This is a genomic window from Mycolicibacterium palauense (assembly GCF_002592005.1).
Taxonomy (GTDB): domain Bacteria; phylum Actinomycetota; class Actinomycetes; order Mycobacteriales; family Mycobacteriaceae; genus Mycobacterium; species Mycobacterium palauense.
In genome coordinates this window covers 1-43,868 of sequence record NZ_NVQF01000049.1, presented here as the reverse complement: position 1 = coordinate 43,868, position 43,868 = coordinate 1, and the positions used below count along the sequence as shown (strand labels likewise).

Sequence of the window (43,868 nt, the reverse complement as noted above, 5' to 3'; positions counted from 1 at the left end):
CTGTCGAGCGATCCTTCAACCGCTTCAAGCACTGGCGAGGAATCGCCACCCGATACGACAAGTACGCCCTGAGCTACCTCGGAGGGGTAACCCTAGCCGCGATCATCATCAACCACCGCGTCCGCAATTGACAGACACCACCTAGGCGGTGAACCAGCGCGCGTGTGTCCGAGCTCGGAAAGGTGTCGGTCGACAGCGATGCCGCGGTGGCCTTCTCCCCGACGGCCAGCCTCGGAACCAGGGAGCCGATGTTGAGGGCACGCAGCGGATCCGCTCCGGTCGCGTCCAGCCAGCGCCCGATCCAGCCGGTGGTGACGCCGTTGTCGGTGGAGCCGGACTGCCAGATGTCCATCGAGCGGAAATGGCTGTGGTCGGGCTCGGGGTACCCGACGCCGCGCACGATCGCGAGGGACTTCCGGTCGTAGAGTTTCGACAGCCCCTGCATGACCGGATTCAGCCCGAGTCCGTCGTCGAGTGCGAGGACCTTCTCCGACGCGATCGCCAGGTCGGACCGGCTGTCGTAGTAGGTGTCGTCGCCGTAGGGAATGAGGGTGTTCAGGCCGTCGTTGCCACCGCCCAGTGTGATCAGCACCAGGATTCCCGAGTCGCCGTGCAGGGGGTTTTCCGATGCCGCCAGCGCCAAGTCGCTCCAGGCGACGGAGGCGGCCGGCGCCAGCCCCGCCGCCGCGACGGCGGCCGCACACGAGTGCAGGAACGTTCGGCGGCTGAGGGAGGACACGAAACCGATGCTCCTTAGGCGGTCAGGTACTCGGGGGTGTTCACGGCCGCGACGACAAGGGCGTCCGGCTCCGTCACGAGCGGCGTGAGGGCCTTGGCAGAGGCGTCCGACCACTCTCCGACCCCGATCAGGTAGCCCACCGCGTCCAGCCGTTCGGACTTACCGGCCGATTCGACAGCACTGATATCGCCTTTCTCCACGGCGTGGAGAGCCGCGCTAAGGCGAACACCGACCGCGGAAGTCGACAGCCACGCACGTCCGCTCGGCCACCCACCGACACTCGGTGGGTAGAATGGCAGCTGGCCAAGCGACCTCAGGAACCACTCGATTCGGGTGACGTCTTTCGAATCATGCAGTGGGACATCCAACGTGCGGACAAGGCCGATTACCCAGTCGATAGGAGGAGTCACTACAGTCTCGCGACTTCTTAGGAACTCTGGGTCAGCCAGAACCGCGATGGTGAGCGCACGCAGGTCGCGGTCGGATCCAAACGCTTTCGTCAGATGACTCAACGTCTGCTCCGCGGCGGGCTGGTCCGACGCTAGCTGCTGCCAGAGCCGGCTGGCAATGAAGCCCGGCGACTTTCTGTGACCAACGACAGCACGGCAGAACCACTTCGCGTCCAGATGCCCTGAGACCCCGAGGACCTCCTTCTCGTCGGCATCGTGGCGGCCTTTTACGAACTTCGCCTCGCCGTCCGCACCGACTGTCCAGCCTGTCAAGGCGCGAGCACCTTCGCGAACGTCGCCTTCGGTGTAGCCATTGCCATGGCCTAGGGCGAACAGTTCGATGAATTCTCGCGACAGGTTTTCGTTCGGCGCTCCCGCCTCATTGCCCTTGCCGTCGAGCCAGAGGACCATGGCGGCGTCGGTGAGCATCGAATAGGCGAGATCTTCGAAGTCGCCGAGACACAGGCTACGCAACTTGATGTTTTGCGCAGCCATCAACGCCGCCTTGCGCACCTTGTCCGCCGACGTGGCGAAGTGGTTGTGCCACAAAAAAGTGAGCTTCTCATGAACTGGCTGCTCGACGGCTGCCATCCGGCGCACCCACCATCGCGTCAGCTCTTCCATCTGTCGATTCAGCTCCCGCCCGTAACGGCGTCGCCCCTCCTCGGACGCAGAGCGACCTGGAGGTTCGGGTAGCTCCACTTCTGGCATCGGCGTCTTGCGGGCACCCGGATCCCTGTCGGGGTCGCCAGCTAGCATCTTCTTCACCGTCGAAGAAATCTCGCCCGCAGCTACCACCTTGTCGACGTCCTTGCCGGTAGTGCCGAAACCGCTACGGCGCAGTAACCGCGCCGCGGTGATCCATTCGTCGGATTGCGCACCCACCTGCTAGCCGACCCCCATAACCCCTTGCTGGCCCCCAGAATTGTCGACGTCCGACTGCACCGACGATGGCGCGGACGCTCCCCAGTAATGCTACGGCCAACCTAACCGAACCCCTCGCCGCCACGCCAACTCGACAGCCGAAGAAAAGGACGCCAAGTAAGGGAGCGGGCACCGCCTGCGGCCTCAGCGTGTGCCGGCTTCCTCTGAGGCAGAGGATATTTGGCGAATCCCCGCCAGACCACGCTGCCGACGCGGCAGCCGCGCAAACACACACAACCATCCGTGGTAACAAACGCCCCCGGACGAATTGTCACCACCGTTGCAGCCTGCGCCATACTGCAGCACGTTCACCGAGTGTTCATCGATCCAACCCCAGGGACACAGCCACACGTCGTCGGCCCCGTCCGTCGGGCGGCGCGGAAACGGTAGTTGTGCTTACAATCTCGCCGCGAGCGTCAGCCGCGTCAATTCCAGCTGATCAGGAGAACCGGTGATGCGGTGGCGGGTGGGAATGGGCACTGCGGTGACGGCGGCACTGATCGGCGCGGTGGCCGCGGCGACACCGGTGCAGGCCGAGCCGGTCAGCATGCGGCCGCTGAACTACGACAAGGTCTCCCGTGACGGGTGGCAGCTCAACATCCGCGTGGACAACGAGGTCGTGAACTCGGTGCCCAACCTGGCCAACGCCGACAACTCCCGGGAGGCGTTCGTCACCGCCTCGGCGACCGCGACCGCCGTCGGCGGGTCCAGTCCGATCACCGACAGCATCTTCATCCTCGGCTACCAGCTCGGCTGCCAGTCCGATGTGTCGGCGGGCCTGCAGTACGGCGGCACCGGCGGCGTCGCCCCGCTGGGCAGCATCGGCGTCGGGGGCGGGATCCTGCCGGACGCGTCGGTGGGTGGGGCCGGCGGCCTCGCGGGCTTCGTCCAGACCGTGCTGCAGCCCGGCGTCATCGTCGACCTGCCGCTGTCCAACATGGTCATCAACCAGGACGGCAGGGCGATGATCGACATCGACAACATCCATATCGAGGCCGACGCGTGCGGCGGCGACGTGACGGTGCGGTCCTACGCCTACCTGCGGATCTCCACCGACGCGGCCCACACCCAGTTCGCCGTCTACGGCGACCCGATCAAGATCTGACGGACATGGACCGCACCCGGCTCGCCACCCTCGTCGCGGCCACGGCGCTGCCGGCCGCTCTGACCCTCGCCGCGGCGTTGGCCCCTATCGCACCGGTCGCCACGGCCCAACCCGACCTTCCCGATCCGCCCCCGTACGTGCCCGGCGAGCCCGAGGCCGAACCGGGCAGCTTCGACTACACCTACAACATCATCGCGGTGGGACCGCCGGCGGTCACCGATTCCCGTGGCGCCCAGATCAGTTCGAGCGTCGATCCCGCCATGGGTGCCACCGGGCTGCCCGGCAGCCGCCTGGGCAACAGCGGACCGGCCGACGGACCGCTGGTGACGTCCAACAGTCGATACGGCATCTCCGGCGGCCTGGAACCGCCGGGCATACCGACCCCCGGCATCAACGTCGGCGCGGGCGTCTCTGCGCTGCCGTCCACCGAGGACGCCGCGGGCAGGCCACCGGCCACCCCGCTCGAACCCGAATCTGCCGCACCGACCGACGTTGCGGGCATGCCGCCGCCGCTGCTGGAGCTGCCGGGCAACCCGCACGGGACGGCCGAGGGACCGCCGCTGGCGTAGCCGCGCCGGCACCGGTCAGCGGATCTGCCAACCGCTGGCGGGATCGGCGGCGAGGCCGACCACGTCGACGGCCTCGAACCACCGCACCGGAACCGTGCCGAGCTCGCGCTGCATGTCGAGGAAGTCGGTGCCCTCCCACCCGTTGCTCATCGCCGCGAGGCCCATGCCCTCTCCGCCCGGGCCGCTGGAGTCGTAGACGACGGCGCCGTGCACCTGAAGTGCGCGCAGGACCGCCTGCGTGGATGCGGCGTAACCGCTGAGGTCGACGTCCTCGCGCAGCCGGAACACCATCCCCATCGGGACACCGTCGGCGCCGCTGCCGTCTCCCCCGCGGGCCGGCCAGACATAGCCCGCACCAAGGTCTTTGGCGATCGTGATACCCAGCATGTGGTCGACGTAGCCGCGTTCGATCTCGTCGGGCCGCAGCATCGTCGGCACCTGCGGAAGCCACGACGCGTTGGCCGAACCGATCGCCGGATAGCGCGCCGAACTCATGTCGTAGTGCACGCCGGCCTGGGCGATCCACGACGACCCCCAGATCGACCGGTAGACGGCGTTACCGAGAATGTCGAGCACGCCCGCCCCGGGCAACTCGACACCGTTGGCGACGTTGATCAACTCCTGGGAGATGCACGTCCCCTCCCGGAACACGAACAGGTGCCGGTCCCAGGCCGGATAGGACGGCATGCCCTCGACCAGCGGACGATCGGGGATCGCGTAGGGCGACTCGTCGATGCCGGGACCCGACGTCGTGTAGCCCCGGTTGAAGATCACGGTCTCGGTGGGGTGCTCGGCGCCGACGACGTTGACGGGAATGCCCGCGGTGCTGCCCATCCACTCCGAGCCACCCCAGCGGGCCCGCAGCGTGGCGCCCCTGGCGCCGCCGAGCAGTTCGATCCAGCCCAGCGACTCGGGAAGCACCGGCACGTCACGGACGTCGGCGTGGAAGATGGTGTCCGCCGGCATGAGCGTGCACCCGCAGAACGTCGAGGGCGGCACCGCGGCCGGCGACGAGGTGTCGGGGGTGACCGCGACGCGCACGGCGACGGTGGTGACCCCGCCGTAGCCGTCGGAGACGGTGACGCCGAAGGTGTCGGATCTCAGTGCGGGCGTGGAGTACACCGAGGAGGCGTTGCGCCGGGCGATCTCGGTGGGCGAGTACACGATGGCACCGTCGAGGCCCACCACGACCGTGCCCTTGGCGGTGGTGGTGGACCCGCCGTAGGTCAGCCCGTCCCCGTCGGCGTCGACCCCGATCACCCTTCCGGTGACGACCCCGCTCGCCGGATCCGGGTCGGACACGGTGGCCGCGCCGGTCGGTGCCGTGTTGAACGGACTGATCGTCACTGTGACCGCGATGTCGGTGACGGCGCCGTAGGCGTCCACCGCGGTCACGCCGAAGGTGTCGGTGCGCTCGGCCGGTGACGCGGTGTCCGATGCCGCGGTGTGCCGGGCCTCGGCGGTCGGGCTGTAGCGGAACGTGCCGTCGGGGTTGACGGTGACGCTGCCCTTGCCGGGCTGCGCCGTCGACGCCCGGAAGGTGACGGTGTCCCAGTTGGGGTCCACGGCCCTGGCCTGCCCCGTGACGACGCCGCTATCGGGGACCGGTGCGTTGACGGTGGACGCCCGGGCCCGCGGCGCCCTGTTGACGGGGACGATCGCGGTGATCACCGTCGACGAGACGGTGCCGCCGCGTCCGTCACTGACGGTCACCGCGAAGCGGTCGGACCGCAGGAACGGAACGAAGCGCGCCACTACCCGCGAGAACGTCGTCGGCGTGTAGGTGAAGGCGCCGCCGCCGTCGCCGACCACCCGCCCGAATGTCGCCCGGGTCGCCGCGTAGCTCAACGTGTCGCCGTCCGGGTCCTCGCCGGTGACGGTGACGTTCGTGACGCCGGTGAGCGGGTCCGGGTCCTCGACCGTCGTCGTCGCGGTCGGGGCGGAGTTCGGGGCCTGCGCGGCGTCGGCGCTGTCCGCCGCGGTCCGGTCGGCGGCCTGGGGTGCTACCGGAAGCGGCGGGTCCCCGCCATCGGCGTCCTCGCCGGCAGCGGTGTCCTCGCCGGGCACGCTGTCGTCGGCGTGGGTGTCGTCGGCGTCGGGGTCCGCGGCGTCGGGATCCGCGGCGTCGAGATCCGGGGCGTCCAGGTCCGCGGCGTCCAGCTCCGGGGCGTCCGCGTCCTCGACACCACGCTCGTCGCCCGCCGTCTCCTTCGATCGCGCCGACGAGAGAGTGGCCACGTCAGAGAAGTCGCCGCCCTCGTCGGCCCCCTCGCCGGCCCCATCGTCGTCCCCGGCCGCGTCGCTGGCATCGCCATGGTTGTTGGCGGTGTCGGCGGCAGCAGCAGTCCCGCGCTTCGAGCTGTCGCCGCCGTCTCCCCCGGAATCTGACCTGCTGCCCGACACCGAGGACGAGTCGGAGGGCGCTGCGTGGGCCACCGCGGCCCCACCGAACAGGACGGCGGCTCCGATCCCCGCCGACACCGCCGCACCGGCGACCCAAGGGATGTGTTGCTGCGCCGACACGGGACCCCCTCCCACTTGGCCCGAGGGTAGCCCCGGAGTTAGCCCAATGAAGCCGAATCGAGCGATGCCGACGAGGATCCGCCGACCCCTGGGCTGACCACCCCGCCCGGGCCGTCGCCGCCTTTCGCACCGGTCGCAAAGAAGGAGAGTGCTATGTGATCTGCCTCACACTATGCTGGGGCGTTGTCGCAGTCCACTTTCGACTTGCGGCCGGTTTGGTCATCGCTTCGTGCCGCATCCCGGCCGCCGATGGGAGCCCGCGTTGAACGACACCGATCACCAGCTCCACCGGCCGGGTGAGTTCACCGGAGAGTGGGATCCGGACATGATGCGGCGGATGGTCAAGTGGGCGCGCCCACTCCTCAACCAGTGGTTCCGGGCCGAAGTGCGCGGCCTCGAGAAGGTGCCGTCCGGCGGAGCGCTGATCGTGTCGAACCATTCAGGCCTCCCGTTCGCCTGGGACATGCCGGTGATCTGGGCCGGCTTCTTCGACACGTTCGGCTACGACCGCCGGCTGTATTTCCTCGCCCACGACATCCTGTTCCGAACCCCGGCCACCGGAACGCTGATGCGGATGGGGATGCTGCGCGCCAGTCGGGACAACGCCGCCAAGGCGCTGGGCTCCGGTGCGGCGCTCGTGGTCTTCCCCGGCGGGGCCCACGATGCGGCGCGGCCGACCTGGGAGCAGAACGTCATCGATTTCGGTGGCCGGACCGGCTACGTCACGATGGCGATCGACTCCGGCGTCCCGATCGTGCCCGCCGTGCAGATCGGCGGACAGGAGACGCAGCTGTATCTGACCCGTGGGACCTGGCTGGCGAAATGGCTGGGCCTCAAGCGCCTGGCGCGTCTCGAACAGATGCCGGTGTCGTTCGGCTTCCCGCTGGGGCTCAGTGTGGGAACGGCGAACCTGCCGTTCCCCTCCAAGATCATCACCGAGGTGCTGGACCCGATCGACATCACCACCGAATTCGGCCCGAACCCCGATATCGACGCGGTCGACGCGCGGGTCCGCGACGCGATGCAGTCCGCACTGGATGAGCTGGCCGCTCAGCGGCGTTTCCCCGTCCTGGGGTGACCCCCCGCAGCGCCTCCGGAGTGAGGTGGGGCTCGCGTGGGAGGATCCCGCTACATCCCTTCGGCGATTCCGCGAGCAGGGCCCGCGTGCGAGGCGACGGCGTTCTGATGAACCTCGTCGAGGAAGAGCCGAATGGCGGTCACCACCGACGCGGTGCACGCGCCGTCGGTGAGGTCGAATCCGTGCTGGGCGCCGGGTACCTCCAGGTAGCCGACCGCCGAGTGCGATACCGCGCGCAGCCGTTCGACGAATTCGCGCGCCTGCGCAACCGGGATCACGGTGTCGGCGCCGCCGTGCACGATCAGGAACGGCGGGGCATCCGGGCGTACCCGCGCGATCGGCGACGCATCGTGGAACACGTGGGGGTGTTCCACGATCTTCTTCCGGACGACGACGTGTTCCAGGAACTCAACGAACCGGTCACGCTCCGGGGTTGACCGGTCGACCCAGTCGTAGCGACCGTAGATGCCCACCACCGCGTCCACGGAGGCGTCCGCCCCCGGAGGCAACTCCGTGTGCAGGTCCGTGTCGTCGCCGGTCAGGCCCGCCAGTGCGGCCAGGTGCCCGCCGGCAGAGCACCCCGCCGCGGCGATGAAGTCCGGATTGCCGCCGAACTCGGCGATGTTGGCGCGGGCCCAGGCGACCGCGGCCTTGACGTCGGTGACATGTCGCGGCCAGCGGTGCTGCGGCGAAACCCGGTAATCGATCGACAGGCAGATCCAGCCCTGCTCGACCAGGTGCGACATCAGCGCGTAGCCCTGCAGCATGCGCTTGCCGTGCACCCAGCCGCCGCCGGGGACGAAGACCACGACCGGCGCGGGCTGCGCGGGCAGGTCCTCGCGTCGCCAGATCTCCAGCAGCTGCCCCGGGGCGCTGCCGTAGCTGATCGGTGATCGGTGCAGGTATTGCTGTCGGGTGGTGGCGTACCTGACCACCGGGGGCAGCCGGTCGGGAGCGGGCCATTCGATGTCGAGCCGTTCCGGTGACACCAGCCCCTGTAGCGCCGCCGCGCTGACCTCGTGCACGGGTTCGAGATCCTCCCTGCGTGGCTTCGGCTCTCCCGTGGGCAACTTCTTCTGCACCAGGTAGGACAGCATCTCCGGTGCCACACGCACGCCCCACAGCGCCATCGCGGACATCGACACGAGCGGTTCGATGCGCTTGCCCACCAGCGGCAGAGCGGCACACGATTCGCCCAACGTCAGCAGGCAATCGGTGGGATTCAACCGCGCCCACCACGGCGGTTGGGCGGGCGTCTGGGCGGACGCGCCCTCTTCGGTCGACGACCACCCGACCGCTTCGCCGGGGGTGGTGGTGGACTCGCCGCGGGATGACGCCGCGGTCATGTCGGGTGACTTGCCGAACCCCATACGTTGGCCCTCCTCGGGTGGGCGTCCCGGGGCGGGACCCCACCTACCGAGACACGCGACGTGATGTGTCTCATAGAGACGAGTTTATGTGATGAATGACACTTACGTGTTCCATCAGTAGCCACCGCGGCGATCGGGCACCGGCCCGCACCGGCGCCGCCCGCCCGGTATGGCACAACCGGCCCGGGGGCGGGGCGAGAAGATCTATCCTCGCGCTGAGGAACCCATGGACAACGATCCCGTCCAGACGCAGCGCGACGTCGGCTCTGCCGTCGCCACGGATCTGCGTGCGGCCGGATTTGCCGACGCCGACGAGATCGGCCGCGGCGGGTTCGGCATCGTGTTCCGCTGCACACAGGTCGCCCTGGATCGCGAGGTCGCCGTCAAGGTACTCACCGCCGACCTGCAGGAGGACCGGGAGCGGTTCCTGCGCGAACAGCACGCGATGGCGAAGCTGACCGGCCACCCCAATATCGTCGGAATCCTGGAGGTGGGCCAGACCACCGGTGACCAGCCCTATCTGGTCATGCAATACCACCCCCGGGGTTCGGTCGAGGACCGCATCAAGCGGCTGGGCCTGCTGCCGCTCGACGAGGCGCTGCGGGTCGGAGTGAAGATGGCCGGCGCGCTGCAGGCGGCCCACCGTGTGGGCATTCTGCACCGCGACGTCAAGCCGGCGAACATCCTGCTGACCGAGTACGGCGAGCCCGCGCTGAGCGACTTCGGAATCGCACACATCACCGGGGGATTCCAGACCTCGGCGGGCACCATCACCGGGTCGCCGGCGTTCACCGCTCCCGAGGTGGTGTCCGGTGACCCGCCCACGCAGGCCTCCGACGTCTACGGGCTGGGCGCCACCCTGTTCGCCATGCTGACCGGTCACGCGGCGTTCGAGCGCCGCTCCGGCGAGCAGATCGTCGCGCAGTTCCTGCGCATCGCCGGCGACCCGGTGCCCGACCTGCAGGACCGCGGCATCCCCGCGGACATCGCGGCCATCGTCGAGAAGGCCATGGCCCGCTCCCCCGCCGAGCGCCCCTCCGCCGCCGAACTGGGCGAGCAACTCCAGCGGGCGCAGGCCGCGCACGGCCTCCCCGTCGACGTGATGGCCTCCCGCGCCTCCCGCGGTGAAGAGCGGCCCGCGGACACGCAGTCCTCCCGACGCCCCCGCCGCCCCGGCAGCCTTCCCGCCGAACTGACCAGTTTCGTCGGGCGCGACGCCGAGTTGCATGCGGTGCGTGAACTGTTGGCGACCTCACGGATGGTGACGCTGACCGGCCTGGGCGGGGTCGGCAAGACCCGGCTGGCGCGGCGCGTCGCGGCCGAGGTGCAGCAGGACTCCACCGACGACGTGCGGATGGTCGAGCTCGGTGAGCTCCGTGACGGCTCGCTGCTGGTCGACGTGGTGGCGGCGGGGTTGGGCCTGCGCGACGAGTCGGGCAGAGCGCTGCGCGACGTCCTCGTCGACTTTCTGGCCCCGCGCAACCTGCTGCTGGTCCTGGACAACTGTGAACAGCTGATCGACGACGTCACGCGGCTGGTCGAGGAACTGCTCAGGGATTGCCCGCAGCTGCGGATCCTTGCCACCAGCCGCGAGCGCCTGGGCGTGTACGGCGAGACCGTGGAGGTGGTCACTCCGCTGGGGTATCCCGGGGCCGACGACGCGGCGATCCTCGATTCCCTGGGCAACTTCGACGCCGTCACCCTGTTCTGCGACCGGGCCGCCGCCGCGGTGCACAACTTCCGCCTCACCGCGGAGAACAGGGCGACCGTCGCGAGCATCGTGTCCCGCCTGGAGGGCCTGCCGCTGGCGATCGAGCTCGCCGCGGCACGGCTGCGCGCCATGTCCCCCGATCAACTGCTGGACAGGCTCACCGATCGCTACCGCCTGCTCACCCGCGGGGGCCGGGGCGCCCCGCATCGGCAGCAGAAGCTGAGCTGGACCGTCGAGTGGAGCTACGAGCTGTGCACTCCGGCCGAACAGCGATTGTGGGGCCAGCTGTCGGTTTTCGCCGGCGTGTTCGATCTGGAGGCGGCGCAACAGGTCTGCGGCTCCGGCATGGACGACGACGAGTTCTTGGACCTCCTCACCTCACTCGTCGACAAGTCGATCCTGATCCGGACCGAGTCCCACGACGTCGTCCGGTTCCGGCTGCTGGAGATGTTGCGGGAATACGGCCGGCTGCGGTCCGGAACGGACGCCGAGTACCTGGAGCTGCGGCGGCGGCACGCCGACTGGTACCGACGGCTGGCCCAGGACGCCTTCGACTCGTGGTTCGGTCCGCGCCAGCTCGACTGCCTGGCGCGCATCCAGCGGGAGATGCCGAACATCCGGGAGGCCCTCGACTTCAGCCTGTCCGAGGACGGAACGGCAGCACTGGGGATTGTCGCGGCGCTGCAACCGTTTTGGATGTGCCGGGGGATGCTGCGGGAGGCGCGCCACTGGACGGACAGCGCCCTGGCGCGCGCACCGAGGCGGCCGACCCGTGATCGCGTGCAGGCACTCTTCAGCTCCGCGTTGACACTTCCGCTGTGCGGCGACGTGACGGAGGGTGCGGCCCGGGCGGCGGAGGCGCGTGCGCTTGCCGAGCAGACAGCTGATCCGTTCGCACTCGCCGGGGTGGCGATCGCGGACGGGATCATCGCGATCATGCGCGGCGACTTCGCGTGTGCGGTCACCGAGCTGGAAACAGCCCTGCAGACCAGTGACGAACCCAACATGCAGTTCAACGGAATGCTGCTGCTCGGCTGGGCGCTCGAGTTCGCCGGCGAGACCGAGCGCTCGCTGAGTTGGCAGGAGAAGGCGCTGGCACTCGCGACCGCCAGCGGCGAACAGGTCTATCGGTCCTATGCCCTCTGGGAGTTGGGGATCCGCTGGATTCAGCACGGCGGATCCGACCGTGCCGAGCCGCTGCTGCGGGAGGGCCTCCGGTTCGCGCAACTCATCGACGATCGGCGCAACGCCGCGGGCTGCCTGGAGGGGTTGGCGTGGATCGCCGCGCAGCGCGACCACGCGCGCGCGGCCGCGGTGATGATGGGGGCCGCCGACCACCTGTCCCACGCGGTCGGCAGTGTCACGGTCCCGCTTCCCCGCCTGCACGACATGCACGCCCACTGTGAACGCCGGACGCGCACGGCGCTGGGTGCGGACGTCTTCGACGCCGCGCGCCGCGAGGGCGCCGCGATGAGCCTCGCCGAGGCGGCGGCCTTCGCACTCGCGGAATCCGCCTGAACCCACCCGCACAGGCAACTCCCAGGCCATCGGCAGGTCGGCACCCTGCCGGGCGGGGCGCGGCGGCGCCTAGCGTCGGTGCAACGCCGGTTCGCGGGCACTGGGGGTGATGAGTTGGCGACCGATCCGCGTGAGTCCTGGCACCGTCTGCGGCGACGTGTGCGCCGAGCGCGCCGTGAACTTCGCCTGCGCCAGGACGTCGCACCGCCGGCCCTCGGCTACGCCGCCGTCGGCGCGCTGACCCTGCTGACCGTCTTCATGGCGGCCTACGCGCTGCACCGTTGACCGGCCCGACCACCGATCAGCGAAGTTGCGAGACGTCCGATCGGTGTCCTGGGTCTTCGGGAATCGTCACTGACCGCGAGGCGATTCAGGTCGGGTTTCACCGCCTCTCAGTGGCGAGTCGGCAGCCGGTCCCGCCGGTGAGAACCGCCGAGCGTTGAGACGCAATTCGCAGTGCGATCCCGGTGTCGTTGGAGAACTGGACGTCGTGGTTGTTGGGTGCGTCCTTGAACACCGTTCTGGTGGTGGCGCCGAGTTCGTCGGCGGCACCGGCGGCGATGTCGTAGGCCCGTTGCCAGTCCTGTTCGGGGATCGGTGCATCGGAGAGGTAGTTGGCCAGCAGGATCACCTGACCCTCGGATTGCTCGTAGGGGGGCGTGCACCCGGTCCGGCTTTCTTCGCGGTGCCAGCGCCAGGTAACGGTCGGTGCGACCGCCGAGATCTGGCGCCCGATCCGTTCGATGGTGGATACCAGCCGGTTTCGGGTGTCCTGCAGCGTCGGTAGCGCGGCGAGGCTTGCTGCGGCCCGGCTGGCTTCGGCCGGGTCGGTAGGGTGATAGGGCCTGTTCACGTGGCATCCAGTCGCCCCGATCAGGGCGACGGCCACGCAGCCGGCAGCACGCAGTCGCGGTCGGCGTCGTATCCGTGGTCGCGGTCGGTGTCGTGGTCGTGGTCGTGGTGTCAAGGATGTACTCACTTCTGGGGACTGCTACCGAGTCGGCGACGACGGCAACGACGGCGTGGACGGTGGTGTGAGACCGATCGTCTCAGGTCAGCGATCCACGCCTACCGTGCACCGACCACCGTGGGGAAGGTGGAACCGCTGGTGCGGCCACCCGGAAAGCAGGGCGATATCGCGATCAGTGTCGGCGGGTAGCTCGGTGGGTTCGACATCTCGACCTGGAGCCGGTATCCGTCAGGGGCGTAACCGAACTGGTTGGGCTTGTGGAAGCCGTCGCGCTCGATGACATACCAGCCCCAGGTGCGCCATTGATCGCCGACCGCGCTGACGATGGCCGCCGGGTCCATGCCCCCGGGCACGTTCACATCGCCGATGGTTTGCAGGTACACCGGGGCGTTGCCGGGATCGTCGGGTTCGTCGTCACACCAGGCGGCTTGCCCCGAGCCCACGAAGCCGCTGCTGTCCACCACGGTATTGGGCGGTAAGGCTCCCAGGGTGCGACGGAGGTAACCGAGGATCGTGTCGCGGGCCTCCAGTTGGCTTCGCGGGACGACCTCGTTGACGTGCCAGCCGGGTGGTGGCGGCGGCGCCGACGTCATCGGAGGTCCCCCGATGTCGGTGACACCGGCGGGGACGGGAGGCCCGAGCGGACCGTCGCCACCGCACGCGGCGGCGAGCGCCGCAGTGATCGAGAGCACCGCCATTCGGTGCGCGCCCTTCGGCGGATCCCGAGTGTCCCCGAGTGTCATTGCTGCCGGGCCTTCATCTCATGCATCTCTTGGGCGCCTAACTGGAACCAGGCGGCGGACGTCCCCGCCCGGAGAACGCAATCAGGCCCCCTCGAAAGGGGGCCTGACGAGCGTGGCAGGTACAGGATTCGAACCTGTGTAGGCGTTAGCCGACGGATTTACAGTCCGCTCCCATTGGCCGCTCGGGCAACCTGCCGGGGTCGCACCACCCCGGAACTCGGGGCCCCGGGTTTGGTGCGACTAGCAGGGTACAACGAGGATGGTCCCAAGACGAAAACGCCCGGCTGCTGAACCGGCGGACCCGGTCCGCGGCAGTCGCCACACACGAAAGGGGACGGATCCAATGGCGGATTCATCGTTCGACATCGTCAGCAAGGTCGACCGCCAGGAGGTCGACAACGCACTCAACCAGGCCGCCAAGGAACTGGCCACCCGCTTCGACTTCCGCGGCACCGACACCAGCATCGCCTGGAAGGGCGAGGAGAACATCGAACTGGTCTCCTCCACCGAGGAACGCCTCAAGGCCGCCGTCGACGTCTTCAAGGAGAAGCTGGTGCGCCGCGACATCTCGATGAAGGCCTTCGACGCCGGGGAACCGCAGGCCAGCGGCAAGACCTACAAGGTGACCGGCACCCTCAAGCAGGGCATCAACGCCGAGAACGCCAAGAAGATCAACAAGATCATCCGCGACGAGGGCCCCAAGGGCGTCAAGTCGCAGATTCAGGGCGAGGAGATCCGGGTCAGCTCGAAGAAGCGCGACGACCTGCAGGCCGTCATCGCGCTGCTCAAGCAGGCCGACATCGACGTCGCGCTGCAGTTCGTCAACTACCGCTGAGGCGCTCCGGTGCTGGCCGACCAACCGGCCGTTGCCTAAGGTGGGCAGTGACGAGGACCACACCGCCGAAGTGAGGCACCATGACCGCAACCGCCGATCCCGTGCCGGCCAGCACCACCGGGGGCGAGTACGAGCGATTCGACGTCGTCATCATCGGAGCGGGAATCTCCGGGCTCGGTGCCGCCTACCGCATCACCGAGCGCAATCCCGGGATCAACTACGTGATCCTGGAGCGCCGTGACCGCATCGGCGGCACCTGGGATCTGTTCCGCTACCCCGGCGTACGCAGCGACAGCTCCATCTTCACGCTGAGCTTCCCGTACGAACCGTGGCGGCGCACCGAGGGGGTGGCCGACGGGGAACACATCCGCGAGTACCTCACCGAGACCGCCCACAAGCACGGCATCGACAAGCACATCCGGTTCGGCAGCTACGTGCGCGCGGTCGACTGGAACTCCGACACCGACACCTGGACGGTGCACCTCGAGCAGGACGGTGTGCCCAAGACCGTGCTGGCGCGCTTCCTGTTCTTCGGCAGCGGCTACTACAACTACGACGAGGGCTACACCCCCGAGCTGCCCGGCATCGACGACTTCACCGGCACGGTGGTCCATCCGCAGCACTGGCCGCAGGATCTGGACTACCGCGGCAAGAAGGTCGTGGTGATCGGCAGCGGAGCCACCGCCATCACGCTGGTGCCCGCCCTGGCCCGCACCGCGGGCAAGGTCACCATGCTGCAGCGCTCCCCCACCTACGTGTTCTCCGGCGCCCGGGTGGACCCCCTGACCGAGCTGGTGCGCAAGGTCACCCCGCGACGGATTTCACACGCCTTCGCCAAGTGGCGCAACGCCCTGTTCGAGGGAATGATCTGGTTCCTGTCCCGCGGCTGGCCCCGGCTGGTCAAGGGCATCATCCGCCGCCAGAACACCGCCAACCTGCCCGCCGGCTACCCGGTCGACGTGCACTTCAAGCCCCACTACAACCCGTGGGACCAGCGGCTGTGCCTCGACGCCGACGGCGACCTGTTCGAGTCGATCTCGTCGGGTCGCGCGGAGATCGTCACCGACCACATCGACCACTTCGACGCGACCGGCATCGTGCTGCGCTCCGGGGCGCACCTGGACGCCGACATCGTCGTGACCGCCACCGGCCTGCAGCTGCAGGCGCTCGGCGGGGTGCACGTCAGCCTCGACGGCACCGAGATCAAGCCGCAGGACCGCTTCGTCTACAAGGCCTACATGCTCGAGGACGTGCCGAACCTGGCCTGGTGTGTGGGCTACACCAATGCCTCCTGGACGCTGCGCGCCGACATCACCGCCCGGTCGGTGGCGAAGTTGTTGGCCTACATGAACTCTCGCGGCTACACCCACGCCTACCCGCACCACGGCGACGGCCCGATGCCCGAGAAACTGTCCTGGGACATCCAGGCCGGCTACGTGCTGCGCAACCCGCACGCACTGCCCAAATCCGGCACCAAACGACCGTGGAACGTCCGGCAGAACTACTTCGCCGACGCCTTCGACCACCGGTTCGTCGACAAGATCGACGAGTCGATGATGTTCGGCCGCGCCGCCGACCGCAGCGCGCTGAGCGCCTGAGCGCCGGGCCGGCACCGGCCGGGTGAAGTGACGGCCCGCGGGCCGCTTGCTTGGATGGGGTCCGGAAGTCCGGCGAAAGGGGGCCTGCAGGGATGACGCTGAACATCGACGTCGAGGCGCTCACGACGTCCGCGACGAAGGTCTGCAGCCACGGCGACGACCTGTCGGCCGGTCACAGCGCCAGCGCCGGCCGGGTCTCCTCCGCCGGGGCCGGGTGGCGGGGCCGTTCGGCCGGCGCGCTGAGCGACCGGGCCGCGCAGTGGGCCACCCGATCCTCCGACCTGGTGACCCGGATCGACACCCAGGGCCAGCACATGGCCACCAGCGCCGAACGGTTCCGCGAACGCGAGGAACAGAGCCGGCAGCGCCTCGACGGCGTCTACGGCGGCGACGGCGGCCCCGCTCAGCCGACCGCCGGCGCGGCGCCGGCGGGCTAGCACGACCCGGCCCGGAGGGATTTCCCAACTTCGCCTGGCACACGGCCGTCCGGCAATAGTCTCTTGCCATGGCACCTGCGCAACGTCAGCCGAAAGTCGTCGTCCTCGGTGGCGGCTCCTGGGGGACCACCGTCGCCGCGATCTGCGCCCGCCGCGGCCCCACCCTGCAATGGGTCCGCTCGCCGGAGACGGCCGCCGACATCAACGACAATCACCGCAACACCGGCTACCTGGGCAACGACACCGTCCTGCCGGAGTCGCTGCGGGCCACCAACGACTTCAGCGAGGCCGCCAACTGCGCCGACGTGATCGTCATGGGTGTGCCCTCGCACGGCTTCCGCGGCGTACTCACCGAGCTGGCCAAGGAGCTGCGCCCCTGGGTGCCGGTGGTCTCGCTGGTCAAGGGCCTGGAGCAGGGCACCAACATGCGGATGAGCCAGATCGTCGACGAGGTGCTGCCCGGGCACCCCGCGGGCATCCTGGCCGGCCCGAACATCGCCCGCGAGGTCGCCGACGGCTACGCCGCCGCCTCGGTGCTGGCGATGCCCGACCAGCACCTGGCCGCCAACCTCGCGGAACTGTTCCGCACGAAGCGGTTCCGCACCTACACCACCGACGACGTGATCGGCGTCGAGATGGCCGGGGCGCTGAAGAACGTCTACGCGATCGCCGTCGGGATGGGCTACTCGCTGGGCATCGGGGAGAACACCCGGGCCATGGTGATGGCCCGGGCCGTCCGCGAGATGTCGAAGCTGGGTGAGGCCGTCGGCGGCCAGCGCGACACCTTCGCCGGGCTGGCCGGCATGGGCGACCTGATCGTCACCTGCACCAGCCAACGCAGCCGCAACCGCCACGTCGGCGAGCAGCTGGGCGCCGGTAAACCCATCGACGAGATCATCGCCTCGATGAACCAGGTCGCCGAGGGCGTCAAGGCGGCCAGCGTGATCATGGAGTTCGCCGACAAGTACGGGCTGAGCATGCCGATCGCCCGCGAGGTGGACGGCGTGATCAACCACGGGTCCAGCGTCGAGCAGGCCTACCGTGGCCTGATCGCCGAGAAGCCCGGCCACGAGGTGCACGGGTCGGGCTTCTGAGCGCCGGGCGGCACGGCCCTAGTTCATGAACGGGTTGGTGCCCTCGGGCCGGTCCAGCAGCGGGTTGACCGCGCCGAAGCTGTAGCTCTCGGCCGGGCCCAGCACGAAACCGGTCTGGTCGAAGCTGTTGGAGCAGATCACCGCCCCGTTGACGTCCACGCCGCAGCTGATGGTGGCGAAGCTGAGCCGTGTCTGCGGCGGCAGCGGCGTCGCCGGCTTGTCGGCGGCGTAGAGCGGGCGGTTGGTGGTCGAGAACCCCGGCTGACCGGCCGGACCGCCGGTGACGACGTTGCCCGGCGCGCCCGGCAGCGGGCCCGCGCAGCCGTAGCTGGTGGCGGTGCGGCTGATGACGCAGGTGATGCCGTTGGGCCCGGCGAAGGCGTACAGGTTCTCGTTGACCAGGTAGTCCTTCGAGTTCGCCGGCGGCCAGGCGTTGATGTTGGGCGCCGGTGGCAGCGGCGGGTCGGCCGCCGCGACGGGCGCCGTCAGCGCCGCCGTACCCGCGGCGCCGAACACGCCGATCACGCCGATGAGGAGCTTGCTCAACACGGTGTTCACACTAGGTGTTCGCATCGGGACCCGCAGTTCGTTACCTCACCCCGCCACCGGCCCCACCCCGCATGTGCTCAACCCCCGGCGGTGCGGGCTCACCGCCCGTACACTGAGCTGGCGCTTTGCCAGGGGGAGGGTCAAGTGGCCGAATCACACACGTCGTCGATGCTCACGACGCTGGGCGTCGCCGCCAGTGTCGTGGGTCTCACGCTCGCGCAACCGCTGGCCACCAGCGTCGCGCCGATCACGCTGGCCGCCCTGATCATCGAGGGCAGCTCGACGAACCCCTCGGGGACCGGGATCGAGGACTTCTACCACGGCAAGTTCAGCGCGCCGTCGCCGATCCGGCTCAACTTCCTGACCGGGCCGTCGGGCATCCTGCGCGCGCTGACCCAGCCCGACAACGTCGCCGGACCGAACATCGTGATGTCCTCGGGGTGGGGCGCCGCCAACGCCAGCCTGCTGATCTCGCGGCTGGCCGACCGGGACCCGGCCAACCCGGCGCTGACGAACACCACCTGGGTGCTCGACAACAACGTGGCCGCCCCCAACGGCGGCTTCGGTACCCGCTACCCGGTGTTCGCGCTGATCGGTGTCAACCCGGTGCCGACCCCCGCGGAGGCCGGCGGCGCGGTCATCATCTCGACCACCCACGAGTACGACCTCAACGGCAACGCCCCCCGCTACGTGCTCAACGGCTTCGCGGCCCTCAACTCGCTGATGGCCTATTTCGACCGGCGGCTCGACCAGAGCGCACTGGTCATGCCTGTCGACGCCGACGGCACCGTCCGCGACCCGGCCACCGGCGACCCGGTCGACTGCGCCGCGTCGTGCACCTTCACCTATCCCGACGACGCGGGCGACATCGTGACCGTCCGGGTCACCCAGGTCGGCGACGTCTCCTACGTGGGATACGCCGCGCCGGGGCTGCCGCTGACCCGGCCGCTGCGGCGCTTCGGCGGCGATCTGGGCAACGAGATCGCCGACGTCATCGAGCCGGTCCTGACCGCGCTGGTCAACTACGGCTACCCCGACAGCGACCCGCTGGGTGACCCGGGCACCACGGTGCGGGCGGGCCTGCTGCCCACCGCGGCCGAGCGGCGCCTGTTCCTGAACAACTTCGCCGACGGCGTGCAACAGGGGCTGGCGTCGATCGGGGTCCCGCACCAGGATGCGCCCACGGCCGCGACGGTCACGGACGCCCCGCCCGCCGCGGCCCAACCGTCCGGCGCCGTCGAGGCGGACCGGACCGACGGGGCGGACAACGGCGGCACCGACCGCCGCGACCGCGGCGACCGGGTGGTCACCACGTCCCGCGATGACAAGAGCAGCGCTGTCGAAAGCAACTCTGTCGAAAGCACGGCGGACGAAGGCTCGTCCGCCGAGAGCAGCACCGACGAGGGCGGCACCGATGAGAGCAGCTCCGATGACGGGGCCGACGACGACTCGGACGCGCGGGCCGATCTGGCGGCCGGCGCGGATAACCCGGATAGCGACGTGGCGGCCGACGCCGAGGACCGCGACGGCGCGGATGCACCAGCGCGACGCAGCCTCACCACCGAGCCGATGAGCGCCGAGACCGCCGTGCACCGGCTGTCGAAGGCCTTCGCGGATCGCCGTTCGGATCGGCATTCCCAGCGGCGCGAGACCGCCCGGGGGTCCGCGGCGAGCAGCCCCGCCGTCTGAGCGCCCACCGGCCGGTACCGGTCAGTAGTGGCCCGGCCCGCGCCCGGCCATGTCCTCCAGCCGGCGGATCCGGTCGTCGATGGGCGGATGGGTGGAGAACAGCTTGCCGATCTTCTCCCCCGCCCGGAACGGGCTGGCGATCATCAGGTGCGCCTGGTCGGCCAGCTTGGGATCCGGTGGCAGCGGCGCCATCTCGACACCGCCGGAGATCTTGCGCAGCGCCGAGGCCAGCGCCAGCGGGTCGCCGGTCAGTTCGGCGCCGGACTGGTCGGCCTGATACTCCCGCGACCGCGACACCGCCAGCCGCACCAGCGTCGCGGCGATCGGGCCGAGCAGCTGGATCAGCAGCAGCGCAAAGATATTCGACCCACCGTTGCGGTTGTTGCCGCCGAACATGCTGGCGAAGAAGGCGATGTTGGCCAGGGCGGTGATCACCGAGGCCATCGCGCCGGCCACACACGAGATGAGGATGTCGCGGTTGTACACGTGGGACAGCTCGTGGCCCAGCACGGCGCGCAGCTCACGCTCGTTGAGGATCTGCAGGATGCCGGTGGTGCAGCACACCGCGGCGTTGCGAGGGTTACGCCCGGTCGCGAACGCATTCGGGTTGGCGGTGTCGGAGATGTACAGCCGCGGCATCGGCTGGTGAGCGGCGGTGGCCAGCTCCCGCACGATCTTGTACATCACCGGCGCCTGCACCTCGGTCACCGGCTGGGCGTGCATCGCCCGCAGCGCCAGCTTGTCGCTGTTGAAGTAGGTGTAGACGTTGGTGCCCAGCGCGAACAGCAGGGCCCCCCAGATCCAGACCGTCGACCCGGTCGCCTGAGCGAACAACGCACCGATGAACATGATCAGCGCGGTGAACCCGATCAGGAGCACGAACGTCTTGATCCGATTGCCCGCCGGGTGCCAACTCATCAACGTCCTCCTACTGGAAACAGAAGTCTCAGCTGATTAAACGACACACACCCGCCTCCCGGTTCCGCGACCGTCATCCGGTCACCCCACCGAGGGTGACATCACATGCGCTATCTGCGATAGCACCGCCGCCGGCCGACCGCCGAACCTCCCGGGGCCGGGTCCGGGCACGGCCGCTATCCGTGCCGGTCGACGGTGTAGTCGACCAGTGAACCCAGCGCGCGCCGGCCCGCCACGTCGGGCAGCAGCTGGAGCTCCTGGCGCGCCTGCTCGGCGTAGTCGCGCACCTTCGCCTTGGCCGCCACGATGCCCGACGACGTGCGCAGCAGCGACAACGCCTCGGCCAGCGTCTCGTCGTCCTCGACCGGTCCCCGCAGCAGCGACCGCAACCGCTGCGCGTCGGCGCCCTCGTCGCGCAGCGCGTAGAGCACCGGCAGGGTGTGCACCCCCTCGCGCAGGTCGGTGCCGGGAACCTTGCCCGACTCGTCGGGGTCGCTGTCGATGTCGATGATGTCGTCGGAGATCTGGAAGGCCATCCCGACGATCCCGCCGAGCCGGGCCAGCCGCTCGATCTGCTCGCCGTCGGCCCCGGAGAACTTCGCCCCGAACCGGCCCGAGGCGGCGATCAGGCAGGCGGTCTTCTCGTAGACCACCTTCAGGTAGTGGTCGATGGAATCGACGCTCTCGGCCGCGCCGCGCGTCTCCCGCATCTGCCCGGTGACCAGCTCGGCGAAGGTGTCCGCGATCACCAGCACCGCGTCGGGACCCAGCCGCGACACCAGCCGCGAGGCCGTCGCGAACAGATAGTCCCCGGCCAGGATCGCGATGTTGTTGCTCCACCGCGCGTTGGCGCTGGCGGCGCCGCGGCGCATCTGCGCCTCGTCCATCACGTCGTCGTGGTAGAGCGTGGCCAGGTGCACCATCTCGATCACCGCGCCGGCGACGACGACCTCGGGGGCCTGCGGGCGCGGGCCCAGTGACGCCGAGAGCACGGTGAACAGCGGCCGGAACCGCTTGCCGCCGGCCAGGAAGAGGTGCTGGACGGCCTCGGCCATCATCTGGTCGGCTTTGCCCAGCTCAGCCTCCATGAGGCTTTCGATCTGGGCCACGCCGTCGCGCACGATCTGTGCGAACTCGGCGTCGCCGAAGTCAACCCCCGCCACCACGGTGCCCGGTGTCCTCATTGGTCCAACATACTGAAGACCATGGACACCAACGCCGACGTGGCCGTCATCGGAGCCGGACCGGCCGGCTCGGCGGCCGCCGCCTGGGCCGCCCGGGCGGGCCGTGACGTCGTCGTTGTCGACTCGGCGGCCTTCCCGCGTGACAAGCCCTGTGGCGACGGTCTCACCCCGCGAGCGGTCACCGAGCTCGAACGCCTGGGCCTGGGCGGCTGGCTCGACGAGCACATCCGCCACCGCGGGCTGCGGCTGTCCGGATTCGGGGCGGCCGTCGAGGTGGACTGGCCCGGGCCGTCGTTTCCGGCCAGCGGCTCCGCGGTGCCGCGCACCGAGCTCGACGAGCGGATCCGTCAGGTCGCCGACGCCGCCGGGGCGAAGATGCTTCTGGGAACCAAAGCCGTTGACGCCGAATGGGATTCCAGCGGCCGGGTGAGTGCGGTGCTGCTCGCCGACGGCTCGCGGGTGACCTGCCGGTCGTTGATCGTCGCCGACGGCGCCCGCTCCACCCTCGGGCGCACCCTGGGCCGGCAGTGGCATCAGGAGACGGTCTACGGCGTGGCCGCCCGCGGCTACCTGTCCTCCCCCCGCGCCGACGAACCGTGGATCTCCTCGGACCTGGAACTGCGCTCGACCACCGGGGAGGTGCTACCCGGCTACGGCTGGATCTTCCCGCTGGGCAACGGCGAGGTGAACATCGGGGTGGGCGCGCTGGCCACCGCCAAACGCCCCGCCGAGGTCGCGCTGCGGCCGCTGATCGACCACTACGCCGACCTGCGCCGGCCCGACTGGGACTTCGAGGGCCGCCCCCGCGCGGTGGCCTCGGCGCTGCTGCCGATGGGTGGCGCGGTCTCCGGCGTGGCCGGACCCAACTGGATGCTGGTCGGCGACGCCGCCGCCTGCGTGAACCCGCTCAACGGCGAGGGCATCGACTACGGGCTGGAGACCGGCCGGATGGCCGCCGACCTGCTCGGCTCGCACGACGTCTCCCGGGCCTGGCCGGCGCTGCTGCAGACCCACTACGGGCGCGGCTTCTCGGTGGCGCGGCGGCTGGCGCTGCTGCTGACGATCCCCCGGTTCCTGCCGCTGGCGGGCCCGGTGGCGATGCGCTCGCAGAAGCTGATGGGGGTCGCGGTGCGGGTGATGGGCAACCTGGTGACCGACGACGACGCCGACTGGATCGCCCGGGTGTGGCGCTCGGCCGGGGTGGGCTCGCGCTGGATCGACCGGCGCAGGCCGTTCAGCTGAGCGCCTGCACACCGAAACTGCACGCCGAAACTGCACACTGTGTACGCATCGCCCGAGTGGGGGCGTCAGAATCTGCAGTTTCGGCGGGGTCAGGGTTTGACCGCGGCGTGCAGCGCGACGATGCCACCGGTGAGGTTCCGCCAGCGCACCTGCGACCAGCCGGCCTCGGCGATGCGGCCGGCCAGCGCCGCCTGGTCCGGCCAGGCCCGGATCGACTCCGCCAGGTACTCATAGGATTCCGGGTCGCTGGAGACCACCCGGGCCAGCGCCGGCAGGGCCCGCATCAGGTACTCCTTGTAGACCGTGGAGAACACCGGCACCGTCGGCGTGGAGAATTCGCACACCACCAGCCGGCCGCCGGGACGGGTCACCCGGGCCATCTCCCGCAGCCCGGCCACATGGTCGACGACGTTGCGCAGGCCGAAACTGATCGTCACCGCGTCGAACTCGGCGTCGCCGAACGGCAGCGCGGTGGCGTCGCCGGCCACCTTCGGCACCCGACGGGCAGCGCCGGCCCTGAGCATGCCCACCGAGAAGTCGCAGGCCACACACCAGGCCCCGGAGCGGGCCAGCTCCGCGGTCGACACCGCGGTGCCCGCCGCCAGATCCAGCACCCGCTCACCGGGGCCGATCCGCAGCGCCGAGCGGGTCGCACGCCGCCACAACCGGTCCTGCCCCACCGACAACACCGTGTTGGTGATGTCGTAGCGGCGGGCGACGGCGTCGAACATCGACGCCACCTCGCGGGGATCCTTGTCCAGGGTTGCGCGGCTCACCGTCTTGAAGCTACCTGGAAAAAACGCCGGTGCGGGAATCAGCGGCACAGCACTGCGTTGCACGGCACATGACTGAGAAAGTGTGGTTCATCACCGGCACATCCCGGGGCTTCGGCCGCGAGTGGGCGAAAGCGGCGCTGGAACGCGGCGACAGGGTCGCCGCGACCGCCCGCGACACCGCGACGCTCTCGGAGCTGATCAACGACTACGGCGACGCGATCCTGCCGATCACCCTCGACGTCACCGACCGGGCGGCCGACTTCGCCGCGGTCGCCCGCGCCCACGAGCACTTCGGCCGGCTCGACGTGGTGGTCAACAACGCCGGCTACGGGCAGTTCGGGTTCGTCGAGGAGCTCTCGGAGTCCGACGCGCGCGACCAGATCGAGACCAACGTGTTCGGCGCGCTGTGGGTCACCCAGGCCGCCCTGCCGTATCTGCGCGTGCAGGGGTCGGGACACATCGTCCAGGTGTCCTCCATCGGCGGGATCACCGCGTTCCCCAACGTCGGGATCTATCACGCCTCCAAGTGGGCCCTGGAGGGGTTCTCGCAGGCGCTGGCACAGGAGGTCGCCCCGTTCGGCGTGCACGTCACGCTGATCGAGCCGGGCGGCTTCTCCACCGACTGGGCCGGACCGTCGTCGCGCAGCGCCCAACCGCTGCCGGACTACGCCGAGGCCCACGCGAAGGTCGAGGAGTGGCGCGCCACCCGGTGGTCGGCGCCCGGGGACCCGGCCGCCTCGGCACGGGCGATCCTGAAGGTGGTCGACGCCGAGAACCCGCCGCTGCGGGTGTTCTTCGGCTCGGCGCCGCTGGAGATGGCCCGCACCGACTACGAGCAGCGGCTCAAGACCTGGGAACAGTGGCAGCCGGTGTCCGAGCTGGCGCAGGGCTGAGGCTTCCCGGCCGGCGCGCGCGGGGCGACTACTCGCCCTGCGCGCGTCGTCGCCGCGTGACCGCCGGGCGGTCGGGCCCCAGCACCGCCTCGTAGTGGCCCAGCAGCTCGTCGCAGATCGCCGGCCAGGTCCGGGTGAGGACGCTGCGGCGGGCGGCCACCGAGTAGCGGGACCGCTCGGCGATCAGATGATCCACCGCCGCGGGCAGCCGCGCCTCGAACTCGTCGACCCCCAACAGCAGCCCGGTCTGCATCGGTGTGACCAGATCGCGCGGGCCCCCGGCGTCGGGGGCGATCACCGGCAGCCCGCAGGCCATCGCCTCCTGCACCGCCTGGCAGAACGTCTCGTGTTCGCCGGGGTGGACGAACACGTCCATGCTGGCGTAGGCCGCGGCCAGCTCCGCCCCGTAGAGCGCGCCGGTGAACACCGCCGAGGGCAGCACCGCCTGGAGCTTGGCCCGGTCGATCCCGTCGCCGACGACGACGAGCTGCAGGTCGTCACGGGCGGCCAGCGCCGCCAGCCGCTCGACATGTTTCTCGGGTGCCAGCCGTCCGACGAAGCCGACCACCGGCCTGCCCTCCGGTGACCACGCCGCGCGCAGCGCCGCGTCACGCGCCGACGGCGCGAACCCGGTGATGTCGACCCCGCGCCCCCACTTGTGCACCCGCGGGATGCGATGGGCGGCAAGGTTTTCCATCGCGTCGGTGGACGGTGCCAGGGTGCGGTCGGCGCGGCTGTGCAGCTGACGGGTCCAGGCCCACGCCGCCTTCGACATCATCCCGATCCCGTAGCTCTCGGCGAACCCGGCGACGTCGGTCTGGAACACCGCGACCGTCGGCACACCCAGGTGCCGGGCGGCGTGCAGCCCGCCCCAGCCCAGCAGCGCCGGGGAGGCCAGGTGCACCACGTCGGGGTCGAATCCGCGCAGCACCCGCAGGATCCGCGGCCACGGGATACCCAGCGGCAGCGAGGTGACCTTGGGGAACATCCGCGACGGCACCCGGTGCACACGGATCCCGTCGTGCAGCCGGTCGGCCGGCGGTTCGCCGCGCGGGGAATCCGGGGCGATGACGAGCGCTTCGTGCCCGGTGCGGCGAAGATGTTCGAGCACCCGCAGCACCGAGTTGGAGACGCCGTTGACATTCGGGAGAAAGCTCTCGGCGACGATCGCAACGCGCACAACTGAACCATGGCAGCAACGGCTTGCCGGAAGGTTGCGACGAGGCAGACGGGACACGAAGAGAACGCACCGCTAACCGCGCAACCGGGTACCGTGCAGACCACGGAAAGGGGGAAGACCATGCGATTGGCCAGGCACGCATCCGCGGCCGCGCTCTGTGCCGCCGTCGCGCTGGGCCTGGTCGCGACCGGCTGCAGCAACGTCATCGAGGGCACACCGCGCGCGGACCCACGCACCCCGGGCGTGGCGCTGACCGACGACGGCTTCGGGGTGGTCGCCGGATTCGACGACGCCCCGGTGCATCTGGAGATCTTCACCGAACCGCAGTGCACGCACTGCGCCGACCTGCAGCATGACTACGGCGAGGAGATCAGGAGCCACCTGCAGGCCGGGCGCCTCGCGGTGACCTACCGTCCGCTGACGTTCTTCGACGAGGAGTACTACCTCGACTACTCCGCGCTGGTCAGCAACGCGCTGTTCCTGGCGGTGGCACCCTCGACCAGCGCCGGGGACTTCCAGACGTTCGTCGAGGATCTGTGGGCCAACCAGGATCTGTCGTACATCGACTACACCGACGCCGACTTCGCCGAGATCGCCGAGGAGGCCGGGCTGGCCGCCCCGATCGTCGAGGACATCGACTCCGGCGCCCGCGGGGTGCGGGTGCAGGCGATGAGCGACGCCAACACCGCCGCGCTGATGGACATCACCGGGGGCCGGGCGGGCACCCCGACAATCTACGACCTCGACGCCAGGGAGGTCGTCGACGTCTCCGAACCCGACTGGCTGGAGAACCTCATCGCCAGTGCCTAGCTGCCGGGGGCCGCGGCATCCTGGTCCTCGCGCCGGCCGCGGGCGAGGCGTTTCTCCAGCGCCGCCAGCCCCACCAGCGCCGCACCGCCGGCGATCCAGGCGAGCACGGCGATCGAACCGGCGGGCACGATCGCCAGCGCGGCGTTGCGGTGCTGCACCCGCACCAGGTCGGGGTTGGAGCGGTCGTACTCCACGTAGATCCGCATGCCGGCATCCAACTCGGACGGGTAGAGCACCCCCAGCTCGGGCCGGTAGGTCACCCGGTCGGGGGTGACGAACTCGATCGTCGAGCGCCGCGGGCCCGCGCTGAGCACCTCCGCGGCCGCCACCCCCATGTCACTCTCGATGGCCAGGTCGTCGCGCCAGGCCCCCGCGACCAGCAGCACCGACTGCAGCGTGGCCAGTGCGACCAGGAACAGCACCACGATCCGCGCCCACTTGATCACCAGTCCGGCCCTGGTCCGCGGCGCCTGCCCGCCGGGGCCGTGGATCAGCACCCGCCCCCCGACACGGATGCGCGCCCGCAGCCCGGCCACCAGCGCCGACGGCACGGCTGACGACACGGCTACAGCGCCGCCTTGATCGAGGCGTGCAGCTGCCGCAACGACGACCGGTCGGCCTTGACCTCCAGCACCCGCATCCCCGGGTAGGGGTCGTCGAGCGCGGCCGCCAGATCGTCGACCTCGACCTGGTGGCAGTCGACGTGGTAGGCCCGGCACAGGGCGGCGACGTCCACGTCGTGCGGGGTGCCGAAGATCCGCGACGACACGTCGGAGAACCGCGGATCGCCCTGTTCGAGCAGCTCGAAGATGCCGCCGCCGTTGTCGTTGGACACCACGATGCTCAGCCGCCGCGGCACCGGCTCGGTGGGCCCGATCAGCAGGCCCGAGCTGTCGTGGACGAAGGTCAGGTCGCCGATCAGGGCCACGGTGCGCCCGCCGGTGCGGTCGTGGGCCAGCGCGGCCCCGATCGCGGTGGACACGGTGCCGTCGATGCCGGCCACCCCGCGGTTGGACCGCACCCGCACCCCCGGCTGGTTGAACCCGACCAGCGCGGCGTCGCGCACCGGGTTGGAGGCCCCGAGCACCAGCTGGTCCCCGTCGCGCAGCGCGTCGGAGACGGCGGCGGCCACGTGCAGCCCGGTGGTCAGCGGGTGGGCCCGCAGCTGGGTGTGCACCGCCGCCACCGCGTGCCGGTTGACCTCGGCGCAGCGGGCCAGCCACGCCGGGCGCGGCGCCCCGCCGGTGACCGCGCGGGTCCCGGTGGCCTGCGAGTTGCCCGACACGTCGGGCCAGCGCGGCCCGGTGGTCAACGCGTACACCGGCACCGACGGGTCGGCCAGCAGCGCCGACACCGGCCGGTGCAGGGTGGGCCGGCCCACCATGATGACCTGCTGGGGCCGCAGCAGCGGCAGGGCCAGCGGGTGCAGCGGGTTGGCGGCCGCCGGCGCGGTCGGCTCGGCCACCGTCGGCAGCTCGGCCAGGTTGGGGTGCACACCGGCGCCGTGCCCGGCGATCACCACGGTGTCGGGCGTCAGGTCGATCTCCAGCGGCTGGTCGAACGTCACCGGCGGGGTGTGGGTCCACGGCCGTTCCCCCGGACGCCCGTCGGGCACCGGGCCGTCGTCGAGGTCGGGCACCAGCGGCTCGCGCAGCGGGATGTCGAACTGCACCGGGCCGGCGTTGGCGGTGCGGGCACCGGTGGCCGCGACGAGCACCCGGCAGGTCGCCGACCGCCACTGCGCGTTGAGGGACTCAATCTTCTCCGGCGCGTCCTCGGCCAACCCGAGGCTGATCATGGCGCGCACCTGGGTACCGAAGTAGCCGAGCTGCTCCATCGTCTGGTTGGCGCCGGTGCCCAACAGCTCGTAGGGCCGGTTGGCGCTCAGCACGATCAGCGGCACCCGCGCGTAGTTCGCCTCCACCACGGCGGGCCCCAGGTTGGCCACCGCGGTGCCCGAGGTCATCGCCACGCACACCGGGGCGGCCGCCGAGGAGGCCAGGCCGATGGCCAGGTAGCCGGCGGTGCGTTCATCGATGCGCACGTGCAGCCGGATCCGGCCGGCCCGGTCGGCGTCGGCCAGCGCGAACGCCAGCGGCGCGTTGCGCGAACCCGGGCACAGCACCACGTCGCGGACGCCGCCGCGGATCAGTTCATCGACGACGATGCGGGCCTGTGCCGTCGAGGGGTTCACCTGTACAGGTTGTCACACCCGCGCGGAGCCGAAGAATTTCAGGATCTCGGCGTTGACGTCGTCGGGGCGCTCGATGAAACCCAGGTGGCCGGTGTCGGGGAATTCGACGTAGCGGGCGCGCGGGATGGCCTCGGCGACCTCCGCACCCAGGTAGGGCGGCAGCACGATGTCGTCGGCGAAGCCGATCACCAACGCCGGTGTGGTGATGGCCCGGTAGGCCGACAGCCGGTTGCCGGCCGGCCCGACGTCGAGGTGGCGGCGCATGCCCGGGGTCGCCGGGGTGGGCCACATGGTGAACATCTCGATCCAGTCCCGCACGAACCGGTCGTCGTTGAGCGATTTGGGCGAGAAGCTCTCCAACATCCGCATCTTCGCGTCGTACTCCGGCGGCAGCTCGATGCCGGCCTCCAGCCGGGCGATCTCGGCGCGGATGAAGAACTCGCGGGCGCGGTCGTTGCGGCCCCGGGTGGCCATCAGCACCGCCTGGCTGACCAGCTCCGGGCGGGCCAGCATCAATTCCTGGGCGATGTAGGAGCCCATGGACACCCCGACGATGCGCACCGGGCCGCCGACCAGTTCGTCGATGAGCGCCGCGGTGTCGGCGACCATCGTCTCGGTGGTGAAGGCGTCGGCCTTCTCGGTGGCGCCGATACCGCGGTTGTCGAAGGTGATGCAGCGGTAGCCGGCCCGCTGGAATGCGGGTACCTGGTACAGGTGCCAGGTACGGCCCGCCCCTCCGCGGCCTGCGATGAACAGCACCGGGTCCCCGGCGCCGCGGTCGTCGTAAGCCAGATTGATCACCCGGCCACGGTAGCCGAGCACGCCCCGCGCCGCCGAAGCCGGCGGCGCTACCCGGCGGTGACGTCGCCGGGGGTGGACCGCGCGCGGGTGCGGCGGCGCACCCGGGCGACGGCCTGCTGCCACAACAGGCGGCTGCCCGCCGCGATCGGCCCGGGTTTCAGTGCGTCCCGCGACAGCAGCCCGGTGGCCGCGGCCCGCGTCGCCGCCGACGCCTTCGACATGTGCCCGGAGTCGAACGGCGGCGCCGGGTCGTACTCGATGAGCAGCTGGATCGCCTGGGCGCGGCCCTCACCGGCGATCCGCGCGGCCAGCCAGAACGCCAGATCGATGCCCGCCGAGACGCCGGCGCAGGTGACGATCCCGCCGGGGTTCTGTCCCGGCTCCAGGCCGACGACGATGCGCTCGTCGGACACCGCTTCGGCGCCGAACACCTTCAGCGCCGGCAGCGTCGACCAGTGCGAGGTGGCCCGGCGGCCCTCGAGCAGCCCGGCCGCGGCCAGCACCACCGATCCCGAGCACACCGAGGCCGTCCACCGCGCCCCGGGGTGCACCGCGCGCAGCCAGTCCAGCAGCCCCTCGTCGCGGGCGGCCTCGGCGCAGCCCGGGCCGCCGGGCACCAGGACCACCTCCGGCGCCGGTGTCTCGGCGAAGGTGTGGGTGGCGCCGACGACGAGCACCCCGGAGTCCGCGGTGACCGGGCCCGGTTCGTGCCACACGAACCGCACCCGGGCGTCGGGCAGGTTGCGCAGCACCTCGTAGGGGCCGATGAAGTCCAGGGCAGTGAAGCCGGGATAGAGCACGATGGCGATCTCGGTCATGGGGAATCCTCTCTGGGCCGGCGGAAGGTCTTGCGGTAGTGGTCGGGCGACACCCCGACGCGGCGGACGAAGGTGCGGCGCATGGTTTCCGCGCTGCCGAACCCGCAGCGCCCGGCGATGACGGCCACGGTGTCGCCGGTCTCCTCCAGCTGGCGGCGGGCCGCCTCGGTGCGGACCCGCTCGAGGTAGCTGCCCGGCGCCTCCCCCGTCTCCTCGGTGAACACCCGGGTGAAATGCCGCGGGCTCATCGCGGCGCGGGCGGCCAGCGCGGAGACGCTGTGCGCGCCGCCGGGGTCGGCCTCGATCCACTCCTGCACGTCCCGCAGCGGCGCGCGGCGGGCCCGCGGCATCCACACCGGCGCGGCGAACTGGGTCTGCCCGCCGGGCCGGCGCAGATAGAGCACCAGCCAGCGGGCCACGGTCTGAGCCACCTCGGTGCCGTGGTCGTCCTCGACGAGCGCCAGCGCCAGATCGATGCCCGCGGTCACGCCCGCGGCCGTCCACACCCGCTCCGAGCTGCGCACGAAGATGGGCTCGGGGTCCACGTGCACCGCCGGGTACCGCTGGGCCAGCCGGCGGGCGTAGGCCCAGTGGGTGGTGGCCCGGCAGCCGTCGAGCAGCCCGGCCTCGGCGGCCAGGAAGGCTCCGGTGCACACGCTGACCACCCGTCTGGCCCGTTCTGCGACCGCCCGTATCCAGCCGATGAGGACGGGGTCGTCCTGCGCGGCGGGGGTCCCGGTCCCGCCCGGGATGAGCACCGTGTCCGGGTGGGCCCCGGGGTCGAGCAGCGGCGCGGCGAGCATCGACAGGCCCGTGCCCGTGTCGATCGGGCGACCGTCCGCCGACACCAGCGTCACCCGGTAGCCGTCGGCCCGGCCGTTCCCGGTGTTTCCGGTGCCCAGCACCGCGGTGGCCGCGGTGAACACCTCGAACGGCCCGACCACGTCCAGGGCCTGGACTCCCGGGTACCCCAGGATCCACACCGAGCGCGTCATGGTTCCCATCGTCACCCCGGGAGGCCATGGCGTCTACGCCATGCACCCCACAGATCAGGACATGGCTCGGGTCTCCAGCAGGGCGTGACAGCGGCGGATCCGCTGCAGCCACCAGTCGCGGCGGGCGGCCGGCGCGCGCAGGTCGGCCAGCCGGGCGGGGTCCGGGATCACCGGCGCGACGGGCAGCGCGCCGTCGACGGGCGCGGCCGGCTCGGCGACGTCCTCGACGAACAGGCTGCCGGTGCCCAGCCCGCAGGCGTAGTCCAGCCGCGGCAGCGCCGCGGCCGCGGTCAGCCCGACCCCGATACCCACCGCCGAATCCAGTGCGCTGGAGATCACCACCGGCACGTCGACCTGCGCGGCGATCGCCAGCAGCGCGGACACACCGCCCAGCGGGGCCACCTTGAGCACGGCGACGTCGGCGGCGCGGGCACGCACGACGTACAACGGATCCTCGGCCTTGCGGATGCTCTCGTCGGCGGCCACCGGGACGTCGATCCGCCGGCGCAGCTCGGCCAGCTCGGGGACCGTCGCACAGGGCTGCTCCAGGTACTCCAGCGGGCCGTCGCGGGTGAGGGCGGCCGCGGCGGCCACCGCCTCCTCGACCGTCCAGCCGCCGTTGGCGTCCACCCGCACCGCCGGCATCGCCTGCCGCACCGCGGCCACCCGGGCGACGTCGTCGGCGAGGCGCTGCCCGGGCTCGGCCACCTTGACCTTGGCGGTGCGGGCGCCGGGGAAACGGGCCAGCACCTCGGGCACCTGCGCGGCGGGCACGGCGGGCACGGTGGCGTTGATCGGGATCCGGTCGCGGCGCGTCGGCGGCGCCGGTGCGTAGGCCGACTCGATCGCCGAGGCCAGCCAGTGCGCCGCCTCGGGATCGTCGTACTCGACGAACGCACCGAACTCGCCCCAGCCCGCGGGGCCGTCGATCAGCACCAGTTCCCGGGTGGTGATACCGCGGAAGCGCACCCGCATCGGCAGGCACACCACGTGTGCCCGGGCCAGCAGGTCGTCGAGGTCGGGCCGCATGCGCCCGATCGTAGGGGTGATTTCGGTGCAGCTGGTCCCGCCCAGCGGGACCAGCTGCACCGAAATCACAGGTGGTCGGCGAGGAGCTGGGCCAGGTGGCGGCCGCGCCGGTCGGTGAGGTCGGCCAGCTGGGTGCGACACGAGAACCCGTCGGCCAGGATCTCGGTGGCCGGATCCGCGGCGGCCACCGCGGGCCGCAGCTGGTGGTCGGCGACGGCCACCGACACCTCGTAGTGGCCCTTCTCCACCCCGAAGTTGCCGGCCAGCCCGCAGCACCCGCCGAGGCGCTGCACCGTCGCACCGGCCGCGGCCAGCAGCCGCTCGTCGGCGGTCCAGCCCATCACCGCGTGGTGGTGGCAGTGCGGCTGGGCCACCACCGCGCGGCCGGCCAGCGCCGGCGGTGTCCAGCCACGCTCGGTGAGCAGCTCGGCCAGGGTGCGGGTGCGCGCGGCGACCGGCTCGGCGGCGTCCCCGATCAGTTCGGCGGCGTCGGAACGCAGCACCGCGGTGCACGACGGCTCCATCCCGACGATCGGCAGGTCCGGCCGGCGGTCCAGCGCCGCCACGGTGCGCCCGAGGATCTTCTTCGCCGCGTCGAGCTGCCCGGTGGAGATCCACGTCAGCGCGCAGCACTGCTGGCGCTCGGTCAGCCGCGGCGCGTAGCCGGCGGCCTCCAGCACCGCCACCGTCGCCCGGCCGACCTCGGGGGTGAAGTAGTTGGTGAAGGTGTCGACGAACAGCAGCACCGGATCACCCGAGGGCGCCGGGGCGCGGTCGGCGAACCAGCTGCGGAAGGTGCGGGGCGCGAACGGCGGGATGGTGCGCCGCCGGTCTACCCCGGCGAGCGAAAGCCCCGCCGCGCCGATCCCGGGTAGCCCCGTCAGCGCGTTGACCGCCCGGGGAGCCCGCGACGCCAGCGCGGCCCAGCGCGGCAGCCAGCCCAGCGAATAGTGCGCCGCCGGGCGCCGCCGGCCGCGGTAACTCTGGTGCAGCACCTCGGATTTCAGCGCCGCCATGTCCACGCCGGTGGGACAGTCGGACAGACAACCCTTACAGGACAGACACAGATCGAGGGCCTCGTGGACCTCCGGGGCGCGCCAGCCGCCGGTGACCACCGACCCGTTGATCATCTCCTGCAACACCCGCGAACGGCCCCGCGTGGAGTCCTTCTCCTCCCGGGTGGCCAGATACGACGGGCACATGACACCGCCGGTCGCGCTGTTGTCCGCGCGGCACTTGCCCACTCCGGTGCAGCGGTGCGCGGCCTGGGTGAAGTCCCCGCCGTCGTGTCGGTAGGCCAGGGCCAGGTCGCGGCGGATGATCGGCGCCGCGGGTTCGCGCAGGTCGGCGTCCAGGGGGCGGGGGTCGACCAGCACGCCGGGGTTGAGCAGGTTGTCCGGATCGAAGACGTGTTTGACCGCGGCGAACAGTTCCAGCGCCTCCGGGGAGTACATCGTCGGCAGCAGTTCACTGCGGGCGCGGCCGTCGCCGTGCTCGCCGGAGAGCGATCCGCCGTAGCCCGCGACCAACCCGGCCGCGTCGGTGAGGAACCGGCGGAACATGGTGACCCCGGACGGTTTCTGCAGGGGGAAGTCGATGCGGATGTGCAGGCAGCCGTCGCCGAAATGCCCGTAGGGCAGCCCGGTCACCCCGTAGTCGGTCATCAGGGCGTCGAAGTCGCGCAGGTAGGCGCCGAGGCGCTCCGGCGGCACCGCGGCGTCCTCCCAGCCGGCGTGCGCGGGCAGCCCGGCGGGGCTGCGGCTGGACAGCCCGGCGCCGTCGGCGCGGATGCGCCACAACCGGGCGGCCTGGGCGGTGTCGGTGACCACCCGGGCGTCCAGGGCTCCACATCCGCGGGCCACCGCGTCGGCCGCGGCGACGGCGGCCTCGGGAGAGGCGGCGGTGACCTCGACGAACAGCCACGCCGATCCTCCCGGCAGCGGCGGAACGGCATGCGGGCCGCGGCGTTCGACCAGCACGTCGACGATCCGCGAGTCGATGCCCTCGCAGGCCACCGGGGCGTGGGTGAGCACCTGCGGGGTGGCGTCGCCGGCGGAGGCGATGTCTGGGTAGCCCAGCACCACCAGGATGCGGTGGGCCGGTTCGGCGACCAGACCGACGGTGGCGCGGGTGGTGACCGCGAGGGTGCCCTCGCTGCCGACGATCAGGCGCGCGACGTCGAAACCGTTCTCGGGCAACAGGTTCTCCAGCGCGTACCCGGACACCTGGCGGCTGAACCGGCCGAACTCGGTGCGGATGGTGGCCAGACCCGCCGCGGTGATGCCGCGCAGTGCCTCGCCGGTGGCGCCGGTGCATCCCGGTGAGAGCTCCAGCGCCGCACCGGTGCCGGTGAGCACCCGTTGCGCAAGCACGTTGTCACTGGTCCGACCGTAGCCCAACGCCCTTGTGCCGCAGGCGTTGTTGCCGATCATCCCGCCGATGGTGCACCGGCTCGACGAGGACGGGTCCGGCCCGAAGCGCAGCCCGTGGGGTTTGGCCGCGCGCTGCAGCGTCTCCTGCACCACCCCGGGTTCGACGACCGCGGTGCGCGCGTCGCCGTCGACCTCGAGCACCCGGTTGAGGTGCTTGCTGAAGTCGAGGACCACCCCCGCGCCGACGGCGTTGCCGGCGATGGAGGTCCCGGCACCGCGGGCGGTCAGCGGCACCCCCGCCTCTCGGCAGACCGACAGCGTGGCGGCGACGTCGTCGACGGCCCGCGGGCGGACCACCAGCAGCGGCGGCACCCGGTACAGCGAGGCGTCGGAGGAGAACGCGGCGCGGGTGGTCGTGTCGGTCAGTACATCGGTCACACCGGCGCGGCTGAGCAGGGCGGCGAGGGCCTCGGCATCCACTCGTAGCATGCTACAAGCCCCCGCGGATTGTTACAGTGAGTCGTGGCCGCGGCGCTCCCCGACATCGAGCCGCTGGCGGCGGCGCCGGGCCGGCGGATGGAGCAGGCGATCGCCGCGGTGCGCGCGGCCATCGACGACGGGCGGATGAGGCCCGGCGTGCGCTACTCGGTCTACCAACTCGCCGAGGCCCTCGGCGTCTCCCGCACCCCCGTCCGCGAGGCGCTGCTGCGCCTGGAGGAGGTCGGGCTCATCAAATTCGAGGCCCGGCAGGGCTTTCGGATCCTGCGGCCCCGCGCCACCGACATCGCCGGCATCTTCGCGGTCCGCCTGGCGCTGGAGGTCCCGGCCGCCCGCCGGGCCGCCGGAACCGGCGGGGAACTCGCGCGCGCACTGCGCCGGCAGCGGCGCCTGATGCACGCGGCGGCCCGGCACGGCGACGACACCGCCTTCGCCCGCCACGACCAGGGGCTGCACGACCTGATCATGGCCGGCGCGGGCAACGAGCGCGCCCGCACCATCGTCCGGGGGCTGCGCGAGACCACCCGGCTGCTCGGCGCCGCCACCGCCGACAAGACCCGCACGTTGGCCGACATCGACGCCGAGCACGCCCCGATCGTCGACGCGATCGCGGCCGGGGACGGCGAACGGGCCGCCGACGCGATGCGATCACACCTGGTCAACACCGGCAAGCTGCTCGTCGGGCAGGCCCTGCAGGCCGAGGGCGCCGACGCCGGGCCCGCCGCGGTGGACGCGCTGTGGACGGGGTCGGTGTACTAAAACTGGAACACGTTCTAATCTGGGCCCATGAGTGACGAACTGCTGCGCCATCCCGTGCACTCCGGCCACCTTCTGGTCGGCGCCCTCAAGCGGCACCGCGACAAGCCGGTGCTGCACCTGGGCCAGACCACACTCACCGGCGGGCAGCTCGCCGACCGGATCAGCCAGTACATCCAGGCGTTCGAGGCACTCGGCGCGGGTACCGGCGCGACCGCCGGACTGTTGTCGCTGAACCGGCCCGAGGTGCTGATGATCACCAGCGCCGGGCAGACGCAGGGCTACCGCAGGCTGGCGCTGCACCCGCTGGGCTCGCTCGACGACCACGCCTACGTGCTCGCCGATTCCGGGGCCACCACCCTGATCATCGACCCCAACCCGATGTTCGTCGAGCGCGCTCTGGGCCTGCTGGACAAGGTCGACGGCCTCAAGCAGATCCTGACGATCGGGCCCGCCCCGGCCGAGCTGACCGAGTCGGGGGCCACCGTCGTCGACCTCAACGCCGAGGCCGCCAGGTACGACCCGCGCCCCCTGGCGGCCGCCGACCTGCCGCCCGACCACGTCACCGGGCTGACCTATACCGGCGGCACCACCGGCAAACCCAAGGGCGTCATGATGACCTCGCAGGCCACCACGACGATGACCACCATCCAGCTCGCCGAGTGGGAGTGGCCGGAGAATCCGCGCTTTTTGATGCTGACCCCGCTGTCGCACGCCGGGGCGGCCTACTTCCTGCCGACCCTGATCAAGGGCGGCGAGATGCACGTGATGCCCAAGTTCGACCCGGGCGAGGCGCTGCGGGTGATCGAGGAGCAGAAGATCACCGCCACGTTCGTGGTGCCCGCGATGCTCTACGCCCTGATGGACCACCCCGATTCACGCACCCGGGACCTGTCCTCGCTGGAGACCGTGTACTACGGCGCCTCGGCGATCAACCCGGTGCGGCTGGCCGAGGCGATCGAGCGGTTCGGGCAGATCTTCGCGCAGAACTACGGCCAGTCCGAGGCGCCGATGGCGATCAGCTATCTGGCCAAGAAGGACCACGACGCCGAGCGGCTGTCCTCCTGCGGGCGCCCGACGCTGTTCGCCCGCTGCGCGCTGCTGGACCCCGAGGGCAACCCGGTGCCCCAGGGCGAGGTCGGCGAGGTGTGCGTGTCCGGGCCGCTGCTGTCCGGCGGCTACTGGAAGCTGCCCGAGCAGACCGCCGAGACCTTCTCCGGCGGCTGGCTGCACACCGGCGACATGGCCCGCGAGGACTCCGACGGATTCTGGTTCATCGTCGACCGGGTCAAGGACATGATCGTCACCGGCGGGTTCAACGTGTTCCCCCGCGAGGTGGAGGACGTCGTCGCCGAGCATCCGTCGGTGGCCCAGGTATGCGTGGTCGGCGCCCCCGACGACAAGTGGGGCGAGGCGGTCACCGCGGTGGTGGTGCTGCGCTCCGACGCCGCCACCGACGAGGCGGCCGTGGCCACCATGACCGCCGAGATCCAGGCCGCGGTCAAGGACCGCAAGGGCTCGGTGCAGGCGCCCAAGCAGGTGGTGATCGTCGACGCGCTGCCGCTGACCGGGTTGGGCAAGCCCGACAAGAAGGCGGTGCGGGCGCGGTTCTGGGAGGGCACGTCCCGGTCGGTGGGCTAGTCACCGAGACTGCAGATCCTGACGGGCCCTCCTGGGCAAACGTGTCAACTCTTGCAGCTTCGGCGCGTCAGATCAGACCCTCCCGGGCGGCGACCGAACCGCCGTCGCCGGTGCTGAACACCTCGATGGCGACGTCCTCGTCCAGATAACTGCCCGTCGAGGTCAGCCCCGGGGTCGCCGCGATGATCGCGTTGGCGGCGTCGCCGCTCAGCGGGTACTCGGGCACCCGGTGCCGCCAGTGCGCGGCCAGCACGGTGGCATCCGGGGCCAGCCGGGGGATCTCGCGGCGCAGCACCGCCGCCAGCAGCCGGCCGTCGAGGTAGTAGGCCACCTCGCTGAGCACCAGCAGATCGAACGGGCCGTCGGGCCAGCCCTGATCCAGCGACCCACGGCCCAGCGTCACCCGATCCGCGCAACCGGCGTCGGCGAGCCGTCGCCGCGCCGCAGCCAGCGCCGGCTCGGCGACGTCGACGGCGCTCACCCGGTCGCACACCTCGGCCAGTCGCTGCGTCAACATGCCGATCGAACACCCGGGTTCGAAGGCGTGCCGGTAGCGGGCCCGCGGCAGCAACGCCACACTGATCGCGTACTTGCGGCGCTCATACCAACGCGACGCCAGCCGCCACGGATCCTCCTCGGCGCGGTACATCTTGTCGAAGTAGTCGTCGGGCAGACGCGTCATCACCGGAACAACACCTCACCCACCGCCAGCAGCCGGTCCACCACCGCGGACGGGATGGTCGGCGCCGACCCGTCCCGGCCCGGCCCGAACTGGCTCGGGAAGCACTGTGCGGCCCGCTGTTTGCGGATCCGGGCGCGTTCGTCGAGGGGCACCTGGAAGGCCCGCTCCCAGGGGACCGCGGCATCGCCGGGACGGGCCCAGTGCCACATCCACACCGGATACTCCACGAACACCGCTGCGCACCGGCCGGCGGCCACCGCGGCGGCCCGGCCGACGGCCTCGTGGTCCGGGTGACCGTCACCCCGCCAGGTGGCCGCACACCACACCCCGGGCCCGGCCCGGTCGAGCTGTGCGGCGACCCGCTCGGCGATCGCGGATTCGAACTCGGCGAGCCGGCCATCCGGGAAGCCCAGACGCACGGGTGGCGCCACGCCCAGAACCGTTGTGGCCGCGTCCAGTTCGCTGCGCCGCGTGTGCTCCAGCCGGAGCCGACCGGCATCGGAGAGGCCGGGGACCGCTCCACCGCCGTCGCTGACCGACACCACCTGGACGGGCACGCCGCGGTCCGCCAGCTGTGCGGCCGTGCCACCCAGGCCCAGCGTCTCGTCGTCGGGGTGCGGGGCGACGATCACCAGCGCCGGACACCCGGACGGGTCCAACTCCGGAAGCCCTGGCGCGCAGAGCCAGTCACGCACCGGTGTCCCCCCACCCGCGAGCGGCATCGCGGCGAACCGAGCGCCGTTGGCGGACCGGCCGCTCACCGCTGCCGTCCCGCCAGCCGGCCCAACTCGGCCAGATCGCGTTCGGCGTGGCTCTGCCGCACGTAGATGGTCAGGTCGGCGACCCGCGCGGCGTGGCGGCCGTCCCGGGACAGCGGCCCCGGTCCCAACGCCCGGCCGGTGCGGATGATCGACTCCTGCACCGCATGCTCGACGACCGCCCGCACACGGTGTGCCGTCAGCTGCGCGGCGCCCGCACGGTCGAGCGGGTCGGCGTCGATCTGCGCGGCCGCCGCGTCCAGGATGGCCTGGGCCGCAGCGATCGCTGCGTCGACGGCGCCGAGGTGGGCCAGCGCGTGTTCATCGGCGCGGCCGGCGCCGGCGCGGTGGTAGAGGGGCTGGCCGACCGCGCGCGCCGCGCCCAGCCAACACGCGGCGACCCCGATCGCACCGTGCCAGAACCCGGGCCTGCTCAGGTAGTCCCCCGGCGCTCCGACCGGTACCGCGCGGGCACTGGTGAACTGCACCGAGCGGGTGTCGCTGGCGGCCATCCCGGCGTTGCGCCAGGTGCTCGGCAACGCCCGCACCCGCGGGTCGGTGACGGCGACGGCGTACAGCGCGCGGTCCCCGCCGGCGACGCGCGCGGTCACCAGCGCGTGGCTGCAGATCCCCGCCCCCGAGCACCACGGTTTGGTCCCCGACAGCCGCACCCCGGCGGGCCCGTCGTCGGTGGCCGTCAGCACCGCATCCGAGGACTCCGCCGCCCACACGCCCCACAGCTGCCCTGGTTCGGGCGGCTTGCCGTCCAGTTCGTGCAGGATCGCCGCGGCGTCGGTGTGGGCCTCGGCCAGTCGCGCCGCCACCACATCCTGCTCGGCCAGGGCCATCAGCTGCCGAAAGCGGGTCGCGCTGGCCCCCGATCCCGGCAGCGGCAACTCCAGCCGGCCGGCCTCCAGCCATTGCCGCACCAGTGCGCCGGCCGTCATGCCGGATCCGGGGTTTCGCGGGACAGGTCACGCAGGTGGTCGGCGAATCCGCCGGGCGCGCGCCCGTCGCGGCGCGCCGAGGTCGTCACCGACAGCCCGGCGTCGCGGTGGATGCGGTATCCGTGCTCCTCGAACCGGCGCACCAACGCGACGTCCTCACCGGTGGGCAGCGGCGCGAAACCGCCCACCCGCCAGTAGGCCTCCGAGCGGAAACCCATATTGGCCCCGTGCACGTGGTCATGACCCTGGGTACCCGAACCGCTGCGGGAACCCCGATAGGCCCGCAGGTAGCGCGTGATGGCTTTCGGGGCCAGCTGGCGCCAGTCGGCCACCCGGACCACGCCGAGCACCATGTCGGCCCGCGCGCTCAGCTGGCGGACCAGCCAGTCCGGGTCGACGCGGCTGTCGGCGTCGGTGCACGCATACCAGACGCCGTCGGTGGACTTCGTCAACGACCGCGCATAGGCGAACCCCGCGGCGCGGGCGGCGCCGACGTTACCGGCCTCGACGGTGACGAAATGCGTGTCCGGCCCGAACCGCGCGGCCAGGTCGGCGCTGCCGTCGTCGCAGCTGTCGAGCACCACCACCGTGGTCACGGGAATTGGGGCGGCCAGCACCGCAGTGCGCATGGCACGCAGGCACTTCGGCAGACAGCGCACCTCGTTGTGCGCGGGTATCACCACTGCCGCCTGCTCGCAGGAGGCCCTGAGCGGATCGATCATGAAGTGTTAATAACCACTCTGGCGCAATTCAACCCGCCGCACCCTGCGGCGCTCGGCTGGCACGATGGGGCCATGCAGTTACCGGCCGCCGTGATGTTCGACTTCTCCGGCACACTGTTCCGTCTGGAGGAGGACGACAGCTGGTTCGAGGGCATGGCCGTCGACGACCAGCTCGTCGACGGCCACGTCCAGGCCGAGTTGATGCGCCGGCTCACCGCGCCCACCGGCTCGCACGTCCAGATGTCCCCCGAGCAGTACCACGCCTGGGTCAGCCGCGACCTCGCCCCGCACCTGCACCGCGAGGCCTACCTGCACGTCCTGCGCGAGTCCGGAGTGGCCGACCACCACGCCGAGTCGCTGTATCAGCGGGTCATCTCGCCGTCGTGCTGGACGCCCTACCCGGACACCGCGGTGGTGTTGCGCCGGCTGGCCGAGGCCGGCATCAAGACCGCGGTGGTCTCCAACATCGCCTTCGATCTGCGCCCCGCGTTCGGGGCGATCGGGGCCCGCGACGACGTCGACGAGTTCGTGCTGTCCTTCGAGGTGGGTGCGGTCAAACCGAACCCCGCCATCTTCACCACCGCGCTGCAGCGCCTCGGGGTGCCCGCCGAACAGGCGGTGATGGTCGGCGACAGCGAGGAGGCCGACGGCGGCGCCCGCGCGGTGGGCTGCGAGTTCGTCCTCGTCGACCCGGTGCCCACGTCGGCGCGGCCCGACGGTCTGCTGACCGCCCTGCGCGACCGCGGCCTGCCCGTGTAGCCGGGCGGCGAACGGCCCGGCCGACGAGGGGCCACCTAGAGTCGACCCGTGAGCGAGAACCCCTTCAACCCGGCGTTGTGGCAGCCCGTGCCGGAGTTCGCCGACCTGACCGATGTGACCTATCACCGCCATGTGGTCGACGGCCGCCCGATGCCGACGGTGCGGGTGGCCTTCAACCGGCCCGAGGTGCGCAACGCGTTCCGGCCGCACACGGTCGACGAGCTCTACCGCACCCTGGAGCACGCCCGCATCTCCCCCGACGTCGGCGTGGTGCTGCTGACCGGCAACGGGCCCGCGCCCAAGGACGGCGGCTGGGCGTTCTGCTCCGGCGGCGATCAGCGCATCCGCGGCCGCACCGGCTACCAGTACGCCAGCGGGGACACCGCGGACACGGTGGACGTGGCCCGGGCCGGGCGGCTGCACATCCTGGAGGTGCAGCGGCTCATCCGGTTCATGCCCAAACCGGTGATCTGCCTGGTCAACGGCTGGGCCGCGGGCGGCGGGCACAGCCTGCACGTGGTGTGCGACCTGACCCTGGCCAGCCGCGAGCACGCCCGGTTCAAGCAGACCGACGCCGACGTCGGCAGCTTCGACGGCGGGTTCGGCAGCGCCTACCTGGCCCGTCAGGTGGGCCAGAAGTTCGCCCGCGAGATCTTCTTCCTGGGCCGCACCTACACCGCCGAGCAGATGCACCACATGGGCGCGGTCAACGAGGTCGTCGACCACGCCGAGCTGGAGAACGTCGCCCTGGAGTGGGCGGCGGCCATCAACGGCAAGTCGCCGCAGGCCCAGCGGATGCTCAAATACGCCTTCAACCTGCTCGATGACGGCCTGGTGGGCCAGCAGTTGTTCGCCGGTGAGGCCACCCGGCTGGCCTACATGACCGACGAGGCCGTGGAGGGCCGGGACGCCTTCCTGGAGAAGCGCCCGCCGGACTGGAGCCCGTTTCCCCGCTACTTCTAGCGCGATTTCGGTGCAGCTGGTCCCGCTGACCGGGACCACGCGCACCGAAGTCACTGCTGCGAAGATGGTCTCCCGTGCGGATCTTGCTGGCAGCGGCCTGGGTGCGGGTGCTGTGCTGGTGCGCGCTGGCGGCGGTGATCGTCAGCGCGGCCGGGCTGGCGGTGTCGGCGGGGCGGCCGATGATGCTGCACTGGCCGGCGGGCACCCTCGTCTTCGCGGCGGCGGTGCTGGCCGTCGGCGGCCTGGGCGCCTGGCGCTCCGAGGGAATGCGCGCGGTCTACACCGACCAGGTCGAGGGCCTGACCGCCGGGCAGCGCCGGGCGGCGGTCAGCGCCGTCCACCGCGGCCCGGCACCGGCGGATCCGGACGCGCTGGTCGCCGCGATCCGGCTGGGCACGGTGTACCTCGATCAGGCCGATCGCGCCCGGCGCCGCAACGTCGCGGCCTACCTCGGAGTCGGGGTGGTCTCGCTGGTGCTGCTCGTACAGGCGCTGATCGCCGACGACGTGTGGGCACTGGGCTACTGGCTGGTGCTGCTGGTCACCCTGCCCGTCGTGGCCTGGTGGTCGGGCCACCGGGTGCGGCGGGTCCGGCGGCAACAGCAGGTGCTGGTGAACGCCCGGCGGGAGCGCGACGAGCGGGACCGTAGGATGCTGAACCCGTGAGCACGCTGCGCCGCAAGCTGACCGAGGCGATCACACTGACCGCGATGCGTCCACCGGTCAGTCTGCCCACCGGCACCCACATCGACCTGCGCGGCAAGCGGGTGGTGGTGACCGGGGCCTCGTCGGGCATCGGCGCGGCCGGCGCGGAGAAACTGGCCACCGCCGGGGCGACGGTGTCGGTGGTGGCCCGCCGCGCCGAGCTGCTCGACGAGGTGGTCACCCGGATCGCCGACGCGGGCGGGCCCACACCGCCGCCCGACCCTTACACCCAGCTCCGAGACCACCAGACCAAGGCTGAGCACGCATAACACCTCTACCATGTGAACACAAAAGAATACGTGCCATCGTCACTGACTCCCTACCA

General features: G+C 71.2%; 41 protein-coding genes and 1 tRNA gene. 19 read left to right on the top strand and 23 right to left on the bottom strand.

Features of this window, described 5'->3' with window-relative positions; all coding sequences use genetic code 11:
* Window positions 1-73: 73 nt before the first annotated feature.
* Window positions 74-739, bottom strand: coding sequence for a DUF1501 domain-containing protein (locus CSR00_RS18655; RefSeq protein ID WP_099023913.1), 666 nt, complete (start codon window positions 737-739; stop codon window positions 74-76).
* A 14-nt stretch (window positions 740-753) separates the two neighbouring features.
* Window positions 754-2,073 (bottom strand): DUF1800 domain-containing protein, encoded by a 1,320-nt coding sequence (locus tag CSR00_RS18650; RefSeq protein ID WP_099023912.1) that lies wholly within the window; start codon window positions 2,071-2,073, stop codon window positions 754-756.
* A gap of 511 nt (window positions 2,074-2,584) precedes the next feature.
* Between CSR00_RS18650 and CSR00_RS18645 the strand changes: the two genes are divergently transcribed.
* Both CSR00_RS18645 and CSR00_RS18640 read left to right on the top strand, forming a co-directional pair.
* Window positions 2,585-3,217: an MspA family porin gene (locus tag CSR00_RS18645; protein ID WP_407662474.1), complete on the top strand. Its 633-nt coding sequence runs from the start codon at window positions 2,585-2,587 to the stop codon at window positions 3,215-3,217.
* A gap of 5 nt (window positions 3,218-3,222) precedes the next feature.
* Window positions 3,223-3,786: a hypothetical protein gene (locus CSR00_RS18640; RefSeq protein ID WP_099023910.1), complete on the top strand. Its 564-nt coding sequence runs from the start codon at window positions 3,223-3,225 to the stop codon at window positions 3,784-3,786.
* A gap of 15 nt (window positions 3,787-3,801) precedes the next feature.
* Here the strand turns inward: CSR00_RS18640 and CSR00_RS18635 are convergent, their stop codons facing one another.
* The gene (locus CSR00_RS18635; protein ID WP_176562140.1) at window positions 3,802-6,309 is read right to left on the bottom strand and encodes a cadherin-like domain-containing protein; all 2,508 of its coding nucleotides are present in this window, start codon (window positions 6,307-6,309) and stop codon (window positions 3,802-3,804) included.
* Between the two features lie 262 nt (window positions 6,310-6,571).
* Here CSR00_RS18635 and CSR00_RS18630 point away from each other — a divergent pair, with 262 nt between their 5' ends.
* Window positions 6,572-7,387: a lysophospholipid acyltransferase family protein gene (locus tag CSR00_RS18630; protein WP_407662473.1), complete on the top strand. Its 816-nt coding sequence runs from the start codon at window positions 6,572-6,574 to the stop codon at window positions 7,385-7,387.
* Between the two features lie 50 nt (window positions 7,388-7,437).
* Here CSR00_RS18630 and CSR00_RS18625 read toward each other — a convergent pair whose 3' ends face one another.
* A complete protein-coding gene (locus tag CSR00_RS18625) occupies window positions 7,438-8,757 on the bottom strand; it encodes an alpha/beta hydrolase (protein ID WP_245906232.1) in 1,320 nt (439 codons plus the stop codon).
* Window positions 8,758-8,983: 226 nt separating this feature from the next.
* Between CSR00_RS18625 and CSR00_RS18620 the strand changes: the two genes are divergently transcribed.
* Both CSR00_RS18620 and CSR00_RS30705 read left to right on the top strand, forming a co-directional pair.
* Window positions 8,984-11,986, top strand: a complete 3,003-nt coding sequence (locus tag CSR00_RS18620; protein ID WP_099023907.1) for a protein kinase domain-containing protein — start codon at window positions 8,984-8,986, stop codon at window positions 11,984-11,986.
* 114 nt (window positions 11,987-12,100) lie between these two features.
* The gene (locus tag CSR00_RS30705) at window positions 12,101-12,271 is read left to right on the top strand and encodes a hypothetical protein (RefSeq protein ID WP_176562139.1); all 171 of its coding nucleotides are present in this window, start codon (window positions 12,101-12,103) and stop codon (window positions 12,269-12,271) included.
* A 97-nt stretch (window positions 12,272-12,368) separates the two neighbouring features.
* Here the strand turns inward: CSR00_RS30705 and CSR00_RS18615 are convergent, their stop codons facing one another.
* From CSR00_RS18615 to CSR00_RS18605, 3 genes are all read right to left on the bottom strand, one after another.
* On the bottom strand, window positions 12,369-12,839 hold the full coding sequence (locus CSR00_RS18615) for an LppA family lipoprotein (RefSeq protein ID WP_176562138.1): 471 nt from the start codon (window positions 12,837-12,839) through the stop codon (window positions 12,369-12,371).
* 215 nt (window positions 12,840-13,054) lie between these two features.
* Window positions 13,055-13,648 carry a hypothetical protein gene (locus CSR00_RS18610; RefSeq protein WP_407662472.1) on the bottom strand — a complete coding sequence of 198 codons (594 nt, stop codon included), beginning with the start codon at window positions 13,646-13,648 and terminating at the stop codon, window positions 13,055-13,057.
* Window positions 13,649-13,812: 164 nt separating this feature from the next.
* Window positions 13,813-13,895 (bottom strand) — tRNA-Tyr (locus tag CSR00_RS18605).
* 147 nt (window positions 13,896-14,042) lie between these two features.
* Here CSR00_RS18605 and CSR00_RS18600 point away from each other — a divergent pair.
* The 4 genes from CSR00_RS18600 to CSR00_RS18585 all read left to right on the top strand — a co-directional run bounded on the left by CSR00_RS18600 (window position 14,043) and on the right by CSR00_RS18585 (window position 17,663).
* Window positions 14,043-14,534 (top strand): YajQ family cyclic di-GMP-binding protein, encoded by a 492-nt coding sequence (locus CSR00_RS18600; protein WP_099023904.1) that lies wholly within the window; start codon window positions 14,043-14,045, stop codon window positions 14,532-14,534.
* 80 nt (window positions 14,535-14,614) lie between these two features.
* Window positions 14,615-16,132, top strand: a complete 1,518-nt coding sequence (locus CSR00_RS18595) for a flavin-containing monooxygenase (protein WP_099023903.1) — start codon at window positions 14,615-14,617, stop codon at window positions 16,130-16,132.
* 92 nt (window positions 16,133-16,224) lie between these two features.
* Window positions 16,225-16,569 carry a WXG100 family type VII secretion target gene (locus CSR00_RS18590; RefSeq protein WP_099023902.1) on the top strand — a complete coding sequence of 115 codons (345 nt, stop codon included), beginning with the start codon at window positions 16,225-16,227 and terminating at the stop codon, window positions 16,567-16,569.
* 68 nt (window positions 16,570-16,637) lie between these two features.
* Window positions 16,638-17,663: an NAD(P)H-dependent glycerol-3-phosphate dehydrogenase gene (locus tag CSR00_RS18585; protein WP_099023901.1), complete on the top strand. Its 1,026-nt coding sequence runs from the start codon at window positions 16,638-16,640 to the stop codon at window positions 17,661-17,663.
* 18 nt (window positions 17,664-17,681) lie between these two features.
* On the opposite strand, the gene CSR00_RS18580 is transcribed toward CSR00_RS18585, so the two are convergent.
* A complete protein-coding gene (locus CSR00_RS18580; RefSeq protein WP_176562137.1) occupies window positions 17,682-18,212 on the bottom strand; it encodes a hypothetical protein in 531 nt (176 codons plus the stop codon).
* A gap of 144 nt (window positions 18,213-18,356) precedes the next feature.
* Between CSR00_RS18580 and CSR00_RS18575 the strand changes: the two genes are divergently transcribed.
* Window positions 18,357-19,901, top strand: a complete 1,545-nt coding sequence (locus CSR00_RS18575; RefSeq protein WP_099023899.1) for a PE-PPE domain-containing protein — start codon at window positions 18,357-18,359, stop codon at window positions 19,899-19,901.
* A 21-nt stretch (window positions 19,902-19,922) separates the two neighbouring features.
* Here the strand turns inward: CSR00_RS18575 and htpX are convergent, their stop codons facing one another.
* Together htpX and grcC1 are read right to left on the bottom strand one after the other, a co-directional pair.
* Complete coding sequence (gene htpX / locus CSR00_RS18570; RefSeq protein ID WP_099023898.1) at window positions 19,923-20,819, bottom strand: zinc metalloprotease HtpX; 897 nt, start codon at window positions 20,817-20,819, stop codon at window positions 19,923-19,925.
* 176 nt (window positions 20,820-20,995) lie between these two features.
* Complete coding sequence (gene grcC1 / locus CSR00_RS18565; RefSeq protein WP_176562136.1) at window positions 20,996-22,003, bottom strand: nonaprenyl/(2E,6E)-farnesyl/geranylgeranyl diphosphat synthase; 1,008 nt, start codon at window positions 22,001-22,003, stop codon at window positions 20,996-20,998.
* A gap of 21 nt (window positions 22,004-22,024) precedes the next feature.
* Here grcC1 and menJ point away from each other — a divergent pair, with 21 nt between their 5' ends.
* The gene (gene menJ / locus CSR00_RS18560) at window positions 22,025-23,245 is read left to right on the top strand and encodes a menaquinone reductase MenJ (RefSeq protein ID WP_099023897.1); all 1,221 of its coding nucleotides are present in this window, start codon (window positions 22,025-22,027) and stop codon (window positions 23,243-23,245) included.
* Window positions 23,246-23,334: 89 nt separating this feature from the next.
* Here menJ and CSR00_RS18555 read toward each other — a convergent pair whose 3' ends face one another.
* On the bottom strand, window positions 23,335-24,021 hold the full coding sequence (locus CSR00_RS18555; RefSeq protein ID WP_099023896.1) for a demethylmenaquinone methyltransferase: 687 nt from the start codon (window positions 24,019-24,021) through the stop codon (window positions 23,335-23,337).
* A 68-nt stretch (window positions 24,022-24,089) separates the two neighbouring features.
* Here CSR00_RS18555 and CSR00_RS18550 point away from each other — a divergent pair, with 68 nt between their 5' ends.
* Complete coding sequence (locus tag CSR00_RS18550) at window positions 24,090-24,914, top strand: SDR family oxidoreductase (protein ID WP_099023895.1); 825 nt, start codon at window positions 24,090-24,092, stop codon at window positions 24,912-24,914.
* Between the two features lie 28 nt (window positions 24,915-24,942).
* On the opposite strand, the gene CSR00_RS18545 is transcribed toward CSR00_RS18550, so the two are convergent.
* Window positions 24,943-26,094: a glycosyltransferase family 4 protein gene (locus CSR00_RS18545; RefSeq protein ID WP_099023894.1), complete on the bottom strand. Its 1,152-nt coding sequence runs from the start codon at window positions 26,092-26,094 to the stop codon at window positions 24,943-24,945.
* 120 nt (window positions 26,095-26,214) lie between these two features.
* Here CSR00_RS18545 and CSR00_RS18540 point away from each other — a divergent pair, with 120 nt between their 5' ends.
* On the top strand, window positions 26,215-26,904 hold the full coding sequence (locus CSR00_RS18540) for a DsbA family protein (RefSeq protein ID WP_176562135.1): 690 nt from the start codon (window positions 26,215-26,217) through the stop codon (window positions 26,902-26,904).
* On the opposite strand, the gene CSR00_RS18535 is transcribed toward CSR00_RS18540, so the two are convergent.
* From CSR00_RS18535 to CSR00_RS18505, 7 genes are all read right to left on the bottom strand, one after another.
* A complete protein-coding gene (locus tag CSR00_RS18535) occupies window positions 26,901-27,419 on the bottom strand; it encodes a DUF3592 domain-containing protein (protein WP_099023919.1) in 519 nt (172 codons plus the stop codon). The two genes, CSR00_RS18540 and CSR00_RS18535, sit on opposite strands and share 4 nt — an antisense overlap.
* Before the next feature lie 50 nt (window positions 27,420-27,469).
* Complete coding sequence (menD, locus tag CSR00_RS18530; protein ID WP_099023892.1) at window positions 27,470-29,098, bottom strand: 2-succinyl-5-enolpyruvyl-6-hydroxy-3-cyclohexene-1-carboxylic-acid synthase; 1,629 nt, start codon at window positions 29,096-29,098, stop codon at window positions 27,470-27,472.
* Window positions 29,099-29,110: 12 nt separating this feature from the next.
* Window positions 29,111-29,896 carry an alpha/beta fold hydrolase gene (locus CSR00_RS18525; protein ID WP_099023918.1) on the bottom strand — a complete coding sequence of 262 codons (786 nt, stop codon included), beginning with the start codon at window positions 29,894-29,896 and terminating at the stop codon, window positions 29,111-29,113.
* A 50-nt stretch (window positions 29,897-29,946) separates the two neighbouring features.
* Window positions 29,947-30,717, bottom strand: a complete 771-nt coding sequence (locus CSR00_RS18520; RefSeq protein ID WP_099023891.1) for a DJ-1/PfpI family protein — start codon at window positions 30,715-30,717, stop codon at window positions 29,947-29,949.
* A complete protein-coding gene (locus tag CSR00_RS18515) occupies window positions 30,714-31,712 on the bottom strand; it encodes a GlxA family transcriptional regulator (protein WP_099023890.1) in 999 nt (332 codons plus the stop codon). The genes CSR00_RS18520 and CSR00_RS18515 overlap by 4 nt, the downstream gene beginning before the upstream one ends.
* A 54-nt stretch (window positions 31,713-31,766) precedes the next feature.
* Window positions 31,767-32,741, bottom strand: a complete 975-nt coding sequence (locus tag CSR00_RS18510; RefSeq protein WP_099023917.1) for an o-succinylbenzoate synthase — start codon at window positions 32,739-32,741, stop codon at window positions 31,767-31,769.
* Between the two features lie 65 nt (window positions 32,742-32,806).
* Entirely contained in the window at window positions 32,807-35,602 is a 2,796-nt protein-coding gene (locus CSR00_RS18505) for an FAD-binding and (Fe-S)-binding domain-containing protein (protein WP_099023889.1), read from the bottom strand.
* Window positions 35,603-35,635: 33 nt separating this feature from the next.
* Between CSR00_RS18505 and CSR00_RS18500 the strand changes: the two genes are divergently transcribed.
* Window positions 35,636-36,370, top strand: coding sequence for a GntR family transcriptional regulator (locus tag CSR00_RS18500; RefSeq protein WP_407662471.1), 735 nt, complete (start codon window positions 35,636-35,638; stop codon window positions 36,368-36,370).
* A gap of 27 nt (window positions 36,371-36,397) precedes the next feature.
* Complete coding sequence (gene fadD8, locus CSR00_RS18495; RefSeq protein ID WP_099023888.1) at window positions 36,398-38,008, top strand: fatty-acid--CoA ligase FadD8; 1,611 nt, start codon at window positions 36,398-36,400, stop codon at window positions 38,006-38,008.
* 67 nt (window positions 38,009-38,075) lie between these two features.
* Here the strand turns inward: fadD8 and CSR00_RS18490 are convergent, their stop codons facing one another.
* The 4 genes from CSR00_RS18490 to CSR00_RS18475 are packed head-to-tail and all read right to left on the bottom strand — an operon-like array spanning window position 38,076 to window position 41,117.
* Entirely contained in the window at window positions 38,076-38,690 is a 615-nt protein-coding gene (locus CSR00_RS18490; RefSeq protein ID WP_099023887.1) for an SAM-dependent methyltransferase, read from the bottom strand.
* Window positions 38,690-39,412 carry a PIG-L deacetylase family protein gene (locus CSR00_RS18485; protein ID WP_099023915.1) on the bottom strand — a complete coding sequence of 241 codons (723 nt, stop codon included), beginning with the start codon at window positions 39,410-39,412 and terminating at the stop codon, window positions 38,690-38,692. Before CSR00_RS18485 ends, CSR00_RS18490 begins: the two co-directional genes overlap by 1 nt.
* A gap of 35 nt (window positions 39,413-39,447) precedes the next feature.
* Entirely contained in the window at window positions 39,448-40,395 is a 948-nt protein-coding gene (locus tag CSR00_RS18480; protein ID WP_099023886.1) for an acyl-CoA dehydrogenase family protein, read from the bottom strand.
* The gene (locus CSR00_RS18475) at window positions 40,392-41,117 is read right to left on the bottom strand and encodes a glycosyltransferase family 2 protein (protein WP_099023885.1); all 726 of its coding nucleotides are present in this window, start codon (window positions 41,115-41,117) and stop codon (window positions 40,392-40,394) included. Before CSR00_RS18475 ends, CSR00_RS18480 begins: the two co-directional genes overlap by 4 nt.
* Window positions 41,118-41,189: 72 nt before the next feature.
* On the opposite strand from CSR00_RS18475, the gene CSR00_RS18470 reads away from it, so the two are divergent.
* The 4 genes from CSR00_RS18470 (at window position 41,190) to CSR00_RS31645 (ending at window position 43,812) form a co-directional block, all read left to right on the top strand.
* Complete coding sequence (locus tag CSR00_RS18470) at window positions 41,190-41,876, top strand: HAD family hydrolase (RefSeq protein WP_099023884.1); 687 nt, start codon at window positions 41,190-41,192, stop codon at window positions 41,874-41,876.
* Between the two features lie 48 nt (window positions 41,877-41,924).
* Window positions 41,925-42,839, top strand: coding sequence for a 1,4-dihydroxy-2-naphthoyl-CoA synthase (locus CSR00_RS18465; RefSeq protein ID WP_099023883.1), 915 nt, complete (start codon window positions 41,925-41,927; stop codon window positions 42,837-42,839).
* Between the two features lie 74 nt (window positions 42,840-42,913).
* Window positions 42,914-43,504, top strand: a complete 591-nt coding sequence (locus tag CSR00_RS18460) for a hypothetical protein (RefSeq protein WP_099023882.1) — start codon at window positions 42,914-42,916, stop codon at window positions 43,502-43,504.
* The gene (locus CSR00_RS31645) at window positions 43,501-43,812 is read left to right on the top strand and encodes an SDR family NAD(P)-dependent oxidoreductase (RefSeq protein ID WP_328514733.1); all 312 of its coding nucleotides are present in this window, start codon (window positions 43,501-43,503) and stop codon (window positions 43,810-43,812) included. The genes CSR00_RS18460 and CSR00_RS31645 overlap by 4 nt, the downstream gene beginning before the upstream one ends.
* Window positions 43,813-43,868 lie beyond the last annotated feature (56 nt).

What these genes read in the sequence shown, in the direction of transcription:
- CSR00_RS18645 (WP_407662474.1), top strand. Translation starts at nt 2,585, where the DNA reads ATGGGCACTGCGGTGACGGCGGCACTGATCGGCGCGGTGGCCGCGGCG.
- CSR00_RS18640 (WP_099023910.1), top strand. Translation starts at nt 3,223, where the DNA reads ATGGACCGCACCCGGCTCGCCACCCTCGTCGCGGCCACGGCGCTGCCG.
- CSR00_RS18625 (WP_245906232.1), bottom strand. Translation starts at nt 8,757, where the DNA reads ATGGGGTTCGGCAAGTCACCCGACATGACCGCGGCGTCATCCCGCGGC.
- CSR00_RS18620 (WP_099023907.1), top strand. Translation starts at nt 8,984, where the DNA reads ATGGACAACGATCCCGTCCAGACGCAGCGCGACGTCGGCTCTGCCGTC.
- CSR00_RS18600 (WP_099023904.1), top strand. Translation starts at nt 14,043, where the DNA reads ATGGCGGATTCATCGTTCGACATCGTCAGCAAGGTCGACCGCCAGGAG.
- CSR00_RS18595 (WP_099023903.1), top strand. Translation starts at nt 14,615, where the DNA reads ATGACCGCAACCGCCGATCCCGTGCCGGCCAGCACCACCGGGGGCGAG.
- CSR00_RS18590 (WP_099023902.1), top strand. Translation starts at nt 16,225, where the DNA reads ATGACGCTGAACATCGACGTCGAGGCGCTCACGACGTCCGCGACGAAG.
- CSR00_RS18585 (WP_099023901.1), top strand. Translation starts at nt 16,638, where the DNA reads ATGGCACCTGCGCAACGTCAGCCGAAAGTCGTCGTCCTCGGTGGCGGC.
- htpX (WP_099023898.1), bottom strand. Translation starts at nt 20,819, where the DNA reads ATGAGTTGGCACCCGGCGGGCAATCGGATCAAGACGTTCGTGCTCCTG.
- grcC1 (WP_176562136.1), bottom strand. Translation starts at nt 22,003, where the DNA reads ATGAGGACACCGGGCACCGTGGTGGCGGGGGTTGACTTCGGCGACGCC.
- menJ (WP_099023897.1), top strand. Translation starts at nt 22,025, where the DNA reads ATGGACACCAACGCCGACGTGGCCGTCATCGGAGCCGGACCGGCCGGC.
- CSR00_RS18550 (WP_099023895.1), top strand. Translation starts at nt 24,090, where the DNA reads ATGACTGAGAAAGTGTGGTTCATCACCGGCACATCCCGGGGCTTCGGC.
- CSR00_RS18540 (WP_176562135.1), top strand. Translation starts at nt 26,215, where the DNA reads ATGCGATTGGCCAGGCACGCATCCGCGGCCGCGCTCTGTGCCGCCGTC.
- CSR00_RS18520 (WP_099023891.1), bottom strand. Translation starts at nt 30,717, where the DNA reads ATGACCGAGATCGCCATCGTGCTCTATCCCGGCTTCACTGCCCTGGAC.
- CSR00_RS18515 (WP_099023890.1), bottom strand. Translation starts at nt 31,712, where the DNA reads ATGACGCGCTCGGTGTGGATCCTGGGGTACCCGGGAGTCCAGGCCCTG.
- CSR00_RS18510 (WP_099023917.1), bottom strand. Translation starts at nt 32,741, where the DNA reads ATGCGGCCCGACCTCGACGACCTGCTGGCCCGGGCACACGTGGTGTGC.
- CSR00_RS18505 (WP_099023889.1), bottom strand. Translation starts at nt 35,602, where the DNA reads ATGCTACGAGTGGATGCCGAGGCCCTCGCCGCCCTGCTCAGCCGCGCC.
- fadD8 (WP_099023888.1), top strand. Translation starts at nt 36,398, where the DNA reads ATGAGTGACGAACTGCTGCGCCATCCCGTGCACTCCGGCCACCTTCTG.
- CSR00_RS18490 (WP_099023887.1), bottom strand. Translation starts at nt 38,690, where the DNA reads ATGACGCGTCTGCCCGACGACTACTTCGACAAGATGTACCGCGCCGAG.
- CSR00_RS18485 (WP_099023915.1), bottom strand. Translation starts at nt 39,412, where the DNA reads ATGCCGCTCGCGGGTGGGGGGACACCGGTGCGTGACTGGCTCTGCGCG.
- CSR00_RS18480 (WP_099023886.1), bottom strand. Translation starts at nt 40,395, where the DNA reads ATGACGGCCGGCGCACTGGTGCGGCAATGGCTGGAGGCCGGCCGGCTG.
- CSR00_RS18475 (WP_099023885.1), bottom strand. Translation starts at nt 41,117, where the DNA reads ATGATCGATCCGCTCAGGGCCTCCTGCGAGCAGGCGGCAGTGGTGATA.
- CSR00_RS18470 (WP_099023884.1), top strand. Translation starts at nt 41,190, where the DNA reads ATGCAGTTACCGGCCGCCGTGATGTTCGACTTCTCCGGCACACTGTTC.